A 56,530-nucleotide genomic window follows, 5' to 3' on the forward strand; every position below is an offset into this window, starting at 1 on the left:
GACGGCGGTCAGGGCGGTGCGCAGGGCGCCGCAGAGCAGTTCGGTGAGTCCGACGCCGAGGGCGGCGGGGGCGGTGCGGGTGACGTGGTCGGTCGCTTCGGGGGCGAGGACGACCGTGGTCTCGCGCAACTGCCCGACGGCAGGCAGGAGTTGGGGGGCCTGCAGTGTGGTGATCCAGTGGCCGAGGTCGTCGGGGGATTCGGTCGACCGGAGCGTCAGGGCTTCGGCGTACTCGGCGTACGACGTGGTCGGCGCCGCGAGGCTCTCCCCGCGCAGGGCCGCGGCGAGGTCGTCCAGCAGGATCAGCCAGGACACCGAGTCCACGGCGAGATGGTGCACGGTGACGACCAGGGTCCGGCTCACCTCCAGCCAAGCGAACGCGATGACGTTCCCGGCCTCGGGGTCGAGCCGTCCGGCGGCCTCGTTCGCCACCGCCGTGGGGTCGGTGCCGTCGGGGCGTACGACGGTGATCTCGCGCGCCGCTTCGGTACGCAGGGTCCACACGCCGTGCTCGACGGTCAGCCGCAGCCGGAGGGCCGGGTGGGCGGTCACGACGGCGTGCGCGGCGCGTTCGACGTCGGTGAAGGAGGTGCCCTCGGGGACCGTGAGGGTTCGGGCCTGAGCGAATCGGCTGAGCGATCCGCCCAGTTCGCGCTGGCGCAGGATGATCGGGGTCGGCGGTAGGGGGCCGTCCTCGTGGCGGCGGGCCGGTGCGGATGTGGTCGGCGCGGTCTGGGGTGGGGTCGTGGCGAGGTGTTCGGCGAGTGCACGGGGTGTGCGGAACAGGAACACGTCGCGGGGCGCGATCGACAGGCCGAGTGCCCTGGCCCGGTTGATGACGGTGATGGCGACGATGCTGTCGCCACCGGCCCGGAAGAAGTCGGTGTCGCCGTCCACTTCGGGGCCGGGCAGTGTGTCGGCGAAGATGTCGACCAGGGCCGCGAGAGCTGAGTCGCCCGGGGCCGAGGCGGGGCTTCCGCCGTGCGCGGCCGCCGAGGTGTCGGTGGTCTCCGCCCGCGCCGCCCGTTCGACGAGCGCCTTGCGGTCGAGCTTGCCGTTGACCGTGAGGGGCAGGGCGTCGACCGGCAACACCCGCCCCGGCACCATGTGCACGGGCAGCTTCGCGGAGAGGCGTTCGGTGAGGTCCGCGGGCACCCGGCCCACCACGTGCGCGACGAGATGGTCCCCGGTGTCCGCCACGGTGACAGCGGCATCGACCACGCCGTCGAGTTCCCGGATCGCGGCCTCGATTTCCCCCAACTCGATCCGGAATCCCTTGAGTTGGACCTGGTCGTCGGCGCGGCCGGTGAACTCCAGCTCGCCGTCGAGGGTGCGGCGGGCGAGGTCGCCGGTGTGGTACATGCGAGAGCCGTCGTTCGCGAAGGGGTTCGCCACGAAGCGGCCCGCCGTGAGGCCCGGTCGGCCGAGGTAGCCGAGGGACACCTGGTCGCCGGCAACGTAGATGGCGCCCTCCTTGCCCGGCGGCACCGGGCGGAGCCGGTCGTCGAGGAGGTAGGTGGTCAGGCCCGGGATCGGGCCGCCGATGGGGCTGATGTCGTCGCCGAGCGCGAAGTCCTCGTCGGTGAGCACGCGGTGGGTGACATGGACGGTGGTCTCGGTGATGCCGTACATGTTGACGAGTTCGGGCGAGCCCGTGCCGTGCCGTTCGACCCAGCCGCGCAGCCGTCCGAGGTCCAGTGCCTCGCCGCCGAAGACGATCCGGCGGAGTGCGGGCAGCGGTTCACCGGAGTGCCGGTCGGCCTCGATGAACTGGTAGAAGGCGGAGGGGGTCTGGTTGAGCACGGTCACCCCGCGCTCGCGGACCAGCCGGTGGAAGTCGACCGGGGAGCGGGTCAGCCCGTACTCCGGCACCAGCAGTTCACCGCCGTAGGCCAGCGCGCCCCACAGCTCCCAGACCGCGAAGTCGAAGGAGAAGGAGTGGAACTGCGCCCAGACGTCGTGCGGGCCGAAGCCCATGTCGGGTTGGGTGTTGGCGAGAAGCGTCACCACGCCGGCGTGCGGGACGACGACGCCCTTGGGACGGCCGGTCGAGCCGGAGGTGTAGATCACGTACGCCGGGTCGCGCCAGACCGCCTCGCGCCGAGGCCCGGTGCCGACCGCCGACAGCTCCTCCCCCAGCGGAAGTTCGCCCCCCAGCGGCGGTTCCTCCCCCTGCACCAGTACCCGGGCCGCCACACCCGCGCGGGCCAGCAGCCCGGTGAAGCGGTCCCGCTGCTCGCGCTCCACGAGGACGACCTGCGGGGCGGCGTCGGCGAGGATGTACTCCAGTCGCTCATCCGGATACGCGAGGTCCAGCGGTACGTACGCGCCGCCCGCCGTGACGATCGCGACCAGGGCGACGACCTGTTCGACGGAGCGCGGGACGGCGACGGCGACCCGCTTGCCCGGAGCGACACCGGCCGCGCGCAGGGTCGACGCCAACTCGTCCTTCGCGGCGGCGAGTTCGCCGTACGTCAGCGACCGGGTGGCGCTGTCGAGGCCGCACTGGGTGACGGCGATGGCGTTCGGGTCGCGGCGGGCGGCGGCGTCGAAGAGGGCGCCCAGGGTCCTCGGCATGATGGTCGCGGGGCTGCGGGCGCCCTCGGGTGCCAGGTCGTCGACCAGGGCGTCCGGGCGGGTGAGGAGGCCCGTGAGGGTCTCGGTGAAGGTGCGCAGGACGGTCCGGGCGGTCGTTTCCCGGAGCAGTTCGCCGTCGTGGATGAGGTTGAAGCGGGGGCTGCCGTCGAGGGCGCGTTCGACGACGAGCGTCAACGGGTAGTGCGGGGCGCCCTCGTTGACGAGGTCGGTGATGACCAGGGTGTCGTCGGGGCGTCGCAGCGCGGCCACGTCGGTCGCCACGTCGAACACCACGAGCGTGTCGAACAGGGAACCGGCGCCGGCCTGGCGGCCGATCCTCGCCAGCGAGACATGCTGGTGGGGCAGCACCGCACTCTGGTGTTCGCGCACCGAGGCGAGCAGTTCGCGTGCCGTGGTGCCGTCGTTCCAACGGGCGCGTACGGGAATGGTGTTGATGAACAGGCCCACCATGTCCTCGATGCCGGGCACCTCCGCGTCCCGCCCGGAGACCGTGGAGCCGAACACGACGTCCCTGCCGTGGAGGATGCCGCCGAGGGTGATCGCCCAGGCGCTGTGCACGGCGACGCTCAGCGGGACCCCGGCCTGGCGGACGGCCGTGTCGATGTCGTCCTCGGGTGCCACGGCGATGTCCGCGAAGCGGTCGGAGGGGGTGTGCCCCTCGGCGACCAGCGACGGTCCCGGCAGCTCGGCGAGTTCGGCACCCCACACCCGGTCGCTCTCGTCCTCGTCGCGTCCGGCGAGCCAGCCCACGTAGTCGGGGAAGCCGCCCAGCGTGTACACGGTCCCCGGCGCGTGGTACTCGGCGAGCAGGGCGCGGAGCATCGGCGGCACGGACCAGCCGTCGGCGATGATGTGGTGCACGGTCTGCACCAGCACCGTACGGCCGGAGCCCGCGCGGACGAGGGTGTAGCGCATCAGGGGGCCGGTGGCCAGGTCGAAGCCCGCGCGGCGGTCGCGCTCGGCGAGGTCGCGTATCTCGTCGTCGGTGATGCCGGGGCGGTCCAGGGTGGTGAAGGGTGCCTCCGTGCCGCTCTCCAGGACGGAGACCACGCGGCCGTCGGCGAGGGCTGTGAAGCGTGCGGCCAGGTTCGGGTAGAGCGTGAGGAGTCGGGTGGCCGCCGCCGCGAGCCGGTCGGCGTCCACCTCGCCGTCCAGGGTGAGGAGTTGCTGTTCGACGTAGGCGCCGGCGGAGTCGTCGTCGAAGACGGAGTGGAAGTACAGGCCCTCCTGGAGCGGGGTCAGCGGCAGGATGTCCCGCAGGGTCGGGCCGTCGAGGGCGTCGACGTCGGACTGGGTGAGGGGGACGAGCGGGAAGTCGCTGGGTGAGTGGCCGCCCTGGTCGAGTGCGGCCAGTCCGGCGAGGGCCGTGCGGAAGTGGTCGCCGAGGGTGGTGATGTCCTCGTCGGTGAACATGCCGTCGGGCCAGGAGATGGTGGTGACCAGCTCGTACCCGCCGCTCGCGGCGGGTTCGGCGATCGCGTTGAACTCCAGGGGGCGCGGCAGCCGCATCCTCGGGTCGCGCTTCTCGCCCAACTGGCCGGTGGTGTGGGCGAGTTGCCATGCTCCGGCGGCGCCCGCGTCGAAGCGGCCGAGGTAGTTGAAGAGGACCTGGGGTGCGGGCGCGTCGAACTCGGCGCGGGCGAGGTGGCGCAGGGCGCCGTAGGAGACGCCGTTGTCGGGCACCCGGGCGAGGTCTTCCTTGACCGCCTTGAGCGCGGCCGTCAGATACTCGGGGGCGGTGAGGTCGGCGGCCGTGCCGGGGTCGACGGTCACCGGGAACAGGGTGGTGAACCAGCCCACGGTTCGCGACAGCTCCGGTTCGAAGCCGGCCGGGCCCGCCACGAAGTGCGGTTCACGGCCGTGGCCTTCGAGTTCGATGTGTGCGAACGTCTGGTCCTGGCCGAGGTCGCGGCGCCATCGGGCGAGGGCGACGGAGAGCGCGGTCAGCAGGACGTCGTTGACGCCGGCGTGAAACTTGGCGGGTATCTCGCCCAGCAGCGCGGCCGTCACCTCGGGGCCGACGGAGACGGTCCGCAGCCGTTCCCGGGAGACGGTGTCGGCCTCCGACAGGGGCCGCCTGCCCACCGGCTGGTCCGGCCCCGGCAGGGGACGCCGGTAGTAGGTGCTGTCGGCGTCGAACGCGGCGCGTTCCAGCAGTTGGGTCCAGCGCCGGAACGAGGTGCCCGTCGGCGGGAGTTCGATCGGTTCGCCCGAGGTGTGCTGCCGCCAGGCGGTGGCCAGGTCCTCCATCAGGACCCGCCAGGACACTCCGTCGATCACCACATGGTGGGCGACCAGGACCAGTTGCCGCGCCTCGCGGCGCCAGACGGCACGCAGCATCGCGCCCGCCGTCGGGTCCAGGGCCTCGGTGCCGAGGGCGACACACTCGTCGAGCGGACCGTCGCTCTCCTGCCACCCGGCGACCACCTCGTCCGCGTCCGGGATGTCGAAGCTCCAGCGGTCGCCGCGTACGAGCCTGGCGCGCAGCATGGGGTGGTGCCGGAGCACGGCGGTGAGGATCGCGTCGAGGGTGTGGGCGGTCAGCTCCGCCGGGGTGTTGAGCACGACGGACTGGACGAAGCCGTCGATGGCGTCGGTGGTCTCGCCGAGCCACTGCACGATGGGCGAGCCGACGACGGTGCCGGTGGCGGCGTCGGCGTGGTCGGCGGTGGTGTTGTCCTCACGGCTCGCCACGGCCGCCAGGGCGCCGAGGACGCTGTGGGTGAAGATCTGCCGTGCGGTGACGTAGAGGCCGGCCTCGCGGAGTGCGCTCAGCAGGGAGATGGCCAGGATGCTGTCGCCGCCGAGTTGGAAGAAGTCCTGGTCGACGCCGACCTCGTCCAGTTGCAGCAGGGCCGCGACCGCCGTGCACACCGCGCGTTCTTCGTCGGTGGTGGGCCGGATGAAGGCGCCGGTGCCGATCGCGGGCTCCGGCAGGGCGTTGCGGTCCAGCTTGCCGTTCGCGGTCAGCGGGAACTCGGTCATGACGACGATGTGGGCGGGCACCATGTACTCGACCATGTGCTCGGTGGCCCAGGCCTTGACGTCGTCCGCCCTCAGGTCCTCGCTGCCGGTGGCCGGGATGACGTAGCCCACGAGGTAGGTGCCGCCCGCCGTGTTCTTCCGGGCGACGACACAGGTGTGCCGTACGCCGGGGTGTTCGGCGAGGCCGACCTCGACGTCCTCGATCTCCAGCCGCATCCCGCGGATCTTGATCTGGTTGTCGGCGCGGCCGAGGAAGTCCAGCGAGCCGTCCGGGGCGAACCGGGCGAGGTCACCGGTGCGGTAGAGCCGGGAGCCGTCGCTCGCGAAGGGGTTGGCGACGAAGCGGCAGGCGGTGAGGCCGGGCGCTCCCACATAGCCTCGGCCCAGCAGGAAGCCGCCGACGTACAGTTCGCCGCCGACTCCGACGGGGACCGGGCGGAGTTCGTCGTCCAGGACGTAGAGCTGGGTGTTGGGGTTGGCCTTGCCTATCGAGGTCGACAGGCGTTCGGCGGCGCCCCGGTAGATGACGTGGGAGACGCCGATGGTCGTCTCGGCGGGGCCGTAGCCGTGGTACATGGGGATGTCGAGCCTGGTGCGGAACCGTTCGTACAGCTCGGGGGTGAGGACCTCGCCGCCGCACCAGACGTGCCGCAGGCTGTCCAGCTTCCCGGAGTCGCCGGCGATCTCCAGCAGGACGTCCAGCATGGACGACACCAGGTAGGTGAAGGTGACGCGTTGTCCGGCGATCACGCTCAGCAGATGGTGGGGGTCGCGTTCGCCGCCGGGGCGCAGGACGACCAGTCGGCCGCCGGAGACCAGCGGCAGGAAGATCTCGTTGATGGAGATGTCGAAGGACAGGGGCGCCTTGAACAGGGAGGCGTCGTCGTGGCCGAAGCCGAGGATCTCATTGACCTGCCACAACAGGCGTTCGCTGATGGCCTCGTGACGGATCATCGCGCCCTTGGGGCGCCCGGTGGAGCCGGAGGTGAAGATCACATAGGCGAGGGCGGTGCCGTGGACGGTGATCCCGGTCGCCTCCACGGGATACGAGCCGAACTTCCAGTCGTCGAGGTCGACGGCCACGGCGTCCGGTTCGCTCGGGTCGTGGGTGCCGGAGTCGTTGAGCTGCAGGACGACCCCGGCGTCCTCGATGACGACGGCCCTGCGGGCGGCGGGCCACTGCGGGTCTAGGGGCACGAAGGCGCATCCGGCCTGGAGCACACCGAGGAGTCCGACGACCATCTCGGCGGAGCGGCCGAGGGAGATACCGACGACCTGTTCGTGACCGAGCCCGCGTTCGAGCAGGTGATGCGCCAACTGGGCTGACAACTCGGCCACTTGACGATACGTCAGCGAGGTTCGCTCATCGACGATCGCGACGGCGTCCGGTCGGTTCCGCGCCTGCTCCCGAAACATCTCGACGATGGTGGGGCGGAGCCGCGGGGCCTCGTTGTCGTTCCACCGGGCCAGCGCCGCCAGCCTGGCCTCCGTGCTGGAGGGGCCGATGGTGCCGAGGGGGCGGTCGGGGAAGTCGGCCAGGTCGTCCAGCGCGGACTGGGCCGCCGCCGGTTCCACGCCGGCCGGGACGAGGATGCGCCAGCCGTCTTCCGCCGGTTCGCAACCGCCGCCCCCGCTACCGCCGTTGTCGACCCAGGCGAGGACATCGGCGAAGAGGGTCGCGGGGGTGAGGTCGAGGCCGTCGGGGCTCGGGCCCTCGGCCCAGTGGGACAGCCCGATGGCGCACGCTTCGGCGATGGTCCGGTCGGAATAGTCCCCCGCGCGCCGTCGAACGTCGGCCAGACGCTTGGGAGAAAGCAGTACGAGTCGAGCGCGCGGTTCCATCATCGAAGCCCCAGCATCCCTTCCAAGACACGAAAGTCAGCTCTCACCTGCATCAGGGTCACCCGAGGAGGGTTACCGGCCGCCTTCTCGCCAGGCCCGCCACAGTCGGGCGTAGCGGCCCCCCAGCGCCACCAGTTCCTCGTGCGTCCCCTGCTCCACGACACGTCCGGCGTCCAGCACGGCGATGCGGTCGGCCGCCATCGCCTGGGTCAGCCGATGCGCCACGAACAGCGTCGTCCGGCCCTCGCACGCGGCCAGTACGGCCCGCTCCAGTTCGGCGGCGCCCTCGCTGCCGGCCTCGGCGGTGGACTCGTCGAGGACCACCACGGGCGTCCGGCCGAGCACCAGCCGGGCCAGGGCGATCTGGGCGACCTTGGTGACGTCCAGGCGTTCACCGCCCTCACCGACGGGGGTGTTCAGCCCCTCGGGCAGGGCCTCCACCCAGCCATCGGCGCCGACCGTGCGCAGCGCGGCCATCAGTTCGGCGTCGGTCGCCTCCGGCGCGGCCAGCCGCAGGTCCTCGGCGAGCGGGCCGGAGAACACATGGGTCTCCTGCGTCAGGATGCTCACCAGGGCCCGCGCCCCGGCCTCGTCCAGCCCGGCGAGATCGGTCGACCCGATGCGCACCGATCCGGACCGCGGGGTGCCGATACCCGCGATCAGCGCGGCCAGGGTCGTCTTGCCCGCCCCGGTCGCCCCCACCAGGGCGAGCGAACCCCCGGCGGGAATGGTCAGGTCGACGTCCTTCAGCACGGGTTCGTCGGTGTCGGGATAGCTGAACGTCAGCCCCTCCACGATCACCCCGTACGAGCCCTCGCCGGCCGGTGCCACGTCCACATCCCCGACGAGCCGTTCCTCGGCGCGCTCCCCGAGTACCCCGACCAGCCGGGTCAGGCTGGCGCCCGACTTCTGTGCCTCGTCGAAGGTGAACATGATGTTGCCCAGGGGAGTGAACAGCCGGTGGAACAGCAGGGGTGCGGCGGAGACCTCGCCCAGTGTGGCGGCGTCGGCCTCCAACAGGGCGTATCCGACCACGATGATGAGGACCAGTCCGATGAACTCGGCGCGGTTCTCCCGGCCGACGAACCGGCCGAAGAAGCGGAACACCTCGATCCCGAGGTTCCGCACCCGCCACGACTCCTCGGTGACCTTCTCGCGGAAGGACTCCTCAAGCCGGTAGGCGCGGACGGTGTCGATACCGTTCAGACCGCTGATGAACGCCTGCGCACGATCGGCCTGCGCCACGCGCTGCTTCTGGTAGAGCGGGGCGGAGCGCGGGAGGTACCAGCGCAGGGCCAGCGCGTACGCGGGGAGCGCGCCGGCGCCCGCCAGGCCGAGCCGCCAGTCCAGGCCGAACATGCCGGCCGTGGCGATGACGACCAGCACTCCGGCCGAGAACACGGTGGGGATGGCCGTACGGATGCCCTTGGAGATGACGGCGACGTCGTCGCCGACGCGGGACAGTACGTCTCCCCTGCCGACCTGTTCGATGCGTGCGCTCGGCATGCCCAGCACCGCGCGGACGGCGCCTTCGCGGAGCCGGGCGAGGAGATCGGCGCCGAGGCGGCCGATGAGGTAGGTCGACACCGCGGTGGCCGCCGCGCCGAACAGTGCGGCGGCCCCCATCAGCACCCCGATCGTGACCAGGACCGAGCGGTCCTCGCCCCCGACGACCCCGTCGACCACCTGGCCGAGCAGCAGCACCGGGAGGACCTGGAGCGCGGCCCCGGCCACGGTGGTGAGGACGGTGGCGGCCGTCAGCCAGGGCACCTCGCGGCAGTGGGCCGAGACCCAGCGGGTGGCCTCGCGTCCGGTCGCCGTGCGCAGGGTCGCCGGGGCGACGGCGCGCGTGTCGGTGGCGCTCACCACCTACTCGACCGACTTGACGAGTTCGTCGATGGCGTACGGCATGGAGAGCAGGGTGCCCTGGGAGATGGCCGCGCCGACCGCCGGGCCCTCGCTGTCCAGCAGATACGACACGTTGCCCTTCTTCACGGCGTCGAGGTTGGCGAAGAGTTCGAACTTCTTCAGGGCGTCCGTGTCGGCCTTGTCGTTGATGACGAAGATGTGGTCGACGTCGACGAGGTCGATGCGCTCGGGGGACAGCTTGGTGTAGAAGCTGCCGTCGGCGATCTTGTCGATCTCGGTCTGGTACTTGTAGCCGATGCCCGACACCAGTCGGCCGCGTACGTCGGTGGAGGTGAAGGGGGCCACGGAGTTCTCGTACCAGGACAGCGCGACGGCGGTCTGGTCGGCGAGTTCGGGGTGGTCGCTCTTGGCGGTGTCGAGTTGGCCCTGGATGTCGTCGACCATCTTCTGGCCCTCGTCGGCCTTGCCGAGGGCCTTGGCGATCTGCAGCGCGTTGTCCTGCCAGGGCGCGCTGAAGGGCTCCTTCTCGGCCTTGGTGCGGGCGACGGTGGGGGCGATCTTGGAGAGCTTGTCGTAGGCGGCCTGGTCGACCTCGGAGTAGACCGCGATGATCAGGTCCGGGCGCAGGGAGGCGATCTTCTCGAAGTTGGGGCCGGAGTCACCGTTCTTCATGATGACCTCGGGCTTGCTGTCGCCCCACTTGTCCTTCGTCCAGGGCCACTGGGTGTTGATGTCGGGGCTCTGGCCCTCCGGGTTCGGGTACTGGTCGGTCATGCCGACCGGCTTGACGCCGAAGGCCAGGACGGTCTGGTCGTCGGTGTAGCCAACGGTGACGACCCGCTCGGGGGCCTTGGTGACCTCGGTGGAGCCGAAGAAGTGCTCCACGGTGACCGGGAACGCACCCGACGCCGAGGCCGAGCCGCTGTCGCTCGCCTTGTCCGTCGAGTCGGACGAGTCGGAACCGCCGCATCCGGCGAGAAGGCCGACGCCGAGTGTCGCGGCGGAGAGTGCCGCCGCCAGTCGACGCCGGGACTTCCCGCGCGTCGTCCGCGTCGTTCTGTGGATGAGCATCCGAGTTCCCCTTGCTGTCGCGCTGTCCACTGCCACCCCCGTCTAAGGGCAGGCAAACCTTACCGTTTCGGGGTGAGGTTAGCCTAGCCTTACTTATGTAACTATATGGATATCTAGCCGAGTTGGACGTGAGCGCGGCCCATCGGCACGATCAGCGGCCGGTCCCCGACCGGATCGTCGATCACCTTGGCCCGCAGTCCGAACGCCTCGTGCAGCAGTTCGGCGGTGATCACGTCACGCGGGTGACCCTGCATCAGGATCGACCCGTCCTTCATCACGATGAGGTTGTCGCTGTACCGCGTGGCGAGATTGAGATCGTGCAGAACCATCACGACGGTGCACCCCGACTCATGCAGATCGTCCACCAGGTCCAGTACGTCGATGGCGTGCGCCAGGTCCAGGAACGTGGTCGGCTCGTCGAGGAGCAGCAGGTCGGTGCCCTGAGCCAATGTCATGGAGATCCACACGCGTTGGCGCTGGCCGCCGGAGAGCGCGTCGACCGGGCGGTCGGCCAGATCGGACACCCCGGTCATGGCGAGCGCCCGCCCGACGACATCGGCGTCGTCCGAGGACCACTGGCGCAGCCAGCTCTGGTGCGGATGACGTCCACGCGCCACCAGATCGGACACCGTCAGCCCCTCGGGCGCCACCGGCGACTGCGGCAGCAGACCGAGTTTCTTCGCCACGTCCCTCGTTCTGAGCCTGGCGATGTCCTCGCCGTCCAGCACGACACTTCCCCTGGTCGGCTTCAGCAGCCGGGACAGGGTGCGCAACAGGGTCGACTTCCCACAGCCGTTGGGGCCGATGATCGTGGTGACCACCCCCGGCGGAATGGTGACGTCGAGATCCTCGATGACGGTACGGGTGCCGTACCCGACCGTGATGCCCCGGGCCGACAGCCGTGCGGCGTCATCGACAGCGACATCGACATCAGCACCGACCATGGACTCGGCCCCGGTGCTCCCGGTGCTCCCGGCGCTCCCGGTGGTGGACTGAGCGACCACAAGGCCCCCTCATTCAGGCTTGACGCAGGCTTGCCGAACTTCTTACAGCTGACGGCGGTTGGCGCGCACCAGCAAGTACACGAGGAAGGGCCCGCCGATCGCGGCGGTCACCACACCGACCGGGAGACCGGTCGTGAGCACCGTGCGCGCGACCAGGTCCGAGCCGAGCAGCAGCAGCGCGCCCACCACTCCGGAGGCGACCAACGGCGGTGTCGGGAACCTCGTCAGACGCATCGCCACCTGCGGTGCCACCAGCGCGACGAACGGCACCGGGCCCGCCGCGCTCACCGCCGCACCGGCCAGCAGCACGGCGCACAGCAGCAGCACCGCCCGTACCGCCCCGTGGCGCACGCCCAGGCCGGCGGCGACCTCGTCACCGAGGTGCATCGGCTTGAACTGGAAGGCGGTTCCGGCCACGACGACCAGCAGGGCGAGCGTGCCCCACAGTGCCACCGTGACCTGCTCCCACGACCGGTTGTCGAGCGAGCCGACCAGCCACGCCTGTGCCTGGGCCACATCCCTGATGTCGGCCTTGGCGAGCAGCCAGGTCGTGATCGCCTCCATCACGGCGCTCACCGAGATACCGATGAGGATGAGCCGGAAGCCGTCGATACCGCGCCGCCACGCCAGGAAGTACACCAGCAGGCCCGTACCGAGTCCGCCCAGGAGCGCCGCCGCGGAGAGCCCCACGGAGTCGGTGATCGCGGCCGCGGCCCCGCCCGACACCGTCACCAGGAACACCGCGACCGTGCTCGCTCCGCTGGTGATGCCCAGAACGTCCGGGCTGGCCAGCGGATTGCGCGCGATGGACTGGGTGAGCGCGCCGGAGACTCCGAGCGCGACGCCGACGACGGCTCCGGCCAGCGCCCTCGGCATCCGCAGGTCCATGATCACGAACTCGTCGACCTGCTCGCCCCGGCCCAGGATCGTGGCGACGACCTGGGGCAGACCGATGGGGAAGTCCCCGACCGCGATGGACAGACAGAACAGCAGGAAGGTCACCGCCGCCAGCAGCAGCGTGACGCCCACCATCCAGGGCCGCCACACGAACGACACCGGGCCGAGCCGTACGCCCGGTGTCGCCGACGGCTGCCGATCCGACCCGCTCGTGTCCGTCCCATCCGCTGTTACGTCCGCCCCGCTCGCCTTCATATCGGTCCCGCTCGTATCCGCCCCGCTCGCCGTCACGTCCGTCCCGCTCGCCTTCACATCCCCCCCGTTCATGCGTTCTTGAACTTTCCGCGCCACACCAGCACCGCGAAGAAGGGGGCGCCGAGGAGGGAGACGACGACACCGGCGTCCAACTCGCCCGGACGCACCACCAGTCGGCCCACGATGTCGCAGACCAGCAGGACGACGGCACCGAGCAGACCGGCGTACGGCACCAGCCAGCGGTAGTCCGGGCCGGTCAGATACCGGGCGACATGGGCCACCATCAGTCCGAGGAAGGCGATGGGGCCGCACGCCGCCGTGGCCGCGCCGGCCAGCAGGGTGATCGAGGCGATGCCGACGGTCCGGCTCAGCGCGATGTTCACACCGAGCGCGCGGGCCACGTCGTCGCCCAGGTTGAGCAGGTTGAGGGCGGGCAGCGTGATCAACGCCAGTACCAGGCCGGCCCCGATGAACACGGTCACCGGCCAGATGACATCGAATCCGACCCCGACCAGCGAGCCGGAGTTCCAGAACCGCAGCACGTTCAGCGCCGCGTTGTCCGACAGCGAGACCGCCGTGGTCATCGCGGCGAGGAACACCGTGACGCCCTGACCGGCCAGGGCGAGTGTCAGCGGATTGCCGGCGCCGCGCCCGATGCTGGACAGCCCGAACACCACGACACCGGCGACCGCCGCGCCCAGGAACGCGAACCAGACGTACTGGAACGGGTTGGAGAACCCGAACACGGCGATCGCCGTCACCACCGCGAACGACGCCCCGGAGTTCACGCCCAACAGGCCCGTGTCGGCGATGGGGTTGCGGGTGTACCCCTGGATCAGCGCACCGCCGATGCCGAGGGCGATCCCGGCCACGATCGCGAGGACCGTCCGGGGCACCCTGACGGTCTCCACGATGAGCCTGATCTCGGTGAGCCGTTGGTCGGAGTCCGGCGCCGCGAACATCCCGTGCCACACCTCGGCCGGGCTCAACGCACGCGCTCCCACGGCCAATGACACCATCGCCGCGATCACGAGGATCACCGCGAGCATGCCCAAGCCCACAACCCGCCGGCGACGGGCCCTCGTTGAGCCCCTGGGCGCGGGGCGCTCCACTGCAGTCGTGCCCATGTCGACGTACGTTATCCCTTTGATCACACGACAGGTTGCCTGGCCGACGGCCTGGCGGCGCGAGCCGCAGACCGGTGGACTAGCGGGCGCCGCTGCCCGTCGTCCGGGCCTCGTCGACGGCCGGCTTCTCTCCGAAGGTCGACTTCGGGTCGCGGGCGAGGAGCGAGTCCAGGATCTCGCCGACCCTGATGGCGGTGTTGGAGAGCAGGGACGACGTGATGCCGTGCGTGTGCTCGGTGCCGCCCTGCAGATAGATGCCGCAGCGCAGTGCGGGGTCGGTCGCGATGCGATAGTCGCGTTCGACGCGGACCCGGCCCTCGTCGTCCCGCAGACAGCGGTCGGCGACCTCGCCGAGGAGACCAAGGGGGTCGGCCGGACTGTAGCCGGTGGCGAAGACCACCACGTCCGCGTCGAGGAAGGACTCCTCGCCGGTGACGAGGGAGGTCACGGTGGCACGGACCGAGGCCGGGGTCTCCTTGACCTCGGAGAGCCGCGACACATTGAGGAAGCGCAGCCGCTCGGTGCCGAGGACCTTCTCCCGGTACATCTGCCGGTACAGGTCGTCGATCAGATCGATGTCCACCACGGAGTAGTTGGTGTTGCCGTGGTAGTCCATCAGCCGGCGTTTGACGGCCTCGGGCGCCTCGAAGTACTCGTCGACCGCGCCGGGGTCGAAGATGCGGTTGGCGAAGCTGCTGTCGTCGGCGGGGCTGTAGCCGTAACGGGAGAAGACCGCGCAGACCTCGGCCTCGGGGAAGCGCCGGTGCAGATAGGCGACGTTCTCGGCGGCGCTCTGTCCTGCGCCCACGACGACGAACCGGGAGGGCGAGGTGCCGTCCAACCCCTCGACCTTCGCCAGCAGTTCGGAGTTGTGCCAGACCCGCTCGCCGCGCTCCACGCCCTCCGGCATCAGCGGGCGCAGCCCGGTCCCGATGACGAGGTTGCGGGCCCGGTGCACGCCCAGCCCCTCCCCCGAACGGACCGTCACTTCCAGGTGGTCGACCACCCCGTCACGGACGACGGGCGCGACGCCGACGACCTCATGGCCGTAGGAGACCATGTCCTCGACCTGGGCCGCGGCCCACTCGAAGTAGTCGTGGAACTCTACCCGCAGCGGGAAGAGGTTCTTGTGGTTGATGAAGTCGATCAGCCGGCCCTTGCTCTTGAGGTAGCAGAGGAAGCTGAACTCGCTGGCCGGGTTCCGGAGCGTCACCAGGTCCTTGAGAAAGGAGACTTGCATGGTCGCGTCGTCGATCAGCATGCCTCGGTGCCACCCGAAGCGCGGCTGCTGCTCGAAGAAGTGAGCGTTGATCGCCTCCTGCCGGCCGGCACGCGCGTTGTGCTCGCCGAGTGCGATCGCCATGGCCACATTGGACGGCCCGAAGCCAATCCCTATGAGGTCGTGGACCGGTGAAGAGTCATCAGGAAGAACCTGTGACATGTCACTCCCATCGTGCGGGGCTGACGCCTGTCAGATGTGGGGAATGTGCGAAGAGTGGGCACGCCGACAGAACGACGCACTCAAACTTAGGTGAGCCTAAGCTAATCCTGTGAAACTGTCGATAGGGCGAAACGGGCAACCGGGCATCGGCGGTCATCAACTGGGGCGCATGGCGGGCCCATTGAAAACTAAGGTAAGCCTTGCTTTACTGACCCGGGTCAGTCCCTGCCTCAAGGAGGTCCCCATGCGGGTCGTCATGTTCGGCTACCAGACCTGGGGGCACCGCACCCTCCAAGCCCTCCTGGACTCCGAACACGATGTGGTCCTCGTGGTGACCCACCCCAAGAGCGAGCACGCCTACGAGAAGATCTGGAGCGACTCGGTCGCCGACCTCGCCGAGGAGCACGGTGTCCCGGTGGTGATCCGCAACCGACCCGATGACGACGAGCTGTTCGAGCGCCTCAAGGAGGCCGACCCGGACATCATCGTGGCGAACAACTGGCGCACCTGGATTCCCCCGCGCATCTTCGGCCTGCCGCGCCACGGCACCCTGAACGTCCATGACTCACTGCTGCCGAAGTACGCCGGCTTCTCCCCGCTGATCTGGGCCCTGATCAACGGCGAGTCCGAGGTGGGCGTCACCGCGCACATGATGAACGACGAACTCGACGCCGGTGACATCGTCCGCCAGGAGGCGGTCCCGGTCGGCCCCAAGGACACGGCCACCGACCTCTTCCACAAGACCGTCGACCTGATCGCCCCGGTCACCATCGGCGCGCTCGACCTCATCGCCTCGGGGCAAACGGAGTTCACCCAGCAGGACCGCTCCCAGGCCAGCTTCTTCCACAAGCGGGCCGAGGACGACATCCGCATCGACTGGAACTGGCCGGCCGAGGACCTCGAACGCCTGGTCCGCGCCCAGTCCGAACCGTACCCGAGCGCCTTCACCTTCCACAGGGGCAAGCGCCTGGAGGTCCTCGCGGCCGTGGTCTCCGAGGGCCGCTACGGCGGTACGCCCGGCCGGATCTTCTACCGCGAGGGCGACGGCGTGGTGATCGTCGCCGGGGCCGACGCCCGCACGGGCCGCAACCACGGCCTGGCCATCACCCGAGTACGGACCGAGGACGGACGCGAACTGACGGCGACCGAGTACTTCACCGCCATGGGCGGCTATCTGACCCAGCACCCCTGACGTCTCGCCCTCCCACCCCCGGACGCGTCGGTCCCGGTACGGTCCCGGGACCGGCCGAACGCCGGCGCCGCGCAGATCCCAGTCCGCGCGGCGCCGGCCACCCCACCGCACCACAGACCGCGGGCCACCGCGTCACAGACCGCCGAGCGAGCCCGTCGTCCGCCCCAGACACGTCACCGACCCGGCATCCGGGACCTCTACCTCATGGAAGCCCAGGCGGTCGTAGAAGGCACGGGCGGGGGCGTTGGTGCTGACCATGGCCAGATGGACGGACCCGACCGATCTGTCCCGCAGCGCTCCCAGGAACGTACGCATCAAGGTCCGACCGTGCCCCCGTCCCTGCCAGGCGGGGAGGATGTCGATGTGGAGATGGGCCGGGTAGGCCGCGAGCTCCGGGACGATCATGCGTTCGGGGCGGTGCAGCAGCTCCATGATCGCCTCGTCCGGGGTGGTCGGCGGGCCGGGCCGGGGCGGGAAGCGGTCCGTCACCAGCGGTAGCCACTCACGGCGGAAGCGCTCCACGAACCGGGTGGTGTCCGCGGTGCCGAGGATGTACCCGACCGCCCGCCCTTCCCCGTCGTCCAGGACGAACGTCAGCTCCGGCTCCAGTTGGGCGTAAGGGGTGGCGAAGGTCGCCGGGAAGATGTCGGGGTCCTGGTAGAAGGGGCGGCTGTCTCCGCCGTTGTGGGCCGTGCGGACGCAGATGTCATGGAGGGCGCCGCGGTCCTCGGGGCGGTACGGGCGTATCGCGGGAGACGGGGTCATCGCCGTATTCTCCAATCCTGGGAGCGCTCCCACAAGCCGGATGGAGTAGGGCCCCCCGATGTTCCGCCGCCTCTTCCGCCGGTTCGCGGGACGGGCCCGGGGTGTTCACAATGGCCCTGGGCGGTCCGACCGGGTGAGCAGTCGGGGAGGGGGTACTCGGCGAACGCCCGCGGGCCCCCGCGGTCCCGGGCCCCGCACTCTTTTCCGGTTCCCGGGAGAAGGGAGTGACCCCATGGTCGTGAGCCGGGCTCATGGACCGGTGGCGCCCCGCCCCGGCCGGCTCCCGCATGCCCGCCGCCCGGTCCCCGGCGGCGGTCCGGCGGCGCCCTGCGGAGCTATTTCGCCACTTCGGGGTCCTTCTCCCGCTATGTGTCCTGATCGTAGGTTTCGAGGTGCGGCGCGTTGGTCAGGCAAGCCTGGACGCACCTGCCCGGCGAGGTGTCCCGGCGTGGGCCGTGGACACGCGGCTGTCACCACTTAGCGGGAAGGGCCACACACGTGCGCACTGTCGGAGTGGAAGAAGAACTTCTCCTGGTCGACCCCGAGACCGGCGAGCCGCAGGCGCGGGCGGCGGCGATGCTGGCCCGAGCGGCACGGGAGGGCGCGGGTCAGGATGTGTTCGAGAAGGAACTCCACGACGAACAGCTTGAGTTGGCCACCCATCCGCAGACCGGGATGGGTGAGCTGGGGGCCGAGATCATCCGCTGCCGCAAGGACGCCGCCCGCCATGCCGAGGGCCTGGGCAGCGCGGTGGCCGCCCTCGCCACGTCACCGCTGCCGGTGCGGCCGACGATCACCCCGGACAGCCGCTATGGCTGGCTGACCCGGGAGTTCGGGCTGAACTCGCAGGTCATGCTGGTCTGCGGTTGCCATGTCCATGTGTCGGTCGACTCGGAGGACGAGGGCGTCGGCGTACTGGACCGTATCCGCCCCTGGCTGTCCGTCCTCACCGCCTTGAGCGCCAACTCGCCGTTCTGGCAGGGCTGCGACACCCGCTACGCCAGCTTCCGCAGCCAGGTGTGGGACCGGTGGCCGATGGCCGGTCCGGCGGAGATCTTCGGCACGCCGGAGCGTTACCACCGGTATGTGGAGGAGCTGCTGGCCACCCAGGTCCTTCTGGACGAGGGCATGGTGTACTTCGACGCGCGGCTCTCCCCGCGTTATCCGACCGTCGAGATCCGGGTGGCGGACGTCTGTCTGCATCCCGACACCACGGTTCTCGTCGCCGCCCTCACCCGTGGTCTCGTCGACACCGCCGCCCGCGAGTGGCACACGGGCGTGGAGCCGCTGGGGCACACCCCCGAACTGCTGCGGCTCGCGACCTGGCGGGCGAGCCGGTCGGGCATGTCGGACAAGCTGCTGGACCCCGCCACCATGCGGCCCCGCCCCGCCGCCGATGTCATCCGCTCGCTCCTCGACCATGTCCGGGACGCGCTCGTCGACAACGAGGACCTGGAGCGGGTCCGGGGCGCCCTCGCGGAGCTGACACGGCGCGGCAACGGCGCCCGGGTCCAGCGCGAGGTGCTGGAGCGGACGGGCAGCCTGCGCGATGTCGTCGTGGCGTGCGTACGGCACACGCAGGCGTGACTCGGTCCGGGCCGGCCCCGGTGTGCGGAGCGTGACCGCTGCCGGCGGGTTCGCCTACGGCTTGTAGGCCACTCCCCCGTACACGTCCGTCGGCTCGGGGGCCGTGCCCGGCTCCGGGCGCCACAGGGGGCAGGAGACGATGCCGGGCTCCAGCAGTTCGAGGCCCTCGTAGTACGCGGTGAGCTGGCGGGGGCTGCGCAGGACGTAGGGGACGGCGCCGGTGTCGTCGTAGCCGTCCTGGGCCCGCTTGAGCTCGGCGTCGGTGTCGGTGCTGTCGTAGTGGATGAAGTAGCTGCCGGAGGGCAGGGCGGCCTGGAGCGTGCGGACGATGCTCTTGGCCTCCTCGTAGTCCTGGATGTGGCCGAGGATGCCCATGAGCATCAGGGCGACGGGCTTGCCGAAGTCGAGGATCTTCTCGGCGGCTTCGAGGATCTTGTCGGGCTGGTGCAGATCGGCGTCGATGTAGTCGGTCACGCCCTCGGGCGTGCTGGTCAGCAGGGCCTGGGCGTGGCGCAGCACGAGGGGGTCGTTGTCGACGTAGACGATGCGGGACTCGGGGGCGGTCTTCTGGGCGACCTGGTGGGTGTTGTCGTACGTCGGCAGGCCGGTGCCGATGTCGAGGAACTGGCGGATGCCGAGGTCACGGGCGGCGAAGGTGACCGTACGGATGAGGTAGACGCGGGAGGCGCGGGCCATCGTCTCGATGTTGGGGGCGATCTCCTTGTAGGCGTCGCCGGCGACTCGGTCGACCTCGTAGTTGTCCTTGCCGCCCATCCAGTAGTTCCAGATGCGGGCCGAGTGGGGCACCGTGGTGTCGATCTTCGACAGGGCTTCCTGATCGGGGGTGCGGCTGCCGTCTGCCATGAGAACTCTCCTGCCTCGCATCACGTCGTCTTCGCTAACCTACCGTCAACTGCCTTGTATTTCGCCAAAGTTGGCACTGCTGAGCTGCGGGTGCACGGATGGGGCGGCCCGGTTCGCCCACGCGTACGTTCACCACGGGCACATGCTGGGCAAGTGTGCGGAACGCCCTGGTGTAGGCGATGGCCGCCTCCATGGCCTCCGTCGTCTCGCCGTCCGACCCCCGGCGCGGCTCGGGGCCCTGCTCGTTCGCGGAGGTCAGATGGAGCATGGCTCCGTCGCGTTCGGCGACGGCCTCGGCGAAGTCCAGGGCCTGTATCCAGGTGACGCGGGAGCGGCCCCGGCGCAGGGGGCCGTAGACGAGTTCCGCGACGAGGGCGCTGTCGACGGCCAGCCGGCCCGGTCGGGCGAGGAGTTCGCGGTAGGGCAGGGCGGGGTCGAGGTGGTGGGGAGAGGTCGGCATATGGCGGATCTGGAAGCCGAGGTGGGCGAGTTCGGCGATCAGACGGGTCCGGCCGAGCCCTTCGTGGCCCTCGATGATCAGCGTCCGGTACTGGGTGAGCGTGGTCGTCGGGGTCATCCCCGCATGCCGTTCCCTTCGCGTGGTGCGCGGCGGTCGTCAACGCCCCCAGTCTGTGCGGGGGTCGTGGGCGACGGGAGCCCGTGCGGGGGTTGTCCGGTTGTGCGGGCGTAGTGATCCGCGGGGCGACCGGAAAGCTCGTCGTCCGGTCGCCCCGCGTGTCTCAGGCGACCAGGAAGTCGGCCTCGCCGGCCTTGGCCCCTTCGAGGAAGGCGATCATCTCCTCGCGGGAGTAGACGAGCGCCGGGCCCTCGGGGTCCGTGGACTGACGTAGGGCGACGCTGCCGTCGGGCAGGCGCTTGGCCTCGACGCAGGCGCCGGCGTTGGGGCCGCTCCAGGGTTTGCGCCAGCCCTCGGAGCCGAGGTCGGGTGCGGGAATGCCGCTGCGGGTGGGTCGGTCGGATGCCACGATTCACAACTCCTCGCGCAGTTCCGCCAGGATGTCCTTGGTCCGGGCCACCGGTTCCGCCTGGACAGACATCCGGTCGAGTACCTCCAGATAGGTCACCACGTCCACGGGCTGGTCGAAGTACTGGGCGCCCGCGAGGCCCTCGGTGTAGACGATGTCGGGCAGTTCGGAGAAGCCGAACCGGAAGTAGTGGAACGGGCCGTACCCACCGGGGTGCGGGCCCGCCGCGAAACGCATGATCTGGATTCTGATCTTGGGCCGCTCGGTGGCTTCGGCCAGCCGGTCGATCTGGGCCCGCATCACCTCCCGGCCGCCGACGGGTCGGCGCAGTACGGTCTCGTCGAGGATCGCCCAGAGGGCAGGCGCCTCGGGTTTGACCAGCAGGTCCTGGCGCCTCAGGCGCGGGGCCACCAGGCGTTCGATCTCGTCGGCTCCGGCGTTCGGGAAGCCGACCCGCATCAGTGCGGCTGCGTAGTCGCGGGTCTGCAACAGGCCGGGGACGTACTGGGGTTCGTAAAGGCGGATGACCTGCGCTTCACTCTCCAGGCTGACGAAGGCGCTGAACCAGTCGGGCAGCACATCGCGGAACTTGTGCCACCAGCCGGGCCGGTTGGCCTTCCGGGCCAGGGAGATGAACTCGTCGATCTCGGTCGTGGATGCCCCGTAGGTGCGCAACAGCTCCTTGACGTAGGGGACACGGAGGCCGACCTCGGCCTTCTCCATGCGGCGGACCGTCAGCGCGGTCACCTCGATGACGCGGGCGGCTTCGTCGAACGAGACTCCGGCCTGCTCCCGCAGCTGCCGGAGCCTTTTGCCGAGGACCATGCGCAGGACTGTGGGCGCCGCCGGGGCGGTCCCTCCGACGCGGGTCTCACTCACGTGCAACCTCCCGGGGCGGGATTCACAGCGTGCAGTGTGCCACGCGATCCATTGACACCGACAGGTCCTTGCAGTTCATTCTGAAATTATCAGAACGCAGGTTGCGGGCTGTGTCGTTCGGCCACCATAGTGATCGGGTGACCTGGCGCACACAGTGCGCGGTGTTCCTTGAGGTCTCTCGAACTCCTCCGGCCCGCCCAGCAGTTGGCGCCATGGCGGGTACGGGCCGAACCGCGCGCCGACACCCGATGCGAGACCTGGATGGCCGCCGTGACGAACGGATTACCTAGGAACCCGGTGAAGGGAACCGGCGGGCCCAACAAGCCGCTGGCGGCAGCCCTGAAGGAGGCGGGCTGCTCGTACGCCTCCCTCGCCCTCAGGGTCAATGAGCTGGGCCGCTGTCAGGGCCTGGAGACCAACTACGACAAGGCCTCCGTCACCCGCTGGCTCCAGGGACAGCAGCCCCGGGGCACCACCCCGGAGCTGATCGCGGCCGTCCTCGGGGAACGGCTGGGCCGCGCCCTGACCCCGGCGGACGTGGGATTCCCGCTCGATCGCGGGCGGCCGGTGACGGGGCGTGCCCTGATGTACGTGGAGAACGTGTCGGAGACCCTGCACACGCTGGCCGAGCTGGGTTCCACGGACATCTCCCGGCGGAGTCTGCTGGGTTCGGTGCCGTTCGTGCCGGGCGCGCTGACGAACCCTCAAAGAGCCTGGCTGCTCTGGCTGGTGGAGGAGCGGGACACCGCGCCGCTGACGTCGGTGTCGGGTGCGGGGCCGGTGGAGCAGGTCCACGCGATGATCCGCATGTTCGACGAGATGGACAACCACTACGGCGGCGGCGGGGTCCGCACCAGCATCGTGCAGTATCTGACCACCGAGGTCATCCCGATGCTCCAGCAGCGCGGCATCCCGTCCCACCAGCGCCGGCAGCTGTTCGCCGCCGCGGCCCGGCTCGCCGCGATGGCGGGCTGGAGCTCGTACGACGCCGGGGAGTACGGCCTGGCCCAGCGGTACATGACCCAGGGGCTCAGGCTCTGCGCGGAGGGCCACGACCATGTCCTCGGCGGGCAGATCCTGGCCGGGCTGTCCCATCTGGCGACCAGTCTGGGCCGCCCCGACGAGGGGGTGGCCCTGGCCCGGGCCGGGGTCGCCACCGCCAAGGACGCGGGCAGTCCGCTCGGGCTGATGCGGCTGCACGCCATGTCCGCGCGCGGCCACGCCGCCCTCGGCCGGCCGCGCGAGACCGCCGAGGCGCTGCGCGCGGCGGAGAAGCAGCTCGACGCGAGTCGGGGCGCGGCGCAGGAGTCGCCGTGGGTGCGGTTCCTCGACCACCACTATCTCCAGGCCGAGTCGGCGGTCTGCTTCCGTGATCTGGGCCTCGCCGCGCAGGCCGAGCACACCGCCGGAGAGTCGGTGCGCGCCCACGCCGACCGGCGCCGCCGCCAGGCCATCAGCCGGTCCGTCCTGGCCACGGCCCACCTCCAGCAGAACCGTCTGGACGAGGCGATCGCCACCGCCACCGACGCCCTGGACGCGCTCAGCGGGGTCCACAGCGAGCGCTCCATCCAGGCCCTGCGGGACTTCCGGGGCCGTCTCGCCCCCCGCCGCCATGAGCCCCTGGTCCAGGACTTCGAACGCCGGTCACGGGTGGTGCTGGGGGCGGCCGCCTGACCCGGCCGGCTGCGGCTCGCGAGGCCGCGCACCCAGCGGTGCTCAATACCCGTCCGGCGAGGGCGCGTTCTGGGCGCGGTCCACGGGCAGATGGGCGCCGGAGACCCCGGTCGCCCAGTCGGAGAGCAGGAACACCACCGTACGGGCCACCTCGCGCGGGGTGACGAAGGCGCCCATCGGCAACTCGGCGCCCACGAAGGCGTCGTACGCCTGTGGGTCGGCCTCGCGCATACGGGCCCAGCGGCGGCCCGGGATCAGCATCGATCCCGGTGACACGGCGTTGACGCGGATGCCGTCGGGGCCCAGTTCACGGGCGAGGGAGGCGGCCAGATGGATCAGGGCGCTCTTGGCCGCGCCGTACTGGGCGTTCGGCCCCGGTTTCCAGCCGGAGACGGAGCTGATCAGCACGACCGAGCCGCCGTCGGCGGCCCGCAGATGCGGCAGTGCGGCGCGGACCAGGCGGACGGTGTGACCGACGTTGAGGTCCCAGGTGGCCCACCAGTCGGCCACGCCGGCCTGTTCGAAGGTGCCGCCCCGGGAGCCGCCGACACAGGCGACGACGCCGTCGAGGCCCGCCGCTGCGGAGCGCGCGGTGTCCGAGGCCGCCACCTCGGAGTTCGCGGCGGCGGAGGCCTCCGCCGCGGAGTCCGCCGTGCCGGAGGCCTCCTCGCTCCCCCTGTCGCCGAAACGTTTCGCTGCCGTGGTGACGAACTGCTCCAGCCGCTCCGGCTCCCTCACGTCCAGATCCTCGGTGAACAGACGGGCCCGCTCGTCACCCGTGAGGGACGCCCCCAGCGCCGCCAGCCCCGCCTTCCCCCGCGCACAGGTCGCGACCCTGGCCCCTTCCGCGAGAAGGAGCCGCACGATGCCCTCGCCCAGGCCACGGCTGCCGCCGGTGACCACCACTGTCTTGCCCCGCATACCGGGCCACCCGGCGGGGACCTGCCGCTCCGGCCGGGGCGGGCTGTCGTACACGTTCGCCATGGTGGCGAACATACAGCTCGCGCCACTACTCGCCCGCAACTGCACAACCCTTCCACCACCTGGTGTTTTGTGTGCCCGGTGCTGTTGTCTTCGACAACAGCACCGGTGGCTGAGCACAACCAGGAGGAACTCGATGACGGCAGTCAGTGGGCGACCGGCGAGCGCGGTGGTGCTCCCTTGATCTCGCTCAGGCGGTCCCGCCTCTTCCAGATGGCGGTACCCGCACACCCCTCCCGCGCCCAAGGAGTACGGCGCATGGTGAGCGCGCACCTCACACTCTGGGGGCTGTCCTCGATGGTCGACGATGTCGTGCTCGCCACGGACGAGTTGTTCGCCAACGCCGTACGGCACACCGGGACCGAGCCCACGGACACCATCCGCGTCCTCGTCGAATGCTCCGAGCGCGAACTGCGGGTGACGCTCGCCGACTCCTCTCCCGCGCTGCCCCGGCCCCGACGGGTGGACGGGGCCGCCGAGTCGGGGCGGGGGCTGTCCATCGTGGCGGCGCTGGCCGACGACTGGGGCACCGAGCCGCCGGACCCGGGGGCCGTGGGCAAGAAAGTGTGGTTCTCACTCGCCGTGAGGGAGCCGACGTGAAAGACGCCCCGATCGTGAAACCTGCCAGGGAACATCCACCGGCCGGCACCCCGGTGGCGCGGGGGCGGGTCCTCGCCGCCGAGTTGACGCGCCGGGCCGAGGACGAGCGGCGGCTCGCCCATGAGGCGCGGTCGGCGCCCACCGCCGAGGCCCGCGGCCGTATCACCGAGTGCCGGGCCGGCAACGGGGACGCCCTGCGGGCGATCGTCGCCCGGCACGGCTGGCCCACCGTCGATCTGGTGGGCGACCCCGCCTCGACAGCGGCCCTGGTCCTGCTGTTGCACTCCCCCGACCTGGGCTTCCAGCTCACCTGCCGGGATCTGATAGCCGAGGCGGTGGCGGACGGCCGCTGCCCCGCCGTGCACCACGCCTATATCGCCGACCACTGCGCCGTGGAACTCGGCCAGCCCCAGTTCTACGGCACCCGCGTCAACCCCCGAACTCTCTTCCCGTACCCCGTCCGCCACCCCGAGACGGTCGACGAACGCCGCCACGACGTGGGCCTCGGCCCCCTGGCGGACCATCTGAGGGCGGTGCGCAGCGGGATGGGGGCGAACGGGGGGCTGTAGTCCGGTGCCGCGACCCGGCCGGTGGCTCAGCCCGCCGCCCAGCCCGCGTAGAAGAGGCCGAGGCCGACGATCACGCAGATGCCCTGGATCGTCCAGAAGCGGACCACGACGAGGACCTCGGACCAGCCCTTCAGTTCGAAGTGATGCTGGAGCGGGGCCATCCGGAAGACCCGCTTTCCGGTCAGCTTGAACGAACCCACCTGGATGATCACGGAGAGGGTGATCAGGACGAAGAGCCCGCCCAGGATGGCCAGCAGCAGTTCCGTGCGGGAGCAGATCGCGAGACCCGCGAGGGCGCCGCCGAGGGCGAGGGAGCCGGTGTCGCCCATGAAGATCTTCGCCGGTGAGGTGTTCCACCACAGGAACCCGAAGCAGGCGCCCATCAGCGCGGCGGCCACGACCGCGAGGTCGAGGGGGTCGCGTACCTCGATACAGGAGGCGGGGTCGGTGAGTTCCATGGCGTTGACGCACGAGTTCTGGAACTGCCACAGCCCTATGAAGGTGTAGCCGCCGAAGACCATGACGGACGCGCCGGTGGCGAGGCCGTCCAGTCCGTCCGTCAGGTTCACGCCGTTCGACATGGCGAGGATCATGAACAGGGCCCAGACGACGAACAGGACCGGGCCGATGGTCCAGCCGAAGTCGGTGACGAAGGACAGCTTCATGGAGGCCGGTGTCTGTCCCCGGTCGTCCGCGAACCGGATGGCCAGCAGGGCGAAGACGATGCCGACGATCAGCTGCCCAGCCATCTTCGCGCCCGCCCTGAGGCCCAGCGAACGCCGCTTCACGATCTTGATGTAGTCGTCGAGGAAGCCGACGACCCCCATGCCCGCCATCAGGAAGAGCACCAGCACACCGGGGTAGGTGGGGCTCTCGCCGGTGACCACCTTGGTCGCGGCGTACGCGAGGAGGGTGGCCAGGATGAAGGCGATGCCCCCCATGGTGGGCGTGCCGCGCTTGCCGAGGTGGCCGCGCGGGCCGTCGTCACGGATGAACTGCCCGTAGCCCTTGCGGGCCAGTAGCTTGATCAACAGCGGTGTGCCGACGAGCGTCAGGAACAGGCCTATGGCCCCCGCGTAAAGGATCTGGTTCATCGGACGGCGGTCTCCCCCCTAGGAGCACGTTCTGGTGAGCGACGGCCGCACTGGTCATGGCGTCCGTCACAGCCCACACCCTATGCAGAACTCCGATCTTGGTCGGACGGTGGGTAGTTGGTGGAGGGGAGGAAGGGAGCCGGGAGGGGTGATGGAAGGTGAGGGTCCGTTCGTGTGCAGGGGAGAAGCTGAGACACTGCTCGCCATGGCGTCCTTCACTCCCGCGCGTGCCCTGTTGCTGCTGACCACCGGCCTGACCTGTCTGCTGATGGCAGCGGGCGCCCTCATCGGCGCCCTGCTCGGCGGCGGCCTCGTCGCGTTGGGCGCGGCGGTGTGCGCGGGGCTGGTCGGAATGGTGGGGGCCCTGATCGTCCGGCGGCGGGCCATGGCGCAGTTCGCCCTCGCCCAGCGGCAGGCCGGGCAGCGGGGGTACGCCGAGGGCATCGCCCACGGGGTGCTGATCCATGTGACCGCGTACGAGGCCGCCGTCTTCCCCCGGACCGGGCCGAGCGGTGTCACCCCGGAGGAGCGGGAGGCCCGGCGGACCGTCGCCTACCGCATGGCCGCACTCGACGAGGTGCCCCAGCGGGTACGGCTGGCCGCGGCGGACGCGCTCGCCCTGCTGGACAAGACGGACCGGGAGGGCGCCGAGGAGGCCATGGCCCGCCTCGCCACGACCGTGCGCCTGGAGTACGCCCGCCCCTGACGAGCGCGCCCGGCGCACGGAGGTGAAACCCGCGCGGCCGGGCGCACTTCAGTGGTTCACACGCGGGGCCGGGCACCCGGCGCGGGCCGCAGGGCCTGGATCTCGGTGGCCGCCGCCCCCGGCGATTCGTTGCCCCGGACCGCGCGCGGGGTGTAGGGCCGCTCCAGTTCCTCCGTCTCCTTCTCGGTGAGGGTGAGGTCGAGGGCGGCCACGGCGTCGTCCAGGTGGTGGGGCTTGCCGACGCCGACGATGGGCGCGGCGACGGTGGGGCGGCCGAGCAGCCAGGCGAGGGCGATCCGGGCGCGGGGGAGGCCGCGTTCACCGGCGATGCGGGTGACGGCGTCGACGATCTCGCGGTCGCCCTCCTGGTAGAGGGTGCGGCCGAACGCGTCGTTCTCGCTGCGCTCGGTGACGGTGCCCCAGTCACGGGTGAGACGGCCCCTGGCGAGCGGGCTCCACGGCAGGGTGGCGACGCTCTGGTCCTGGCACAGCGGCAGCATCTCGCGCTCCTCCTCGCGGTAGAGGAGGTTGTAGTGGTTCTGCATGGACACAAAGCGCGTCCAGCCGTGGAGATCGGCCGCGTGCTGCATCTTGGCGAACTGCCAGGCGTACATCGAACTCGCCCCGATGTAGCGGGCCTTGCCCGCCTTGACCACGTCGTGCAGGGCCTCCATGGTCTCCTCGACCGGGGTGTTCGGGTCGAAGCGGTGGATCTGGTAGAGGTCCACGTGGTCGGTGCCGAGACGGGTGAGGCTGTTGTCGATCTCGGTCATGATGGCCTTGCGGGACAGACCCCAGCTGTTGGGGCCCTCGTGCATGGCGCCGTTGACCTTGGTGGCGATGACGACCTCGTCGCGGCGGGCGTAGTCCGTGAGCGCGCGGCCCACGATCTCCTCGCTGGTGCCGTCGGAGTAGACGTTGGCCGTGTCGAAGAAGTTGATCCCGGCGTCCAGTGCCCGGCGGATCAGCGGGCGGGCCGCTTCCTCGTCCAGGGTCCAGTCGTGCGTGCCCCGGTCGGGGAGCCCGAAACTCATGCATCCCACACAGATCCGGGACACATCCAGACCCGTCGAGCCGAGCTTCACATACCGCATCGCTGCTCCTTCTGCCTGTGGGGTGGGCCGAATCGCCCGCCGGACGGACCGGCCGCCGTACCGCCCGCCGGATGCACCGGCCGCCGGCCGTGCGGGCCGCTCGTCGCGCGAACCGACAAGCAGCGTACGAAAGATCGGGCGTGGCGACAGGTCAGATCCGGTAGCGGCGCAGTGCGGGTGTCGCCGTCGCGAGGAGCAGCATGGCGGCGATGACGAGGAGACCGCCGCCCACGACGGCCGTACGGGGGCCGAAGGCCGCGCCGGCGGTGCCGTGCAGGAAGTCGGCGAGCCGGGGCCCGCCGGCGACGACCACGGTGAACACCCCCTGCATCCGGCCGCGCATCTCGTCGGTGGCGGCGGACAGCAGGATGGCCCCGCGGAACACCATGGAGACCATGTCGGCGACACCGGCGGCGGCGAGGAACACCACGGCGAACCACAGGCTGGTGCTCAGCCCGAAACCGGTGATGGCCGCGCCCCAGGCCATGACGGCGGCGATGACCATGAGCCCGTGCCGGTGCGAGCGGGAGAACGTGCCGGACAGCAGTCCGCCGACGACGGCGCCGATGGGGATCGCGGCGAACAGCAGGCCCAGGGCGAGGCCTTCGCCGTAGGGCGCGTAGGTGGTGTCGGCGAGTTGGGGGAAGAGGGCGCGGGGCATGCCGAGGACCATCGCGATGATGTCGGCGAGGAAGGACAGCAGGAGCACCTTGTGCAGGGCGATGTAGCGGAAACCGGCGGCCACCTCGCGCCAGCCGGCCCGCCGGGGCGTGGTGGTGTCGAGGGGCGGCAGCGGGGGCAGCCGGTGGACCGCCCAGAGGGTGACGCAGAGGGCCAGCGCGTCGATCAGGTACAGCTCGGCGAGGCCGATGACCGGGATGAGGGCGCCGGCGAGCAACGGTCCGGCGACCAGGCCGAGTTGCGTCACGGTCGAGCCCAGGGCGGCGGCGGAGGCGAGTTCCTCGGCGGGGACGAGACGGGCCACGGAGGCGTTGCGGGCGGGTGAGTTGAGGCCGAAGAAGGCCTGTTGGAGGGCGAGCAGCACCATCAGTGCCCAGACAGATTCGAGACCGGTGACGGCCTGTACCCAGAACAGCACCGAGGTGACGGCGATTCCGGTGTTGGTGATCAGCAGCAGGGTGCGCCGGTCCACGGTGTCGGCGACGGCTCCGCCCCACAGCGCGAAGACCACCATGGGCACGAGTCCGGCGAGGCTCGCGTAGCCGACCCAGGCCGAGGAACCGGTGATGTCGTAGATCTGCTTGGGCACGGCGACGGCGGTCAGCTGGCTGCCGACCGCCGTGACGACGGTGGAGGACCACAGCCGCCGGTACGCGGGCCGCCGCAGCGGGCGCGTGTCCATGGCCCAGCGCCGCCAGCCGCGACGGGGTGCCGCCGCCTCCTCGGCCGGTGAGTCGTCCTCGGGAGCGGTTTCGCCCTCCGGGGAGGTGTCGTCGCCGGGGCTGCTCTTGGTGGTGTCCACGCGCATCCTGTTGCTCGATACATCTTTCGATACCGGGACCACTATCCCGGAGCGCCCCGTCGCCGGCACAGGCGAATTGACGGCCGTCTCACATGCTGTCGACGGACGAGGAGGGGAGTCGGCTCACGCCCCGGCGATCAGCATGCCGCCGAGTACGAGCATGGTCGCCGCGACGAGGCCGTCCAGGACGCGCCAGGCCCGGGGGCGGGACAGGAAGCGGCTCAGCAGCCGGGCCCCGAAGCCGAGGGCGGTGAACCAGCACAGGCTCGCGAGGGCCGCGCCGACGCCGAAGGTCCAGCGCAGCTCACCCCGGTCGGCGGCGATGGAGCCGACCAGGAACACCGTGTCGAGGTACACATGCGGGTTCAGCCAGGTCAGGGCGAGACAGGTGAGGATCGCCCGGCGGCGGGAGCCGGCCCCGCCGCTGTCCGCCCGTAGCGCGTCGCCGTCGGCCCGCAGCGCGCGCCGGGCGGCGAGGACGCCGTAGACGAGGAGGAAGCCGCCGCCGGCGAGGGCGACCGCGGTCAGGGCCTCGGGCCAGGCGACGACCAGGGCGCCGACCCCGGCGACGCCGAGCGCGATCAGGACGGCGTCCGACAGGGCGCACACGGCCACCACCGGCAGCACGGCGGACCTGTGGATGCCCTGGCGCAGGACGAACGCGTTCTGCGCGCCGATGGCGACGATGAGGGAGAGGCCGGTGCCGAATCCGGCGGAGAGGGCGGTCATATGGCTGAACACAGCAGAGACGCTAGAAAACCTGGCACCTTACGTACAGCTAAAGATTCTTATCTATCATTAGCGCTCGTGATGTCACAGCTTCCGCTCGATCTGGTGCGGACCCTGCTCGCCGTGGTGGACGAGGGCACGTTCGACGCGGCTGCGGCCGCCCTGCATGTGACGCCGTCGGCGGTCAGCCAGCGGGTCAAGGCGCTGGAGCAGCGGGTGGGCCGGGTGCTGCTGGTCCGCGAGAAGCCGGTGCGTCCGACCGAGTCCGGTGAGGTGATCGTCCGGTTCGGCCGCCAGCTGGCCCGCCTCGAACATGACGCCCAGACCGCGCTGGGCCTCGCCGAGACCCAAGGCCCAACCCGTGTGACGATCGCGGTGAACGCCGACTCGCTGGCCACCTGGTTCCTCCCCGCCCTGGTCCGTGTGCCCGAGGAGGTGCGCCCCTGCTACGAGCTGCGCCGCGAGGACGAGGCCCGTACGGCCCAGTTGCTGCGGGAGGGGATGGTGATGGCGGCGGTCACCTCGTCGTCGGACGCCGTGGCCGGCTGCTCGGTGCGCGCGCTGGGCCGGATGCGCTACGTCCCCGCCGCGAGCCCCGCCTTCGCCGAGCGCTGGTTCGGTGGCCTCGGGGCGGGGGCGCGGCTGGCGGACACGATCGCCGAGGCGCCGGTGATGTTCTTCGACCGGTACGACGACTTCCAGGACGCGTTCGTACGACGGCTCAAGCGGGGCCGTCCGGCGAGCCCCGCACGCCACTACGTGCCGACCTCGGAGGGCTTCGTGGACGCCGTGGCCGCCGGGCTGGGGTGGGGCATGATCCCCGAGCCCCAGGCCGAGCCGTTGCTCGCCGACGGCCGTCTGGTCGAACTGGCACCCGGGCGGAGCGTGGACCTCCCGCTGTACTGGCAGCAGTGGAAGCTCGACTCCCCCGCGCTCACGGCCGTCGCGGACGCGGTCGCGGCGGAGGCCGCCGAGGTCCTGCGCGGCTGAGCGGGGCCCGGGGCGGCCGGTCGCGCGCCCTCCCCTACGCCTTGCCCCCTCCGCTGAACGGCCCCTCCAGTGCCGCCCATTGGAGCAGCATGATGGTCTTGGCGTCGGCGATCTCCCCGGCGCGGATCATCTCCAGGGCGCGGCGGAAGGGCAGTTCGACGAGTTCGATGTCCTCGCCCTCCTCGTCGAGGCCGCCGCCCTCGTGGGTGCGGGTCGACGGGCCGTAGGTGGCGGCATAGAAGCTGACGCGTTCGGTGACGGAGCCGGGGCTCATGTAGATGTCGAAGACGTGCTGGATCTCGCCGATGGTGTGCCCGGTCTCCTCGATCACCTCGCGGCGCACGGCGACTTCGGGGTGCTCGTCCTCCTCGTCCAGCAGCCCGCCGGGGGTCTCGATCAACATGCCGTCGGGGTGGCCGTTGACATACACGGGGTAGCGGAACTGCCTTGTCAGCAGGACGGTTTCGCGGTCGGTGTCGTAGAGGAGGACGGTGGCGCCGTTGCCCCGGTCGTGGGTCTCGCGTTCCTGGGTGGTCCAGGTGCCGTCGCCGTGCTGGAAGTCGAAGGTGGTGGTGCGCTCCACGTACCAGTGGCTGGACAGCAGTTTCACCTCACGGACCTTCACCCGGGGGTTGCCGGTGAGGTCCCGGCCGGTGCGGTCGAGTCCGGTGCGGCCCCGGCGGTCGGGGGTGTCGATGCCGGCGGTCATCGGACGAGAGCCGAACGGGAGTTGGAGCCGGAGCAGTCGTACTTGGTCATGCGCCTGCTTCTACCACTCCACTCCGACGACTGTCAGGCGATCCCCTTGGCGGAATCGGGTGATCCGGGACAACATGCCTTCATGAAGAGCGATCTTTTCTCGAACGAGAACATGGTCCGGCCGGCGGACGCGCCGGGGATGAGTGTGCAGAACGCCAAGTGCATGAAGTACGCCGTCAACGGCGAGATGCTGGCCCGGCAGGGAGCGATGATCGCCTTCCGGGGGAACCTTCAGTTCGAACGCAAGGGGCAGGGCGTCGGCGGCATGCTCAAGCGTGCGGTGACCGGCGAGGGGCTGCCGCTGATGGCGGTGCGCGGCCAGGGCGAGGCCTGGTTCGCGCACGAGGCGCAGAACGTCTTCGTCGTCGATGTCGAGCCCGGTGATGTGTTCACGGTCAACGGCCGCAATGTGCTCTGCTTCGACTCCACGCTGTCGTACGAGATCAGGACCGTGAAGGGCGCCGGGATGACCGGCGGCGGACTGTTCAACAGTGTGTTCACCGGTCAGGGCCGGCTCGGACTGGTCTGTGACGGCAATCCGCTGGTCATCCCGGTCTCGCCGCAGATGCCGGTGTTCGTCGACACGGACGCGGTCGTCGGCTGGACGGCCAACCTCCACACCTCGCTGCACCGCTCCCAGTCCTTCGGCTCGATGATCCGCGGCGGCTCCGGCGAGGCCGTCCAGCTGAAGCTGGAGGGCGAGGGCTTCGTGGTCGTCCGGCCGAGCGAACTGACTCCGCAGGCCTCATAGCACTGAGGCCGTTCAAGGGCGCCGGACCGGCTGCCGGGGTGGCTCGGCGGGACCGACGACGCCCTGCTGCTTCCGGGCCGCGAGCGCCCTGGTCTGCGACGTTCGCGCCAGCTTCGGCCCCAGCCAGCGCTTGAGGCGGCGCAATGCCTCCAGGCGGCCGGCGGCGCGGTCGAGGCGGTAGTAGAGCTGCGGCGGGACGTACGGCAGCAGCGGGGAGTGCCGTTGGCCGAGGAGGGCGAACATCTGCTCAGGGGGGAGTTGGATGTAGCGCTGGATGTTCTCGTACCACTGGGCGCTGTAGCGGGCCGCGCTCTGCGGTCGCAGGAGTTCCGTCTTGCGGCGCCGTTCGTACGCGGCGAGCGCGGCCTCGGGCTCCGTGTGGGCGCCGAGCGTTTCGGCGAGGCAGAGGGCGTCCTCCAGGGCGAGGGTGGTGCCGGCGCCGATGGAGTAGTGGGTGGTGTGGGCGGCGTCGCCGAGCAGGACGGCCTTGCCGTGGCGCCAGGTGCGGTTGGTGAGCGTGCGGAAGTTCAGCCACTGGGCGGTGCCGTCGCCCTGGTCCCGGCCGATCAGGGGGTGGCCGTCCAGGATGCCGTCGAAGATCTTCTCCAGCAGGGCCAGCCCGTCCGCCTCGTTCAACCGGTCCAGGCCCAGTCCGCTCAGGGTCTCGGGGGAGCACTCGATGACACAGGTGCTCTGCTCCTCGCTGAACTTGTAGGCGTAGGCCCAGATCCAGCCGTGGTCGGTCTCCTGGAAGGAGAAGGTGAAGGCGTCGAAGACCTTGGTGGTGCCGAGCCAGATATAGGCGTTGCGGCCGAGCGCGATGTCACTGCCGAACTCCTCGGCGTACTGTCCGCGCACCACGCTGTTGATCCCGTCGCCCGCCACGACGAGGTCGGCCTCCGGCAGTTCGCCGGCGGTGATCTCGTGCTCGTACCGCACCTGTACGCCGAGTTCCCGGGCCCGTTCGCCGAGCAGTTCGAGCAGGCGGCGCCGGCCGATGCCGAAGCCCTCGTCGCCGGGCTGGACGGTGGCGTGGTCGCGGACGTGGGCCACTCCGGCGTTCCAGCTGACGGAGTTGTCCTTGATGGCCCGGGCGGTCTCGGGGTCGCTCGCGTGGAGCTTGTCCAGCAGTTCGGCCCAGTAGGTCACGCCCCAGCCGTAGGTGGACCCGGCCGGATTCCGTTCGTGGACGGTGATGTCATGGGACGGGTTCTGCCGCTTCATCAGGATCGAGAAGTAGAGGCTTGCGGGTCCGCCGCCGACGCACGCGATCTTCACGCACACTCCCATTCACGCAGCGCAAAGCGATCAATTGGACACGAAGAGTAGCAGTGCGATCGCACTGCGAGTTCTTGTCCGTTCGATCGGTTGACGCCGCGATGGGTTGACGCCGCGATCGGATGACGTCTTGATGGGGTGACGCCCGTCGGGCCGACGGCTCAGTCCATGCCCGTGACCGTCAGTCCGCGCGCGTGCCCGTGACCGCCGTGCGGCACTCCGGGTGGCCCCAGCCCTGGTCGTTCTTGGCGATGGGCTCGCCCGCCGCGTAGGGGCGGCCGCAGACGCAGCGGCCGGGGAACTTCGCCTTGATCGTGCGGGAGGAAGAGGAGGACGACGAGCCGGTGCGGGCGCCGGAGCGGCCGGACCTGGTGGACTTCTTCGCCGGGCCCCGGCGGACCGGGACGTCGGGGGCGGCCGGTGGCTCCGGGGAACCCAGCTCGCTGCCGGCCGACTCCTGCACGGTGGCCGCCTGGCTGGCGGCACGGTCGGCGAAGTCGTTGAGACGGTCGCCGTCGATCTGGTGGGCGGCGACGTAACGGAACTCGACCGAGCGGCCGGCGAGCAACTCGTCGATGCGGACGACGAGTTCCTGGTTGGCGACCGGCTTCCCGGCGGCCGTGCGCCAGCCGTTGCGCTTCCAGCCCGGCAGCCAGGTGGTGACGGCCTTCATCGCGTACTGGGAGTCCATCCGGATCTCGATCGGGACATCCGGGTCGGTGGACGCCAACAGCCGCTCCAGCGCGGTGAGTTCGGCGATGTTGTTGGTGGCCCTGCCGAGCGGGCCCGCCTCCCAGCGGGAGGGGATCTCATCGTCCTCGGCGACCACCCAGGCCCAGCCCGCGGGCCCCGGGTTTCCCTTGGAGGCTCCGTCGCAGGCGGCCACAACACGTTCCGACATGGCCCCGATCATGCCACGAGCGAGGGTGTGGGACCGTCCGCGGGTCCCACACCTCGAACACCAGCACGCCCAGCGGTCCGGCTTAGGACACGGACGGCCGTCCGGCTCAGCCGACCTCGGTCATCTTCGGCATCTCGCCCTGGGTGGTCGTGATGTCGATGACGGAGAACGACGCGCCCTGCGGGTCGCTGAGCGCCGCGAAGCGGCCGAAGGGGGTGTCCATGGGGCCGAAGCGCAGGATGCCGCCGAGCTTGGTGGCCTTGGCGACCGCGTCGTCGCAGTCGGGGACGGTGAAGTAGACGTTGATGTACGCCGGTACCTCGGGCGGGAACTCCTCCGTCATCTTCATCCGGCCGAGCACGTGGTTGTCCTTGCCGACGTCGAAGACCCGGAAGTCCATCTCGGGGTTGCCGGGGTCCTCCATGCTCAGGGTGGAGTACGGGAAGACCTTGGGGAAGAAGGCGTCGGACTTCTCGGGTGCGCGGGTGAATATCTCGGCCCAGACGTACGCGCCGGGGGTGCTCATGGTCTCGAAGCCCTCGTGGGTGCCGGACTGCCAGACGCCGAAGACGACACCGCCCGGGTCGCGGGCCAGACACATGGAACCGAAGTCGCCGACCTGCATCGGCTCCATCAGCACCTCGCCGCCGTTGTCACGGATCTTGGCCGCGGTGGCGTTCACATCGGGCGAGGAGAGATACAGGCACCAGGCGGACTGGCCCTCCTGCCCCGGCATCGGCGGGACGACGGCGGCCACGGCCTTGCCGTCGGCGTACGCCTGCGTGTAGTTGCCGTACTCGGAGGACGACTCGCCGAACGTCCAGCCCAGGACGTCGCCGTAGAAGCTCTTCGCCCCCTCGATGTCACTGAACATGGCGTCGGCCCAACAGGGTGTTCCCTCGGGGTGTGCGGCCATGGCTGCCACTCTCCTCGGTTCGCGGGTGGTTTCCGCCCCGCGTCTCACGCTAGCCAGCAGAGCGTACGAATGCGCGCCGAACGGGATGGACAGCGGCAAACCGGGGCCGATGGGCGGATGGGCCCGGGGCGGCACCACGGCTGGGGGTCTTCTGATAATTTCAGCGTTCGCTCGTACTCCCGTTCGCCTCGACTCGTGAGGTGGCTCCATGTCCGGCCGACCCTTCCGACGTACGGCGCTGCCGTGCGCCGTCGGCCGGTCCGCGCATCTGGTGCTCGCGCTCACACTGGCCCTGGCCGCCCTCGCGTTCTTCTGCGCCGGCCTTCCCGCCCGTGCGGCGTCGGCGCCGCGTCCGCACTCGGTGTCGGCGGCGCCGGCGGACCCGTCGGTCGCCGTACGGGCGAGTCAGGTGGAGCGGGACCCCTGCGACCACGACGGCGGGCACGACTGCCACTCCTCCGACCCGCGTGCCGTCCTCGCCCACGCACCGCTGCCCGGCGCGGACCACACCGCCGCACCTTGGCAGCCGGGGACGGTTCCGGCGGCCGCGGCGCTCGACGGCTCCGGTACGCCGGGACGGGCCCGTCCTCCTGATCTCCATCAACTGCAGTTGCTCCGCGTCTAGGCCGACCGCGGGCCCGTGCGACAGACCGAAGACGACTCGCAGGACCGCCGTGCCCCCGGAAAGGGGCGGCGGGGAGAAGAAGGACATTCCGATGGCTTCATCCAAGGCGAAGGCCAAGAACAACGGCCCCAAGGGCAACCCGGGCAACCCCAAGGGGAAGAACGCCAGGGAGGCGGCGAGGCGCGCACGTGTCGAGGAGATACGCAAGGCCGAGGCGGCCCGTGAACGGCGGATGCGACTGATCACGCTCGGCGTGACCGGCGTGATCCTCCTCGGACTCGTCGGCGGCGGCTGGTATCTGATCGACGCCGCGAACCAGAAGGAAGAGGAGAAGGCCTCCCCCATCGACGGGGTGAAGAGCTGGTCGAAGCTGACCCAGAACCATGTCACCGAGACCGTCGACTACAAGATGAGCCCGCCGGTCGGCGGCGACCACAACCAGGTCTGGGTCAACTGCGACAAGCAGGTGTACACCAAGGCGGTGCCGAACGAGAACGCCGTGCACGCCCTGGAGCACGGCGCGGTGTGGGTCACGTACAACGACAAGGCGGCCGAGGCGGATGTCGAGGCGCTGACCGAGAAGGTCACCAACACGACGTACACCTTCATGAGCCCTTACGAGGACCAGGACTCGCCGATCGTGCTGAGCGCCTGGGAGCACCAGTTGACGGTGGACAAGGCGTCCGACCCGCGTGTGCAGAAGTTCCTGGACAAGTACGTCCAGGGCGAGCAGACGCCGGAGCCGGGTGCGGCGTGCTCCGGTGGTATGACCCCGTGAGCGGTACGACCCGTGAGCGGTACGACCCCGTGAGGTGATCCGACGAGGGGCGTCCGGCGGTTCCGGACGCCCTCGTGGCCGTCGCGGGTCTTCCCCCTTGCCCTTGGCTGTGCTTGCCTGGGGAGCCGTTTCGATGACCGGGGCGGGAGTCGTCGTATGAGCCCTATGAGTCGTGTGAACCATATGAGCCGTATGCGCGGGTCGTGGTTCGTGGGAGTGGTGGGGGCGCTGCTGGCCGGGCTGTTGCTCGGCGGATGCGGGGACCCGGAGTCCGCGCCCGAGGAGGCGCCGCCGGCGGCCTCGGCACCGGAGGGATCGCCGACGACACAGCGCAGGCCCGCCACCTCCTCCCCCGGCGCCCCCGCGGCGAAGCCGGCACCCACGGTGCTCTATCTCGGCGACTCGCTCGCCATGGAGAACCAGGACGTCCTCGGCGACCTCCTGAAGGACGACCTGGACGCCGAGTACACCAGCGCCCCCTACTCGGGCACGACCCTGTGCGACTACCTGGAGGGCACCGCCGACCGCTCACTGGTACCGCCGCAGGACAAAGCGGCGGCGCTGGTACGGCGGCTGCGCCCGGACTTCGTGGTGCTGCAGTTCTGGGGGAACGCCTGGGGCTATACGCCGTGCATGGACGGGATCACCTACGACAAGGCCCGCGCCCGCTACTTCGAGCGGTACACCGCCGACGCCGAGCGGCTCGCCGAGCAGATCGCCAACGCGGGCGGCGACCGTCCGCCCAAGATCGTGTGGGTGCTCCAGGGCCCGGACCCGATCACCCCGGAGCGCGTCCGCCGCGTCAACGCCCTGTACGAGAAGCAGGCCAAGGCATCCGGCGGGCTGCTCGCCGACGCGGGCAGGGCCGTGAGCCCGGCCTCCGACCGGTACACCTGGGCGCAGTACCTGCCGTGCACGGCGTACGAGCGCGCGCACGACGGCTACTGCACCCAGCCCGGTCAGGGGCGTACGGCGCTCCATCTCGACGAGGACTATCTGCACTTCTGTCTGGCGCCGACGACGTCCAGGCCGAAGCCGTGCCCGGTGCTCTCGCCGGGCATCACCCGGATCGCGCGGGCGATCACGGACGCGATCGCCGACGCGAGTTCCTGAGCGGGCCGCCCCGGCCCGCCTGCGGGCGGGGGCGGGGGCCGGGCTACTCCCCCGCGTACGCCTTCTGCAGGGCCGCCAGGTCGAACTTGCCCATGGAGAGCATGGCCTTGGTGGCGCGGCCCGCCTTCTCCGGGTCCGGGTCGGTGATCATCTCCATCAGCTGGACGGGCTCGACCTGCCAGGACACCCCGAACCTGTCCTTGAGCCAGCCGCAGGGGCCGGGCTCGCCGCCGCCCTCGGTGAGCCGGTTCCAGTAGTGGTCGATCTCGTCCTGGTCCTCACAGAGGATCTGGAAGGAGATCGCCTCGGTGAACTTGAACTGCGGGCCGCCGTTCAGCGCGATGAACCGCTGGCCGTTGGCCACGAACTCCACGGTCATCACGGAGCCCGTCGGCCCGTACCCCTCCTCGCTGTACGGGGTGACCCGGCCGAGCCGGGAGTTCTTGAAGACCGAGACGTAGAACGCCGCGGCTTCCTCGGCCTGGCCGTCGAACCACAGACAGGTGGTGAAACCGTCGCTGGACATGAGCGCCTCCTCGGGCGGGGGTGTGTTGCCGTCATCCGTATCGACCGATCCTGCGGCGGAAACTCATCGGTGGCGCGGGCACGAGGTGTCGGCGAGCGGCTGGGGCCGGTGGCGCTCTGCTGTCAGCAAATCTGCCGCGGGCAGAGAAATGCCAGGTGAGGGGCGGCAGGCGGGGAGGGTGGAGTCAGCGGCCGTTGTCGGTCGTGTCACCCACAGGGAGGATCTGATGACTTCACCGTTCACCGGCCGGTCCCCGTCGCTCGCCCCTCGCGCGGAGGAGGGCGACACCCCGCCCTCCCGCTTCGACGACCATCTCGCCGCCCAGCTCCTCGGGCAGCGGATCGTCTTCCTCGGCACCCAGGTCGACGAGGTCTCCGCGAACCGGGTCTGCGCGCAGTTGCTGCTGCTGTCGGCGGAGGACCCGCGGACGGACATCAGCCTGTACATCAACAGCCCCGGCGGTTCGGTCACGGCGGGCCTCGCCATCTTCGACACCATGCGGCTCATCCCGAACGACGTGTCGACGCTCGTCATGGGCTTCGCGGCGAGCATGGGTCAGTTCCTGCTGACGGTGGGCGCGCACGGCAAGCGGTTCGCGCTGCCCAACGCGCGGATCATGATGCACCAGCCGTCGGCGGGCATCGGCGGCACCACCGCCGACATCGAGATCCAGGCGGAGAACCTGGAGTTCACCAAGAAGGCGATCGAGCGGATCACCGCCGAGCACACCGGCCAGACCGAGGAGACCATCTCCCGCGACGGCGACCGCGACCGCTGGTTCACCGCCGAACAGGCCAAGGAGTACGGGATGGTCGACCGCGTCGTGGAGTCACTGGACGACGTACGGCCGGCCTCCTCGCATCGACGGATGGGACTGCAGTGATGGGCTCCTACACCATTCCGCACGTCGTGGAGCGGACCCCGCAGGGCGAGCGGTCGTACGACGTGTTCAGCCGGCTGCTGTCCGAGCGGATCATCTTCCTCGGCACCGAGATCGACGACGGGGTCGCCAATGTCGTCATCGCGCAGCTGCTGCATCTGGAGGCGACCGGGCCGGAGAACGAGATCTCCCTCTACATCAACTCGCCCGGGGGATCGTTCACTTCACTGATGGCGATCTACGACACGATGACGTACATCCAGGCGCCGATCTCCACGTTCTGTGTGGGGCAGGCCGCGTCCACGGCGGCGGTGCTGCTCGCGGGCGGGGATGCCGGGCGGCGGTTCGTGCTGGAGCATGCGCGGGTGCTGCTGGGGCAGCCGGCGAGTGGGGGGAGCCGGGGGACGGTGTCGGACCTCGCGCTCCAGGCGAAGGAGATGGTGCGGATTCGGGGGCAGGTGGAGGAGGTGTTGGCCCGGCATACCGGGCATGAGGTGGGGGCGCTTCGGGCCGATATGGATCGGGACAAGGTGTTCACGGCGGAGGAGGCTGTGGGTTATGGGCTGGCTGATGAGGTGGTGAGTCGGCGGGTCGTGAGGGGCTGAGGAACGCCTGAGGGGTGGGGGGCTTCTTACGGCTGGCGAGTGCGGGTTCGACGTGGTTGCTCGCGCAGTTCCCCGCGCCCCTTAAAAACCTGGTGGCGCCGTCACGCTACTAGGCACAGGCCGTCGTACGGCGTCGGCGATCCTGGTGTCCGCCTCGTCGGCCTGCGCGTCAGCTCCTCCTGGGCCAGGGACAGCAGGTCGGTCAGGCGGAGGCCCAATGCCTGGGCGGCGGCTGCCAGGACCTCGGACGATGCCTCCTTGCGGCCTCGCTCCACCTCGGAGAGGTACGGCATGGAGATACGGGCCTCGTCGGCCACGTCCTTCAACGTGCGTTCCTGGGCGAGGCGTTCGCGGCGGAGGACGTCTCCGACGAGGTCGCGCCAGAGGGGTTCCTTGGCCGGCGGAGGCTCGGGCGTGCGGGCCGGTGGGGGCGCCGCCGGGCGGAGCGGGATGACGCGGGCTTCGTTGGACGCTTGTCGGCTCACCCCTCCAGACTAGGCAGGCTGGGCGGGACGGGAAGAGATCGGCGTTCCGCCCTCAGGGGAATCCGGGGCCACAGGAGCGCGAGGGAAGGGTACGGCCATGTTGCGGGCCATCTTCAACGAGGCGGCGGAGCTGTACGACCGGGCTCGGCCCCGTTATCCCGAGTCGCTGGTGGCGGAGTTGGCGGCGCGGGGCGGGCTGGGCCCGGGTAGCAGGGTGCTGGAGATCGGGCCCGGCACCGGTCAACTCACCGTTCCCGTCGCGGAGTTCGGGTGTGACCTCACCGCCGTCGAACTGGGTCCGGCGATGGCCGAGGTGGCCCGGCGCCATCTGCGTCCGTATCCCCGGGCGCGGGTGGAGGTGGCGGAGTTCGAACAGTGGCCGCTGCCCGACGAGCCGTTCGACGTGGTGATGTGCGCGACCGCGTTCCACTGGATCGACCCGGCGGTGGGGGTCGCCAAGGTGGGCCGCGCGCTGCGGCCCGGAGGCACGTTCGCGCTCGTCACCACCGAGCACGTCAAGGGCGGCACCCTCGACTTCTTCGCCCGTGTGCAGGATTTCTACGAGCGCTGGGACCCGTCCACGCCGCCCGGCCTTCGGCTGCAGGACGAGTCCGAGATCGCCACGGACCCCGGTGAGTTGGCCGACTGGGACGACCTCCGCTCGTACCGGTGCCTCCGGGAGATCACGTACACCTCCCAGGAGTACATCGATGTGCTGCTCACCTACTCCGGGCATCGCGCGCTGGACGCGGCGTCCCGTGAGGGTCTGTTGGGCGACATCCGGGAGCTGATCGACACCCGGCACGGGGGCCGGATCACCAAGTGCTATCTGCATGAGCTGATCACGGCACGGCGACCGGTGGACCTCGACGGGCGCTGATGGAGACCGCGGACGGCGGCACGTCGGACGGCGGCGCCGCGGCGGTCGGCGGTCAGGACGGCTGCGGCTCGGGCGCGGGCTCGGTGGTCAGGGTGGCTCCGGCTGCGGCTCGGGCGCGGGCTCGGTGGTCAGGGTGGCTGCGGCTCGGGCGCGGGCTCGGCGGATCGGGGTGCTTTCGGTCCTGTGCCGGGCTCGGCGGGCGGGGCGTCCTGCTCCTCCGGTGCCGAGGAGGGCGGGGTCGCCGAGGACGACGAGGGGCACGGGCTCGCGGCCCCGTCGTCACCGGGTGTCGGGGGGCACGGCTCGGGCGACTCGGTGGGCGGTGCCTCGGAGAACGACGTCGACGCCGACGGGGAGGGCCTGTCGGCGGGCGCGGTGGACTTCTCGTCCTTCCCACCCGTGTCGCCGGCCCGGCGGAGGAACCACTCGTCGTGGCCGGTGTCGCGGAGGACGAACACATCGATGTCGGCCGTCGCCCCCTGGACGACCACCACGCTCTGCGGCCGGTACGACGGCCATGAGTCGCCCCTCGGCTCGGGCGTCGTCCTCAGCGCGACCGGCGGCGTCAGCGGGTTGCCGCAGGCACAGCGCACCCGGGGCACCCCCCGGTCGTCCACGAGGACGGCGGTACCCGTCTGGAGCACGGCCTGGTACTCGGTGGCGGCGCCGTCGCGGTAGCCGTGGTTGGTGACCCGGGTGTCCAGACGCAGTTGTACCGGGGTGTACGACCGCAGCCGGGCCGGGACGTCCGAGGGCTTGATGCCGAGCACGGCTGCGAACGCCTCGTTCTTGGCCGGGGTCGCCCTCAGGAACCTGATCTGTTTCTCGACGTCGCAGCCGGAGACGTCACGGGTGCCGCCGTAGAGGCCGGGCGCGGAACCCCGTACGGCACGGGTGACGTTGGAGGGTTCCGACCTGGTGGGGGTGGGGGTCGCCTCGGGTGTCGTCGGCGGGGCGGAGCCGTCGGTCGCCGTCGAGGCGGTGAACGGGTCGGGGCCCGCCTGGTCGGCGGCCTGGAGGAAGACCTCGCCGTCGCCGTCGCCGCCCGAGTCGTCGGAGCGGGTGAGGACGACGATCAGGGCCACGGCCACGACGGCCGCCGTGAGCATGAGGACGATCCGGGGAGCGGACCGCCACCAGGGGTGCTCCGGGCCTGACGGGCCCTGTGCCGAGTCTCCGGGACCGCCTCCCGCGCCTCCTGTACCACCCGCGTCTCCCGATTCTCCCGGACCGCTCGGCCCACCCGGTCCCCCCGGTCCTCCTGGTCCTTCAGGGCCGCCGGTGTCACCCGGGCCCGAGATGCCGTTCGGCGGTTCCGGTGGTGTCTCGCCGCTCGGACGGGTGGGGCCGGGCGGGGACGGCCCGGAGAGAGGGCCGGAGGGCGGCCCGGTCGGGCGGCCGGAGGACGGCTCATCGACACTCACGGGGCATCTCCCGCCGTACGGATTCCGCGGCGCTGCCCGAGTCCCCTGCACGCGCGGGTTTCGCGACGCCTTCTTCCACAACAGGCCCATTGTGTGCTCGGTCGCCGCACGAGCCGCAAGCCGAGGAGAGGCGGGTCCCGTCCGGCGCGCGGAGTGTCTCCGGCGTGCTTAGCGTGGCAAGGGTGAGTCCCCAGACCCCGCGTCCCGGGCGGGCCGCGCCCGAGCGGACGGTCGCCCGTCATGGCTGGCTCCAGGCCCTGGCGACCGTGCTCGCCGGGCTGCTGGTGATGATCGTCGTGGCCGCGCTCGGGCTGTGGGCGGTGGGCGCGACGGATCTCCCGGACAACGCTTACCCACGGGTCGTCGCGGCCACGATCGTGACGGCGGTCGGCGGCACGATCGAACTCTCCGGCGGCGCGGGCTTCATCGCCGAGACCCGGGCGGGGCTGACCGTGATCCCGCTGTCGGTGACGCTCGCCGGGGCGCTGACGTTCGCCGCCGGATTCCTACGGCCGCTGCGGCACCGGGCGGTCGCGGGCACTCCCGAACTCGTGGGCTGGGCGGCCCGGATCGCCGTGCTGTGGCTGGCGGCGCTGATCGGCGTCTCGCTCGGGGCCCGGCAGACGTTCGCGATCCCGCTGGGTGAGGTGGCCGAGTTCTTCGGCGCCTCGGCCGAGGTGGGCTTCGAGGCGGACATGGCGTCGACCGTCTTCTTCGGGCTGCTGTGGCTCGCGGGGGTACTCGTCCTCACGCTGGCCGTCTCGCGCGGGGCACCGCTTCCGGCGCGACTGCTGAGGTTCCAGGAGTCGGTGCGCCCGGCCGCGTACGCGATGGTCGTGCTGTTGCTGGTGTATGTCGCGCTCGGGCTGGTGATCGCGGTGGTGGTGGCGCTGACACGTGGACATGCCGCCGAGACGGCCGGGGTGATTCTGCTGGGGTTGCCCAATCTGGTGTGGCTGAGCTTCACGATCGGCCTGGGCGCCACCTGGGACGGGCAGGTCGAGGGGGCGTTCGCGCTGCCGATGCCGCATGTGCTGGACGAGGTGCTGCGCGGGTCCGCCGTCTCGGAGCTGAACCTGGGAACGCTCGCCGAGCACGACGGCAGGGTGTGGTGGCTGGTCGTCGTGAACGCGGTGCTGCTGCTGATGGCCGCGTTCGTGATGGCGGCCCGCTCCCCGGCCCGGGTACGGCTCTGGCAGCACGCGGTGCACATGGCCGTGGCCCTGGTGCTCACCGTCCTGATGATCTGTCTCGTCGGCCGGCTCTCCGCCCACTACGGCCTGTCGATCCTCGGCTTCGGCGACCTCGGGGGCGACCTGGACGGGGAGCTGTTCCTACGGCCCCGGCTGTGGTCGGCGCTGGGGCTGGCCGTGGTGTGGGGGCTGGTCACCGGCCTGCTCGGAGGTGCCCTGGCGAAGGGGGTACGGCGGCGGGGTGAGGTCGGCGCCGGTTGAGAGGGGGGAGGGGCGGGCGTGGAACGGTGCCCGCCCCTCCCTGTCAGGTACTCGGATCGGTCAGGTACTCGGGTCGGTCAGGTGCTCGGGGTCGGTCAGGCCGCCACCGCCCGGGGTGCGGGTGCCGCCAGGCGACCGGTGCGATGCAGGCCGTACACGGCGGCGGCGCAGGCCAGGCCCAGGCCGGTCAGCGCGATCCAGGGCAGTGCGGGCAGGCCCGCCTCGCGCGCGGCGTCCAGGGCCGCGCCCGTGAGCAGGTTGCCGAGGGTGATGCCGACCCCGCAGACGGTGTTGTAGAGGCCGTAGTGCGTGGCGACGAGCCGGTCCCCGGAGAGCCGGACGATGGTGTCCATCTCGAACGGGTACGCGATCATCGTGCCGATGGCCAGGAGCAGCGCGGCCAGGGTCGGGGGAAGCACGGCCAGCAGCCACAGACCGGGGCCGTCGTCCGGTATGGGCACGGTCGAGGCCAGGAGCAGGGGGACGAAGGCGGCGCCCATCACCACCAGGCCCCGGATCAACGCCTGGCCGGGCTCGTAGCGGGCCTTGCACCAGGCGGTCACCCTCGTCTGGCCGAGGATGGTGCTCAGTCCGGAGACCGCGAACAGCACCGCCACGGCGCCCGTGCCGAACTCGCCGTCCCCGCCCAGACGTCGGACCTCCAGGGGCAGGGCCAGATAGACCTGGAAGGTGAGGACGTACGAGCCGGTCATGGCGGCGGAGAAGAGGAGGAAGGAACGGTTGGCGAGGATGCCGCGCCACTCGGTGACCACCCCGGCCCGGCCGTCACCGAACCGCGCCCCATCGCCTTCTGCTGCCTCGTCCTCCCGGCCCCGGGCGGGCAGGGCGCGGATCTGGACCGCCGACAGCGCGGCGAATATGCCGGCCGCCGTGAGGCAGGTGATCCGGAAGTCGACGCCGGTGAGGACCATGCCGACCAGGGGGCCGAGCAGTATTCCGGCCTGGTAGAAGACGTTGAACAGGGCGAACGCCTCGACCCTGCGCTCCCCCGCCTCGGCGGCCAGGTAGGCCCGTACGGCCGGGTTGAACAGGGCGCCCGCGAGACCGGTGGCCGCCGAGGCGGCGAGGAGGGCGGGCAGCGAGTCGACGAAGCCGAGCGCCGCGAAGCCGACGGTGCGCAGCACGCAGCCGGCGACGATCAGCGGCTTGTAGCCGAGCCGGTCGGCGAGGGTGCCGCCGACCACGAACATGCCCTGCTGGCTGAAGTTGCGTACGCCCAGCACGAGTCCGACGATCCAGCCCGCCAGCCCGAGCGTGCCGGAGAGATGGGCGGCGAGGTACGGCATCAGCATGTAGAAGCCGAGGTTGATGGTGAACTGGTTGACCATCAGCAATTGGACGGCGCGATCGTGCGAACGCACCTGTGCGAGGGTGCCCTTCACTCGGCCGCCTCCCCACTGTTGGCCGTGGTCGGGGTGGTCAGGCCGGCTGGGGTGGTGGTCGGGGTGGCCGTCAGGGTGAGGGGGTCGACGACGTCGGTGCAGCGGGTCCAGCGGGCGACCTCCTTCTCGTCGGCGCGGCCGATCACCTCGGGTTCCAGGGGCGGCGGTCCGTCGAGGAGGCCGTGGCGGGCGCAGTACTCGTCGTCGTAGACGGTGTCGAGGTAGCGCTGCGGACCGTCGGGGAAGATCGCCGCGATGCGGGTGTCGGCGGGTGTCGTCCCGGCCAGCCAGCCCGCGACGAGGGCGACCGCGCCGACGCTCCAGCCGCCGGTGGCGTAGTGGGAGGCGGCGAGGCGGCGGCAGGTCCCGACGGCCTCGTGCGGGGCGACCCAGTGGACCTCGTCGAAGGTGTCGTAGGCGACATTGCGCGGGTAGATGCTGGAGCCGAGGCCGCGCATCAGACGGGGGCGGGCGGGCTGGCCGAAGATGGTCGAGCCGATGGTGTCGACGCCGACGATCCGGATGTCCGGGTAGAGCCGGCGCAGTACGCGGCCGATGCCGGCGGAGTGGCCGCCGGTGCCGACGCTGCACACGAGCACGTCGATGTGGCGCAGTTCGGTGGCGAGTTCGAGGGCCAGCGGGATGTAGGCGGTGGTGTTGTCGGGGTTGTTGTACTGGTCGGGGCACCAGGAGTCGGGGTGCCGGTCGAGGAGTTCGGTGACCCGGTCCCGCCTGGCCTGCTGCCAACCGCCGGTGGGGTGCGGGTCGCTGACGATGTCGACCTCGGCGCCGTACACGCCGAGCAGCCGGGTCATGGAGGGTTCGAGGCCGGGGTCGGTGACCAGGGTGACCGGGTGGCCGTGCACCATTCCGGCGAGCGCGAGGCCGAGCCCGAGGGTGCCGCTGGTGGACTCGATGATGCGTCCGCCGGGCCGCAGGTCGCCGCGGGCACGGGCCCGTTCGACCATGTGCAGGCCGGGACGGTCCTTGATCCCGCCAGGGTTGAAGCCTTCGAGTTTGGCCCAGAAGCCGTGGCCGCGAGGGGTCAGGGGCTGGGAGATGCGCAGGAGTGGGGTGTTGCCGACGAGGGCGGGCAGGGCCGAACCGCCGGGGGCGGTGCCGCTCGTCGTGCTCGTCGTTGTGGCCGGGATGGTCGAGGTGGTCGTGGTGTTGCTGATCGACTGCATGTCTTTCGCTCTCGCTCGTTGGCTTGGGGTCGGCTGCGGGCGAGAGGTCTAGATGCGCCACCGGGAGGTACGGGTCAGGGCTGTTCGGCCCGTACGGGCTCGTCGGCGTCGCTGTGGGCGGCGCCTCGGCCGTGCGGGACATACGGTGAGCGCGGCGACACCGGCGAGTACGGGTGTCGCCCCGGCCGGTGGCGGCTGGTCCGCCGTCTGGGCGCTGGGGGCGCGCAGGAGGCCGGCCGGGACACAGTCCTCGGTGGGGTGGGGGCCGTGGGGGGTCTGTGGTCCATGTGGGCCCTGGGGCCCGTTGGGTTCGTGCGGGGGCTCTTCAACGGCCGTGGGAGCGGCTGCCGTTGGGGTGGTCGTGGTGAGGGTGTGCGTGGTCTCGTCGATCGGGCCGTGCAGGAAGGCGCACAGGGTGATCGCGACGGGCAGACAGGCGCGTACGAGGGTGGCGAGCAGGGTCGACACAGGGGCCTCCGGGCACGCCGGGTCACTCGTCGACGCGGGCGTGCGAGAGCACGGCCGGGAGAGGGTCCGGGCGCAGGGGGGTGCGGGTGAACTGCGGTACGGGGAGGGAGGACTCGGCTCTAGATCTGCTGAACGACCAGTGCTCTCAGGGCGGCTGACGACCCGTCGGGGAGCCGTGTCTCACCGGTCTCCCGCATGGACGGCACACAGTATGCGGCGAGGCCTTCGCTGACGGACACCGCAAAGCGTGGCTGGGCGAGGGAGGGCCCCGGGTGCGGTTGTGCGACGGCGCAGTGGTCGTCGGGGTGGCCCGAGGTGCCGTCGCCGTGGTTGCCGCAGGGGCCGAAGTACCGCTCGGCCGGGGCGACGACCGGTGACGGCGGGGCGACCGAGTGCGCGTCGACATGGTCGGACGGGCCCTCGGTGGAGGTGGTCGGAGGTGGGGCGACCGTGCTGGTCACCAGGTGTCCACCGGCGCTCTCGGGCGTCGCCCCATGCGTGAGGGCGACGGCGAACAGCACCACGGCGAGGCCCAGCAGACGCAGCAGCGGACCCGCGGTCGCGCGGGCCCGAGCCATGCGTCGGGGTAACCAGGCCTTCATCACGCCGTGATGCTAGCGCGACATGGACACCGCACATTCACCGCCCCCGGCCCACGACGTCAACCCGCCAAGCACATGACTGGTTTGCATCGGCGAGCACCGGCATCGATGTCGCCGCAGACCCAACGGTGAGCCCCCGCCCCCACCCAGAAGCTGTCAATTAGGTAACCCTTACCTTAATATGACGGCGACCCCGGCCAGGACCGGGACCCTGACCCGGCGGGGAGGCTCACTGCTGTGTGCGGTCCCGAGGAAGCCCTGGCCCATTGGCGGCGGTCGCTCACCCCGCTGCCGCAGGCGGTCCCCCTGCCCACCGATCGCCCTCATCCGCCGCGGCCCCGGCCCGACCGGGAGACCCGGGCGCTGTCCGGTGTCCCCGACGCTTCCCGCCCCGAACGGCTCGCGGCGTTCGTCGCCCTGCTGCACCGCTACTCGGGGGCGACGGATCTGACCATCGGGTACGACGGCCTCCCGCTGCGGGTGTCGGTCGAACACCAGCCCAGTTTCCGCGAGTTGGTGCGCCGGGTGGCCCAGGCACGGGACGACACGGAGACGCACCGGCTGCCGATCGGCCTCCTCGTCGAGGAACTGCGCCCGGCTCCCCTGCCGGGCGGCGGGCTGTTCTTCAACACGGCGTTCGGCGACGAGCCGTCCATTCCGGTCGATGTGCTGCTGGAGGCCGACGAGAACACGGCGTGGGTCACCTACGACCCCGGGCTCCTCGACGGTACGACGGCCGAGCGGCTTCTCGGCCACTACCGCACCCTCCTCTCCGACGGGCTCGCCCGCCCCGACGCCTCCGTGGTCCGGCTGGACCTGATGGGCCCGCAGGAGTACCGGCAGGTCGTCGTCGACTCGAACGCCACCACGCTCCCGGCCCCGGCGGACACCTGGCCCACGCTGTTCGCCGAACGAGTGCGCTCGTCCCCGGACGCGGTTCTGACGGTCGCCGGCGACGAGAAGCTCACCTACGCCGAACTCGACGACCGGGCCAACCGGTTGGCCCACGCGCTGCTCGCCCGGGGCGCCGGCCCCGAGCGGATCATCGCCCTCGCCTTGCCGCGCTCCGCCGAACTGGCCGTCGCCGTCGCGGCCATCCTCAAGGCGGGCGCCGTCTGTCTGCCGATCGGCCACGAGGACCCCGCCGAGCGGATCGCCCCCGTACTCGACGACGCCCGGCCCGTCTGCGGCATGACCACCGCCGAAACCGCGCACGTCCTTGCCGCGAATGCCAACGGCATGGCCCTCCTCGCTCTCGACTCGCCCGCCATGACGGCCGAGTTGGCGGACGGACCGGCCCACGACCCCACCGACGCGGATCGCGGAGCGCCCCTCACCGGCCAGAGCGCCGCGCACATCGACTACCACGGCCAGGACTCGGCCGCCGGCCCCGTCGGTGTCGTCCTTCCGCACCGCGCGCCGCCGACATCGACGGGGCCGGTCGCGGTTTCGAGCGACCTGCTCAGCATCGAGCCGACCGTCGACATCACCCCCACCGGCATCCCCGCCCCAGGCACCCGGGCGTATGTCCTGGACGCCTTCCTGCGCCCCGTGCCCGCCGGGGTGACCGGGGAGCTGTACCTGGGCGGGGAGTGTCTGCCGCGCGGCTGTCTCGGGCGGGCGGCGCTGACCGCCGCGCGGTTCGTCGCCGATCCGTTCGGGGCGCCCGGTGGACGCCTCCACCGCACCGGCGACCTGGTCCGCCGACGGCCCGACGGGCACTTGGAATTCATCGGGCGCATCACCGACGCGACGCACGGCTGATCCATCACGGAGAACGCTCCAGAACCGCCCCCCATCCCCTCTCCGCCTCAGGCAAGGCTCCGACCGGAAGGAACCCGTCCGTGCTCTGCACCAGGATCACCAACGCCCGTGTCCTCACCATGGATTCGGCCCGCCCCACCGCCCGCGAACTCGGCATCTGGCGGGGGCGCGTCGTCGGGCTTGACGAGGACGTGGCGGGGCTGCCGGCGCGGCGGACCCTCGACCTGGGCGGTGCCACGGTGCTCCCCGGTTTCATCGACGCCCATGTGCATCTGGCCTGGGCGGGGTTGAAGGCGAAGGCGCCCGGCGTCGCTCCGAGCACACGGGCCGACGAGGTGCTCAAGGTGGTGGCGGAAGCGGTGGTGCGGGCACCGGCCGGCGCCTGGGTGGACTTCGGCGGCTACGACCAGCGCACCCTCGACCGCCCCCTCACGGCGGCCGACCTCGATGCCGTGAGCGCCGGCCGCAAGGTGTACCTCGGCCATCTCTCGGGGCACGCCTGCCTGGTCAACTCGGCGATCCTCACCGGGCTCCCGGCGGAGGCGGCCCGACCGGACGGCTTCCTCGCGGAGGGTGCCATGGCCGCCGCGCTGCGGACCCGGCCGCCGCACTCGCTCACCGAACTGGCGGCGGCGATCGAGCGGGCGGCGCGCGGCTGCCGGGCCGAGGGCATCACCGGGTGCGCCGAGGCCGGGGTCGGCGGACGCCTGATCGGCCACAGCCCCATCGAGGGCGCCGCCTACCAACTCGCCCAGGAGTCCGGCCGGTTGCCGCTGCGGGTCCAGCTGATGGTGGCGGCCGACGCGCTCCACCCGGTGGACACCGACGCCGAGGACACCACGAGCCGGGCCATCGACCTCGGTCTGCGCACCGGCTTCGGCGAGGGCACCCTCTCCCTCGGCGCGCTCAAGGTGTTCACCGACGGCGGCATGATGGCCCGTACGGCGGCTCTGACCAGCCCCTATCTCGGCGGTGACGGCTCCGGTCAACTCATGCACGACCCGGAGGCGTTGGAGAGCATGATCGTCGCCGGGCATCTCGCGGGTTGGCAGCTCGCCGTCCACGCGATCGGCGACCGGGCCGTCGATGTCGCCCTGGACGCGCTGGAGAAGGCCCAGAAGCTGAGCCCCCGCCCCGAGACCCGCCACCGCATCGAGCACGCGGGCCTCGTACGCCCCGACCAACTGCCCAGGATGGCGGCGCTCGGTGTCACGGCCGTCATCCAGCCGAGCTTTCTGCGCTACTACGGCGACGACTACGCCACGGTGATGGGCGCCGAGCGCGCCGACTGGCTCTACCGGGGCCGGGGTTTCCTCGACCACGGCGTCCGGGTCGCGGGCAGCTCGGACCGGCCGGTGGCGAACGGCGCCCCGCTGCGGGCGGTGCAGTTCATGGTGGAGCGGGCCTCCGAGTCCGGCCGTCTCATCGGCCCCGGCGAGGCCGTCACCGTCGAACAGGCCCTGCACGCCTACACCGTCGAGGCCGCCCGCGCCTGCCACTGGGACACCGACGCGGGCAGCCTCACCCCCGGCAAGCGCGCCGACCTCGTCGTCCTCGGCGACGATCCGCACGCGGTGGACGTGTCACGGATCGCCGACATCGAGGTCGTACGGACGTTCGTGGCGGGCGAGGACGAGTACTGAGGCGAGGAGCCCGGCGCGGAAACCGGTGTCACTCCGGTGGGCGGCGGTGTGGGATGGTGCGGAGGAAGTCGGCCGAGGGGACGAAGAAGCTCGTTCCGGTGACCGCGCGGGAGTAGTCGAGGATCGGGTCGTGCCCGCCCGGGGGTTCGCCTATGAACATCTTGCGGAGCATCGTCTCGGGGACGTCGGGGTCGCGGGCGTAGGCGATGAAGTAGGTGCCGAACTCGCCGTGTCCGGGCCTGCCGAAGGGCATCGCGGCGCGCAGTATGCGCCGTTCGTTGCCGTCGGCGTCGAGGAGGGTGTTGACGTCGACGTGGGAGCCCCGGACGTCGAGTTCCAGGTTGGTCAGCTTGGTGCGGCCTATGACCTTCTCCTGGGCCTCGACGGCCAGGGCGTCCCAGGAGTCCACGTCGTGCACGTACTTCTGCACCAGCGCATAGGTGCCGCCACGGAACCCGGGGTCCTCGTCGCCGATCAGCACGGCCTCGGCGGCGACGCGCCCGACCGGGTTCTCGGTGCCGTCGACGAAGCCGAGGAGGTTGCGGGAGTCGAAGTAGGCGAAGGCCTGGACCTCGTCCTCCAGCGTTGCGGCGCCGCGCAGTTGGCGCATGATCTCGGCGGCCAGCGCGAAGCACAGGTCGACGCGCGTCGCGCGGATGTGGAACAGCAGGTCGCCCGGTGTGGAGACGGCGCGGTGCCGGGGGCCGTCGAGTTCCGGGAAGGGGTGCAGCGCGGCGGGCCTGGGGCCGCCGAACAGCCGGTCCCAGGCGGCCGATCCGATCCCGGCGACACAGCCGAGGCCCCCCTCGGGGCTGGAGAACCCCACCGCTCGCTCCAGCCCGGCGAGCCCCGCCAGCACTCCTCGCGCGGCGGCCTCCCCGCCGGGTGCGACGGTGACGACCAGGAACACCGCGGCGGGTGTCAGTGGGCTCAGCACCGGCTGGGGCAGTACGTTCTCCGACGGGACCGGCAGCACCATGGGCGCTCCCCCTTCGCACAACACGCGCGTGCGGCACGCGTGGACCACAAGTGACGGCTCGGCGGACGGCGCCCGGCGGCGCGCACGATCTCGTCGTCGGGCACCGCATGCCCCGGGCACGTTCCGCCCCCAACACCATGCCCGGTCGCGGCGGGGACGATGCCCGGCAAATCCCGCTTCTCGGCGCAAGGCGCCGAGAAGGACGGCATCATGTGTCCCGGCGGTCACGCGGCGGAGGTGGACACCTCCGCGGTGGTCGGCTCCTGCTCGGCGCCGTCCTCCTCCCCGGCTGTGGGCGCGGCGGGGATGAACACGGCCACCAGGGCGGCGGCCAGGGCCGCGCCGCCGCCGATCGCCAGGCCGACGCGGAAGCCGTCCTCGGAAGGCAGGCTGAAGCCTCCCAGGGTGGTGGTCATCTGGGCCAGCACCACACCGACCACGGCGGCGGCGGTGGAGGTGCCGAGCGCCCGCATCAGGGTGTTGAAGCTGTTGGCGGAGGCGGTCTCGGACAGCGGCACGGTGCTCATGATCAGCGCGGGCATCGCCCCGTACGCCACGCCGACACCGGCGCTGACGACGACGGAGACGATCAGCAGACCCCAGGTGGAGCCCATCAGCACCAGCGAGAGCCCGTACCCGGTGGCGATCACTGCGGAGCCGGTGACCAGGGTGAACTTGGGGCCGCGGGCGTTGGTGAGCTTGGCGCCCAGCGGGGAGAGCGCCATCATCATCAGCCCGGCCGGGGCCATCCACAGGGCCATGGCCAGCATCGACTGCCCCAGACCGTAACCGGTGGCTTCGGGCAACCTCAGCAGTTGCGGAGTGATGAGGGCGTTCGCGTACATGCCGAAGCCGACGAGGATCGAGGCGATGTTGGTCAGCAGCACACGGGGGTGGGCGGTGGTGCGCAGATCGACCAGCGGCTCGCGGGTGCGCAGCTCCCAGAAGCCCCAGAACAGCAGCAGTACGGCGGCGCCGATGAACAGGCCGAGCGTCGTCGCGGAGCCCCAGCCCCAGTCCGCGCCCTTGGACACGGCGAGCAGCAGGCACACCACTCCGCCGCCGAGGCCGAACGCGCCAATGAAGTCGAAGCGCTGCCCCTTGGCGCCGGCCGGGGTCTCGGGGACGAGGAACCAGATCATCGTGGTGACGAGTACGGCGAGGCCGGCCGCGCCCCAGAACAGCACGCGCCAGCTGGCGTACTGGGCGACGGAGGCCGCGATCGGCAGGCCGAGACCGGCGCCGATACCCATGGAGGCGCTGACCAGGGCGATGGAGCCGCTGAGCTTCTCGGGCGCCATGACGTCCCGCAGCAGACTTATGCCGAGCGGCACCACGCCCATGCCGATGCCCTGCAGTCCACGGCCGACGATCATCGGTACGACGGTCGAGGACAGCGCGCACACCACCGAGCCGGTCACCAGTGGGACGCAGCAGACCAGCAGCATGCGCCGCTTGCCGTGGAGGTCGCCCAGCCGCCCGCCGATCGGGCCGAAGACCGCGCCGGTCAGCAGGGTCACGGTGACCACCCAGGAGGCGTTCGCCGCGCTGGTGCCGAGGATCGTGGGCAGCTCGGTGAGCAGCGGGGTCACCAGCGTCTGCATGATCGCGGCGACGATGCCGGCGAGGGCCAGCGTCATGATGACGCCGCCCGGGCGGGCGGACGTCGGGGAGTTGGCCGTCAAGAAATTCCTCCGAGCGCTGGAACCGGCGACTGGGCATTCGTCGAACGTCACACACCTGCTCTACGTCATGCACCTGCCGTGCAGAATACACGCGACAGGTATACAGCCTCTCCTGTGCATGATGCACTTCCCTTGGGAAGGGAAGGCCGGAAGGGAGGGTCGGATGGAAGAGCCGGAATGGAAAGATCGCTTCAGCGTTACCCGCTACGAGGAGGTAGGCAACCGTGAATGAGCCGACGCGCCGGGTCGAGTACGAGAACATGCTGCTCGGCCGCTACCAGCATCTGAGCAAGAGCAAGGGGCGCCGCAAGGACTCCACGCTGGAGCGCAGCGCGTACATCCTCCTCAGCCGTATCCGGGTCGAAGGACCCATGTCCATCAGCGAGTTGAGCGTCGCCTTCGGTCTGGACGCCTCCACCCTGCGCCGCCAGACCGCCGCCGCGCTGAGGGCCGGACTCGTGGAGCACATCCTCGACCCGGACGGCGGGGTGGCCCGTAAGTTCCGGATCACCGAAGAGGGTGAGAGGCGTCTCGACGAGGAGCGCGAGGGGAACGTCGGCTCCCTCTCCATGGTCCTGGCCGACTGGTCCGACGAGGACATCACCGCCTTCGCCGACTACCTCCAGCGCTTCAACACCAGCATCGAACGCCTGCACGGAAAGCCCTGGCCGCGCCCGTAGCGGGGACGGCGGACGGGTACTCTCCGAGACATGCGGATCTCCGTCTCCTCCGACATGGACGAACCCGTGGCGCGCTTCCTCGTCGCCGAGTTGCGCGAGCGCGGCCACGACGTACTGACGCACGGGGCGCTGCGGCCCGGGGACGACCCCCAGTGGGCGGTCTGCTCGGAGGCGGCGGCCCGGGATGTGATCTCGGGTGCGGCGGACCAGGCGGTGGTGTGCTGCTGGACGGGCACCGGCGCGTCGATCGCCGCGAACAAGGTGCCGGGGGTACGGGCCGCCCTGTGCACCGACGCGTACACGGCGGACGGCGCCCGTCGCTGGAACGACGCCAATGTCCTCGCCATCGGTCTGCGTCTGACCTCCGAGCCGCTCCTCAAGGAGATCCTCGACGCCTGGTTCACCGCCGAGGCCAGCGAGGAAGCCGGCGACCGGGAGAACGTGGCCCGGATCGAGCGTCTCGACGAAGGCCGTACGGAGAACCGAGCCCGGTGAGGCGGGCTACGGCGGTGACAACGGCCCGGTGAAGATCGGCCGGGCCCAGGCGGGCGGTTCCGGCGGCGGCTGGGGCAGCGGTTCGGGCGCCCCCTGAGCCGGCGGCACCGCCCTGGTCGGCGTGTGCTCCGATCTCGCGACATGCGCCGTACCCGAGGTGGGGGCCGTGGCGGCGAGCCTGAGCGCCGCCACGAAGGAGAGACAGGAGTCGTACCGTTCGTCGGGCGACTTGGCCAACGCGGTCGCCAGCACCCCGTCCACCGCCTCCGGAAGATCGGGGCGCCCCTCCGTGACCGGTGGCGGCTGGTCGTACTGGTGGGCCCACAGCAGGGCCATGTCGTCGTCCCGGCGGAAGGGCGGGCGCCCGGCCAGGGTCTCGTGGACGACACAGGCGAGGCTGTACACGTCGCAGCGGCCGTCGACGGGCTTGCCCGAGATCTGCTCCGGCGCCACATAGTCGAGTGTCCCCACGAACTGACCGACGCTGGTGAACCCCGTCAACGACAGCGACTTCTTCGTCAGCCCGAAGTCGGTCAGATACACATGCTCGGGGTGATCGCTGTCCGTGCCCCGCGCGACCAGGATGTTCCCGGGCTTGACGTCCCGGTGCACCAGCCCGTGGTCGTGCGCGGCGTCCAGCGCGGAGGCGACCTGGGTGGCGATCCGGGTGGCCGTGGCGAACGGCAACGGGCCCTCCCGGTCCAGGAGATGGCGTAGATCCCGGCCGGCGACGTACCGCATGGCGATGTAGAGCAGTCCGTCGGTCTCGCCCGCCTCGAAGACCGGGACGATGTGCGGGTGGTCGATGGCGGCGGCCACCCGTGACTCATGGGTGAAGCGGCGCCGGAAGGTGTCGTTCCGGGCCAGTTCGGGCGCGAGCAGCTTCAGCGCGACCGTACGTTCCAGTCGTAGATCCCTGGCCTGGTAGACGACGGCCATGCCGCCCCTGCCGATCTCCCGCTCGATC

At 70.9% G+C, this 56,530-nt stretch carries 49 protein-coding genes and 1 pseudogene (2 of these 50 running past the window's edge); 19 read left to right on the forward strand and 31 right to left on the reverse strand.

Annotated elements, in window-relative coordinates:
• The 7 genes from ACWD4G_RS21105 to ACWD4G_RS21135 all read right to left on the reverse strand — a co-directional run.
• Nucleotides 1-7,428, reverse strand: the 5' portion of a protein-coding gene (locus tag ACWD4G_RS21105; protein ID WP_451295558.1) for an amino acid adenylation domain-containing protein. 3,555 nt of this gene lie to the left of the window's left edge; the window shows 7,428 of its 10,983 coding nt (coding positions 1-7,428); the start codon lies at nucleotides 7,426-7,428; its stop codon lies beyond the left edge, outside the window.
• 69 nt (nucleotides 7,429-7,497) lie between these two features.
• A complete protein-coding gene (locus ACWD4G_RS21110) occupies nucleotides 7,498-9,291 on the reverse strand; it encodes an ABC transporter ATP-binding protein (RefSeq protein ID WP_451295560.1) in 1,794 nt (597 codons plus the stop codon).
• A 3-nt stretch (nucleotides 9,292-9,294) separates the two neighbouring features.
• Nucleotides 9,295-10,365 (reverse strand): iron-siderophore ABC transporter substrate-binding protein, encoded by a 1,071-nt coding sequence (locus ACWD4G_RS21115; protein WP_451295562.1) that lies wholly within the window; start codon nucleotides 10,363-10,365, stop codon nucleotides 9,295-9,297.
• Nucleotides 10,366-10,478: 113 nt separating this feature from the next.
• Nucleotides 10,479-11,309, reverse strand: coding sequence for an ABC transporter ATP-binding protein (locus tag ACWD4G_RS21120; RefSeq protein ID WP_451295812.1), 831 nt, complete (start codon nucleotides 11,307-11,309; stop codon nucleotides 10,479-10,481).
• 102 nt (nucleotides 11,310-11,411) lie between these two features.
• Entirely contained in the window at nucleotides 11,412-12,521 is a 1,110-nt protein-coding gene (locus ACWD4G_RS21125; RefSeq protein WP_451295814.1) for a FecCD family ABC transporter permease, read from the reverse strand.
• 68 nt (nucleotides 12,522-12,589) lie between these two features.
• Nucleotides 12,590-13,648 carry a FecCD family ABC transporter permease gene (locus ACWD4G_RS21130; RefSeq protein ID WP_451295564.1) on the reverse strand — a complete coding sequence of 353 codons (1,059 nt, stop codon included), beginning with the start codon at nucleotides 13,646-13,648 and terminating at the stop codon, nucleotides 12,590-12,592.
• A 79-nt stretch (nucleotides 13,649-13,727) separates the two neighbouring features.
• A complete protein-coding gene (locus tag ACWD4G_RS21135) occupies nucleotides 13,728-15,089 on the reverse strand; it encodes a lysine N(6)-hydroxylase/L-ornithine N(5)-oxygenase family protein (protein WP_451295566.1) in 1,362 nt (453 codons plus the stop codon).
• Nucleotides 15,090-15,333: 244 nt separating this feature from the next.
• On the opposite strand from ACWD4G_RS21135, the gene ACWD4G_RS21140 reads away from it, so the two are divergent.
• Nucleotides 15,334-16,281, forward strand: coding sequence for a methionyl-tRNA formyltransferase (locus tag ACWD4G_RS21140; RefSeq protein WP_451295567.1), 948 nt, complete (start codon nucleotides 15,334-15,336; stop codon nucleotides 16,279-16,281).
• Nucleotides 16,282-16,413: 132 nt separating this feature from the next.
• Here ACWD4G_RS21140 and ACWD4G_RS21145 read toward each other — a convergent pair whose 3' ends face one another.
• On the reverse strand, nucleotides 16,414-17,046 hold the full coding sequence (locus ACWD4G_RS21145; protein ID WP_451295569.1) for a GNAT family N-acetyltransferase: 633 nt from the start codon (nucleotides 17,044-17,046) through the stop codon (nucleotides 16,414-16,416).
• A gap of 498 nt (nucleotides 17,047-17,544) precedes the next feature.
• On the opposite strand from ACWD4G_RS21145, the gene ACWD4G_RS21150 reads away from it, so the two are divergent.
• A complete protein-coding gene (locus tag ACWD4G_RS21150) occupies nucleotides 17,545-18,633 on the forward strand; it encodes a glutamate--cysteine ligase 2 (RefSeq protein ID WP_451295571.1) in 1,089 nt (362 codons plus the stop codon).
• A gap of 54 nt (nucleotides 18,634-18,687) precedes the next feature.
• Here the strand turns inward: ACWD4G_RS21150 and ACWD4G_RS21155 are convergent, their stop codons facing one another.
• The 4 genes from ACWD4G_RS21155 to ACWD4G_RS21170 form a co-directional block, all read right to left on the reverse strand.
• A complete protein-coding gene (locus ACWD4G_RS21155; RefSeq protein WP_451295573.1) occupies nucleotides 18,688-19,497 on the reverse strand; it encodes an SAM-dependent methyltransferase in 810 nt (269 codons plus the stop codon).
• 34 nt (nucleotides 19,498-19,531) lie between these two features.
• Entirely contained in the window at nucleotides 19,532-20,074 is a 543-nt protein-coding gene (locus tag ACWD4G_RS21160) for a hypothetical protein (protein ID WP_451295575.1), read from the reverse strand.
• 163 nt (nucleotides 20,075-20,237) lie between these two features.
• Nucleotides 20,238-20,483 (reverse strand): DUF397 domain-containing protein, encoded by a 246-nt coding sequence (locus ACWD4G_RS21165; RefSeq protein ID WP_451295577.1) that lies wholly within the window; start codon nucleotides 20,481-20,483, stop codon nucleotides 20,238-20,240.
• Between the two features lie 3 nt (nucleotides 20,484-20,486).
• Nucleotides 20,487-21,308: a helix-turn-helix domain-containing protein gene (locus ACWD4G_RS21170; RefSeq protein ID WP_451295816.1), complete on the reverse strand. Its 822-nt coding sequence runs from the start codon at nucleotides 21,306-21,308 to the stop codon at nucleotides 20,487-20,489.
• Between the two features lie 315 nt (nucleotides 21,309-21,623).
• On the opposite strand from ACWD4G_RS21170, the gene ACWD4G_RS21175 reads away from it, so the two are divergent.
• Nucleotides 21,624-23,036, forward strand: a complete 1,413-nt coding sequence (locus ACWD4G_RS21175; protein ID WP_451295818.1) for a hypothetical protein — start codon at nucleotides 21,624-21,626, stop codon at nucleotides 23,034-23,036.
• 42 nt (nucleotides 23,037-23,078) lie between these two features.
• Here ACWD4G_RS21175 and ACWD4G_RS21180 read toward each other — a convergent pair whose 3' ends face one another.
• Nucleotides 23,079-24,020 carry an SDR family NAD(P)-dependent oxidoreductase gene (locus tag ACWD4G_RS21180; RefSeq protein WP_451295579.1) on the reverse strand — a complete coding sequence of 314 codons (942 nt, stop codon included), beginning with the start codon at nucleotides 24,018-24,020 and terminating at the stop codon, nucleotides 23,079-23,081.
• A gap of 105 nt (nucleotides 24,021-24,125) precedes the next feature.
• On the opposite strand from ACWD4G_RS21180, the gene ACWD4G_RS21185 reads away from it, so the two are divergent.
• Nucleotides 24,126-24,617 (forward strand): ATP-binding protein, encoded by a 492-nt coding sequence (locus ACWD4G_RS21185; protein WP_451295581.1) that lies wholly within the window; start codon nucleotides 24,126-24,128, stop codon nucleotides 24,615-24,617.
• 14 nt (nucleotides 24,618-24,631) lie between these two features.
• Complete coding sequence (locus tag ACWD4G_RS21190) at nucleotides 24,632-25,186, forward strand: DUF6624 domain-containing protein (protein WP_451295820.1); 555 nt, start codon at nucleotides 24,632-24,634, stop codon at nucleotides 25,184-25,186.
• A gap of 26 nt (nucleotides 25,187-25,212) precedes the next feature.
• Here the strand turns inward: ACWD4G_RS21190 and mraY are convergent, their stop codons facing one another.
• Nucleotides 25,213-26,280, reverse strand: a complete 1,068-nt coding sequence (gene mraY, locus ACWD4G_RS21195) for a phospho-N-acetylmuramoyl-pentapeptide-transferase (protein ID WP_451295583.1) — start codon at nucleotides 26,278-26,280, stop codon at nucleotides 25,213-25,215.
• Between the two features lie 205 nt (nucleotides 26,281-26,485).
• On the opposite strand from mraY, the gene ACWD4G_RS21200 reads away from it, so the two are divergent.
• The gene (locus ACWD4G_RS21200; protein ID WP_451295584.1) at nucleotides 26,486-26,986 is read left to right on the forward strand and encodes a hypothetical protein; all 501 of its coding nucleotides are present in this window, start codon (nucleotides 26,486-26,488) and stop codon (nucleotides 26,984-26,986) included.
• Nucleotides 26,987-27,114: 128 nt separating this feature from the next.
• Here ACWD4G_RS21200 and ACWD4G_RS21205 read toward each other — a convergent pair.
• From ACWD4G_RS21205 to ACWD4G_RS21215, 3 genes and pseudogenes are all read right to left on the reverse strand, one after another.
• A pseudogene (locus ACWD4G_RS21205) lies at nucleotides 27,115-28,080 on the reverse strand (aldo/keto reductase); the annotation flags it as partial.
• 151 nt (nucleotides 28,081-28,231) lie between these two features.
• Nucleotides 28,232-29,563, reverse strand: a complete 1,332-nt coding sequence (locus ACWD4G_RS21210) for an MFS transporter (protein ID WP_451295586.1) — start codon at nucleotides 29,561-29,563, stop codon at nucleotides 28,232-28,234.
• A 123-nt stretch (nucleotides 29,564-29,686) separates the two neighbouring features.
• Nucleotides 29,687-30,292 (reverse strand): LysE/ArgO family amino acid transporter, encoded by a 606-nt coding sequence (locus tag ACWD4G_RS21215; RefSeq protein ID WP_451295822.1) that lies wholly within the window; start codon nucleotides 30,290-30,292, stop codon nucleotides 29,687-29,689.
• Nucleotides 30,293-30,370: 78 nt separating this feature from the next.
• On the opposite strand from ACWD4G_RS21215, the gene ACWD4G_RS21220 reads away from it, so the two are divergent.
• Complete coding sequence (locus ACWD4G_RS21220) at nucleotides 30,371-31,282, forward strand: LysR family transcriptional regulator ArgP (RefSeq protein WP_451295588.1); 912 nt, start codon at nucleotides 30,371-30,373, stop codon at nucleotides 31,280-31,282.
• A 34-nt stretch (nucleotides 31,283-31,316) separates the two neighbouring features.
• Here the strand turns inward: ACWD4G_RS21220 and ACWD4G_RS21225 are convergent, their stop codons facing one another.
• Entirely contained in the window at nucleotides 31,317-31,991 is a 675-nt protein-coding gene (locus ACWD4G_RS21225) for an NUDIX domain-containing protein (RefSeq protein ID WP_451295590.1), read from the reverse strand.
• Between the two features lie 132 nt (nucleotides 31,992-32,123).
• Here ACWD4G_RS21225 and ACWD4G_RS21230 point away from each other — a divergent pair, with 132 nt between their 5' ends.
• Complete coding sequence (locus ACWD4G_RS21230; RefSeq protein ID WP_451295592.1) at nucleotides 32,124-32,792, forward strand: AIM24 family protein; 669 nt, start codon at nucleotides 32,124-32,126, stop codon at nucleotides 32,790-32,792.
• A gap of 12 nt (nucleotides 32,793-32,804) precedes the next feature.
• Here ACWD4G_RS21230 and ACWD4G_RS21235 read toward each other — a convergent pair whose 3' ends face one another.
• The 3 genes from ACWD4G_RS21235 to ACWD4G_RS21245 form a co-directional block, all read right to left on the reverse strand.
• Nucleotides 32,805-34,070: an FAD-dependent monooxygenase gene (locus tag ACWD4G_RS21235; protein WP_451295594.1), complete on the reverse strand. Its 1,266-nt coding sequence runs from the start codon at nucleotides 34,068-34,070 to the stop codon at nucleotides 32,805-32,807.
• Nucleotides 34,071-34,251: 181 nt separating this feature from the next.
• Nucleotides 34,252-34,983: a ribonuclease H family protein gene (locus ACWD4G_RS21240; protein WP_451295596.1), complete on the reverse strand. Its 732-nt coding sequence runs from the start codon at nucleotides 34,981-34,983 to the stop codon at nucleotides 34,252-34,254.
• A gap of 94 nt (nucleotides 34,984-35,077) precedes the next feature.
• Nucleotides 35,078-35,887 (reverse strand): VOC family protein, encoded by an 810-nt coding sequence (locus tag ACWD4G_RS21245; RefSeq protein WP_451295598.1) that lies wholly within the window; start codon nucleotides 35,885-35,887, stop codon nucleotides 35,078-35,080.
• A gap of 208 nt (nucleotides 35,888-36,095) precedes the next feature.
• Here ACWD4G_RS21245 and ACWD4G_RS21250 point away from each other — a divergent pair, with 208 nt between their 5' ends.
• The 3 genes from ACWD4G_RS21250 to ACWD4G_RS21260 all read left to right on the forward strand — a co-directional run bounded on the left by ACWD4G_RS21250 (nucleotide 36,096) and on the right by ACWD4G_RS21260 (nucleotide 38,403).
• Nucleotides 36,096-36,512: a DUF6153 family protein gene (locus ACWD4G_RS21250; protein ID WP_451295600.1), complete on the forward strand. Its 417-nt coding sequence runs from the start codon at nucleotides 36,096-36,098 to the stop codon at nucleotides 36,510-36,512.
• Nucleotides 36,513-36,603: 91 nt separating this feature from the next.
• Nucleotides 36,604-37,290, forward strand: a complete 687-nt coding sequence (locus tag ACWD4G_RS21255; protein ID WP_451295602.1) for a DUF3105 domain-containing protein — start codon at nucleotides 36,604-36,606, stop codon at nucleotides 37,288-37,290.
• Between the two features lie 192 nt (nucleotides 37,291-37,482).
• Nucleotides 37,483-38,403 (forward strand): SGNH/GDSL hydrolase family protein, encoded by a 921-nt coding sequence (locus ACWD4G_RS21260; RefSeq protein WP_451295824.1) that lies wholly within the window; start codon nucleotides 37,483-37,485, stop codon nucleotides 38,401-38,403.
• A gap of 43 nt (nucleotides 38,404-38,446) precedes the next feature.
• Here the strand turns inward: ACWD4G_RS21260 and ACWD4G_RS21265 are convergent, their stop codons facing one another.
• Nucleotides 38,447-38,929 (reverse strand): VOC family protein, encoded by a 483-nt coding sequence (locus ACWD4G_RS21265; protein WP_451295604.1) that lies wholly within the window; start codon nucleotides 38,927-38,929, stop codon nucleotides 38,447-38,449.
• A 226-nt stretch (nucleotides 38,930-39,155) separates the two neighbouring features.
• Between ACWD4G_RS21265 and ACWD4G_RS21270 the strand changes: the two genes are divergently transcribed.
• Nucleotides 39,156-39,812, forward strand: coding sequence for an ATP-dependent Clp protease proteolytic subunit (locus ACWD4G_RS21270; RefSeq protein WP_451295606.1), 657 nt, complete (start codon nucleotides 39,156-39,158; stop codon nucleotides 39,810-39,812).
• A complete protein-coding gene (locus tag ACWD4G_RS21275) occupies nucleotides 39,812-40,414 on the forward strand; it encodes a ClpP family protease (protein ID WP_451295608.1) in 603 nt (200 codons plus the stop codon). Before ACWD4G_RS21270 ends, ACWD4G_RS21275 begins: the two co-directional genes overlap by 1 nt.
• A 101-nt stretch (nucleotides 40,415-40,515) precedes the next feature.
• Here ACWD4G_RS21275 and ACWD4G_RS21280 read toward each other — a convergent pair whose 3' ends face one another.
• Nucleotides 40,516-40,899, reverse strand: coding sequence for a helix-turn-helix domain-containing protein (locus ACWD4G_RS21280; RefSeq protein WP_451295610.1), 384 nt, complete (start codon nucleotides 40,897-40,899; stop codon nucleotides 40,516-40,518).
• A gap of 97 nt (nucleotides 40,900-40,996) precedes the next feature.
• Here ACWD4G_RS21280 and ACWD4G_RS21285 point away from each other — a divergent pair, with 97 nt between their 5' ends.
• The gene (locus ACWD4G_RS21285) at nucleotides 40,997-41,779 is read left to right on the forward strand and encodes a class I SAM-dependent methyltransferase (RefSeq protein ID WP_451295612.1); all 783 of its coding nucleotides are present in this window, start codon (nucleotides 40,997-40,999) and stop codon (nucleotides 41,777-41,779) included.
• 128 nt (nucleotides 41,780-41,907) lie between these two features.
• Here the strand turns inward: ACWD4G_RS21285 and ACWD4G_RS21290 are convergent, their stop codons facing one another.
• Nucleotides 41,908-42,888 (reverse strand): DUF6777 domain-containing protein, encoded by a 981-nt coding sequence (locus ACWD4G_RS21290; protein WP_451295614.1) that lies wholly within the window; start codon nucleotides 42,886-42,888, stop codon nucleotides 41,908-41,910.
• 497 nt (nucleotides 42,889-43,385) lie between these two features.
• Here ACWD4G_RS21290 and ACWD4G_RS21295 point away from each other — a divergent pair, with 497 nt between their 5' ends.
• Complete coding sequence (locus ACWD4G_RS21295; protein WP_451295616.1) at nucleotides 43,386-44,657, forward strand: streptophobe family protein; 1,272 nt, start codon at nucleotides 43,386-43,388, stop codon at nucleotides 44,655-44,657.
• 95 nt (nucleotides 44,658-44,752) lie between these two features.
• Here the strand turns inward: ACWD4G_RS21295 and ACWD4G_RS21300 are convergent, their stop codons facing one another.
• From ACWD4G_RS21300 to ACWD4G_RS21315, 4 genes are all read right to left on the reverse strand, one after another.
• Nucleotides 44,753-46,060, reverse strand: a complete 1,308-nt coding sequence (locus tag ACWD4G_RS21300; RefSeq protein WP_451295618.1) for an MFS transporter — start codon at nucleotides 46,058-46,060, stop codon at nucleotides 44,753-44,755.
• Nucleotides 46,057-47,247, reverse strand: coding sequence for a PLP-dependent cysteine synthase family protein (locus ACWD4G_RS21305; RefSeq protein ID WP_451295620.1), 1,191 nt, complete (start codon nucleotides 47,245-47,247; stop codon nucleotides 46,057-46,059). Before ACWD4G_RS21305 ends, ACWD4G_RS21300 begins: the two co-directional genes overlap by 4 nt.
• A gap of 48 nt (nucleotides 47,248-47,295) precedes the next feature.
• Entirely contained in the window at nucleotides 47,296-47,715 is a 420-nt protein-coding gene (locus ACWD4G_RS21310; protein ID WP_451295622.1) for a hypothetical protein, read from the reverse strand.
• Nucleotides 47,716-47,834: 119 nt separating this feature from the next.
• On the reverse strand, nucleotides 47,835-48,317 hold the full coding sequence (locus ACWD4G_RS21315) for a hypothetical protein (protein ID WP_451295624.1): 483 nt from the start codon (nucleotides 48,315-48,317) through the stop codon (nucleotides 47,835-47,837).
• Nucleotides 48,318-48,554: 237 nt separating this feature from the next.
• Here ACWD4G_RS21315 and ACWD4G_RS21320 point away from each other — a divergent pair, with 237 nt between their 5' ends.
• Both ACWD4G_RS21320 and ACWD4G_RS21325 read left to right on the forward strand, forming a co-directional pair.
• Entirely contained in the window at nucleotides 48,555-50,081 is a 1,527-nt protein-coding gene (locus tag ACWD4G_RS21320; protein ID WP_451295626.1) for an AMP-binding protein, read from the forward strand.
• Between the two features lie 80 nt (nucleotides 50,082-50,161).
• Nucleotides 50,162-51,724: an amidohydrolase gene (locus tag ACWD4G_RS21325; protein WP_451295628.1), complete on the forward strand. Its 1,563-nt coding sequence runs from the start codon at nucleotides 50,162-50,164 to the stop codon at nucleotides 51,722-51,724.
• 28 nt (nucleotides 51,725-51,752) lie between these two features.
• Here the strand turns inward: ACWD4G_RS21325 and ACWD4G_RS21330 are convergent, their stop codons facing one another.
• The gene (locus tag ACWD4G_RS21330; RefSeq protein ID WP_451295630.1) at nucleotides 51,753-52,703 is read right to left on the reverse strand and encodes a Dyp-type peroxidase; all 951 of its coding nucleotides are present in this window, start codon (nucleotides 52,701-52,703) and stop codon (nucleotides 51,753-51,755) included.
• Nucleotides 52,704-52,927: 224 nt separating this feature from the next.
• Nucleotides 52,928-54,388 (reverse strand): MFS transporter, encoded by a 1,461-nt coding sequence (locus ACWD4G_RS21335; protein ID WP_451295632.1) that lies wholly within the window; start codon nucleotides 54,386-54,388, stop codon nucleotides 52,928-52,930.
• A 224-nt stretch (nucleotides 54,389-54,612) separates the two neighbouring features.
• Between ACWD4G_RS21335 and ACWD4G_RS21340 the strand changes: the two genes are divergently transcribed.
• The gene (locus ACWD4G_RS21340) at nucleotides 54,613-55,068 is read left to right on the forward strand and encodes a MarR family winged helix-turn-helix transcriptional regulator (protein WP_451295634.1); all 456 of its coding nucleotides are present in this window, start codon (nucleotides 54,613-54,615) and stop codon (nucleotides 55,066-55,068) included.
• A gap of 30 nt (nucleotides 55,069-55,098) precedes the next feature.
• Nucleotides 55,099-55,563 carry an RpiB/LacA/LacB family sugar-phosphate isomerase gene (locus ACWD4G_RS21345; RefSeq protein WP_451295635.1) on the forward strand — a complete coding sequence of 155 codons (465 nt, stop codon included), beginning with the start codon at nucleotides 55,099-55,101 and terminating at the stop codon, nucleotides 55,561-55,563.
• Between the two features lie 6 nt (nucleotides 55,564-55,569).
• Here the strand turns inward: ACWD4G_RS21345 and ACWD4G_RS21350 are convergent, their stop codons facing one another.
• Nucleotides 55,570-56,530 carry the 3' portion of a serine/threonine-protein kinase gene (locus tag ACWD4G_RS21350; protein WP_451295637.1) on the reverse strand. It continues 68 nt past the right edge of the window, so the window shows 961 of its 1,029 coding nt (coding positions 69-1,029); its start codon lies beyond the right edge, outside the window; it ends in the stop codon at nucleotides 55,570-55,572.

Source organism: Streptomyces sp. NPDC002643 (genome assembly GCF_053592555.1).

Coding starts and splice junctions, on each gene's coding strand:
- ACWD4G_RS21115 (WP_451295562.1), bottom strand. CDS start 10,365: ATGCTCATCCACAGAACGACGCGGACGACGCGCGGGAAGTCCCGGCGT.
- ACWD4G_RS21120 (WP_451295812.1), bottom strand. CDS start 11,309: ATGGTCGGTGCTGATGTCGATGTCGCTGTCGATGACGCCGCACGGCTG.
- ACWD4G_RS21125 (WP_451295814.1), bottom strand. CDS start 12,521: ATGAAGGCGAGCGGGGCGGACGTAACAGCGGATGGGACGGACACGAGC.
- ACWD4G_RS21130 (WP_451295564.1), bottom strand. CDS start 13,648: ATGGGCACGACTGCAGTGGAGCGCCCCGCGCCCAGGGGCTCAACGAGG.
- ACWD4G_RS21135 (WP_451295566.1), bottom strand. CDS start 15,089: ATGTCACAGGTTCTTCCTGATGACTCTTCACCGGTCCACGACCTCATA.
- ACWD4G_RS21140 (WP_451295567.1), top strand. CDS start 15,334: ATGCGGGTCGTCATGTTCGGCTACCAGACCTGGGGGCACCGCACCCTC.
- ACWD4G_RS21145 (WP_451295569.1), bottom strand. CDS start 17,046: ATGACCCCGTCTCCCGCGATACGCCCGTACCGCCCCGAGGACCGCGGC.
- ACWD4G_RS21155 (WP_451295573.1), bottom strand. CDS start 19,497: ATGGCAGACGGCAGCCGCACCCCCGATCAGGAAGCCCTGTCGAAGATC.
- ACWD4G_RS21160 (WP_451295575.1), bottom strand. CDS start 20,074: ATGACCCCGACGACCACGCTCACCCAGTACCGGACGCTGATCATCGAG.
- ACWD4G_RS21170 (WP_451295816.1), bottom strand. CDS start 21,308: ATGGTCCTCGGCAAAAGGCTCCGGCAGCTGCGGGAGCAGGCCGGAGTC.
- ACWD4G_RS21175 (WP_451295818.1), top strand. CDS start 21,624: ATGGCCGCCGTGACGAACGGATTACCTAGGAACCCGGTGAAGGGAACC.
- ACWD4G_RS21180 (WP_451295579.1), bottom strand. CDS start 24,020: ATGGCGAACGTGTACGACAGCCCGCCCCGGCCGGAGCGGCAGGTCCCC.
- mraY (WP_451295583.1), bottom strand. CDS start 26,280: ATGAACCAGATCCTTTACGCGGGGGCCATAGGCCTGTTCCTGACGCTC.
- ACWD4G_RS21200 (WP_451295584.1), top strand. CDS start 26,486: ATGGCGTCCTTCACTCCCGCGCGTGCCCTGTTGCTGCTGACCACCGGC.
- ACWD4G_RS21215 (WP_451295822.1), bottom strand. CDS start 30,292: ATGACCGCCCTCTCCGCCGGATTCGGCACCGGCCTCTCCCTCATCGTC.
- ACWD4G_RS21225 (WP_451295590.1), bottom strand. CDS start 31,991: ATGACCGCCGGCATCGACACCCCCGACCGCCGGGGCCGCACCGGACTC.
- ACWD4G_RS21230 (WP_451295592.1), top strand. CDS start 32,124: ATGAAGAGCGATCTTTTCTCGAACGAGAACATGGTCCGGCCGGCGGAC.
- ACWD4G_RS21240 (WP_451295596.1), bottom strand. CDS start 34,983: ATGATCGGGGCCATGTCGGAACGTGTTGTGGCCGCCTGCGACGGAGCC.
- ACWD4G_RS21245 (WP_451295598.1), bottom strand. CDS start 35,887: ATGGCCGCACACCCCGAGGGAACACCCTGTTGGGCCGACGCCATGTTC.
- ACWD4G_RS21250 (WP_451295600.1), top strand. CDS start 36,096: ATGTCCGGCCGACCCTTCCGACGTACGGCGCTGCCGTGCGCCGTCGGC.
- ACWD4G_RS21255 (WP_451295602.1), top strand. CDS start 36,604: ATGGCTTCATCCAAGGCGAAGGCCAAGAACAACGGCCCCAAGGGCAAC.
- ACWD4G_RS21260 (WP_451295824.1), top strand. CDS start 37,483: ATGCGCGGGTCGTGGTTCGTGGGAGTGGTGGGGGCGCTGCTGGCCGGG.
- ACWD4G_RS21265 (WP_451295604.1), bottom strand. CDS start 38,929: ATGTCCAGCGACGGTTTCACCACCTGTCTGTGGTTCGACGGCCAGGCC.
- ACWD4G_RS21270 (WP_451295606.1), top strand. CDS start 39,156: ATGACTTCACCGTTCACCGGCCGGTCCCCGTCGCTCGCCCCTCGCGCG.
- ACWD4G_RS21275 (WP_451295608.1), top strand. CDS start 39,812: ATGGGCTCCTACACCATTCCGCACGTCGTGGAGCGGACCCCGCAGGGC.
- ACWD4G_RS21285 (WP_451295612.1), top strand. CDS start 40,997: ATGTTGCGGGCCATCTTCAACGAGGCGGCGGAGCTGTACGACCGGGCT.
- ACWD4G_RS21290 (WP_451295614.1), bottom strand. CDS start 42,888: ATGCTCACGGCGGCCGTCGTGGCCGTGGCCCTGATCGTCGTCCTCACC.
- ACWD4G_RS21305 (WP_451295620.1), bottom strand. CDS start 47,247: ATGCAGTCGATCAGCAACACCACGACCACCTCGACCATCCCGGCCACA.
- ACWD4G_RS21315 (WP_451295624.1), bottom strand. CDS start 48,317: ATGAAGGCCTGGTTACCCCGACGCATGGCTCGGGCCCGCGCGACCGCG.
- ACWD4G_RS21330 (WP_451295630.1), bottom strand. CDS start 52,703: ATGGTGCTGCCGGTCCCGTCGGAGAACGTACTGCCCCAGCCGGTGCTG.
- ACWD4G_RS21345 (WP_451295635.1), top strand. CDS start 55,099: ATGCGGATCTCCGTCTCCTCCGACATGGACGAACCCGTGGCGCGCTTC.